General features: G+C 45.2%; 55 protein-coding genes, 2 pseudogenes and 1 other annotated feature (1 of these 58 running past the window's edge). Of the genes and pseudogenes, 9 read left to right on the top strand and 48 right to left on the bottom strand.

The genetic code is table 11. The features are described 5' to 3' along the window. From EGV91_RS14330 to EGV91_RS14295, 8 genes and pseudogenes are all read right to left on the bottom strand, one after another. A protein-coding gene (locus EGV91_RS14330; RefSeq protein ID WP_135504836.1) for an RNA polymerase sigma factor crosses the window boundary here: on the bottom strand, positions 1 to 345 show its 5' portion. The gene continues 213 nt to the left of window position 1, outside the view; the window shows 345 of its 558 coding nt (coding positions 1-345); it begins with the start codon at positions 343 to 345; its stop codon lies off the left edge, out of view. Between the two features lie 234 nt (positions 346 to 579). After that, entirely contained in the window at positions 580 to 1,248 is a 669-nt protein-coding gene (locus EGV91_RS14325; RefSeq protein WP_135504834.1) for a Type 1 glutamine amidotransferase-like domain-containing protein, read from the bottom strand. Positions 1,249 to 1,410: 162 nt separating this feature from the next. Continuing rightward, positions 1,411 to 2,265 carry a Cof-type HAD-IIB family hydrolase gene (locus EGV91_RS14320; protein WP_135504832.1) on the bottom strand — a complete coding sequence of 285 codons (855 nt, stop codon included), beginning with the start codon at positions 2,263 to 2,265 and terminating at the stop codon, positions 1,411 to 1,413. Positions 2,266 to 2,355: 90 nt separating this feature from the next. Continuing rightward, positions 2,356 to 2,676 (bottom strand): annotated as a pseudogene (locus tag EGV91_RS14315) (MFS transporter); the annotation flags it as partial. Positions 2,677 to 2,740: 64 nt separating this feature from the next. Beyond that, entirely contained in the window at positions 2,741 to 3,034 is a 294-nt protein-coding gene (locus tag EGV91_RS14310) for a hypothetical protein (RefSeq protein WP_135504830.1), read from the bottom strand. A 121-nt stretch (positions 3,035 to 3,155) separates the two neighbouring features. Continuing rightward, positions 3,156 to 3,605, bottom strand: coding sequence for a DUF5063 domain-containing protein (locus EGV91_RS14305; RefSeq protein ID WP_135504828.1), 450 nt, complete (start codon positions 3,603 to 3,605; stop codon positions 3,156 to 3,158). 484 nt (positions 3,606 to 4,089) lie between these two features. Then, complete coding sequence (locus tag EGV91_RS14300; RefSeq protein ID WP_135504826.1) at positions 4,090 to 4,797, bottom strand: DUF421 domain-containing protein; 708 nt, start codon at positions 4,795 to 4,797, stop codon at positions 4,090 to 4,092. Between the two features lie 610 nt (positions 4,798 to 5,407). Further along, complete coding sequence (locus EGV91_RS14295) at positions 5,408 to 5,851, bottom strand: Lrp/AsnC family transcriptional regulator (RefSeq protein WP_135504825.1); 444 nt, start codon at positions 5,849 to 5,851, stop codon at positions 5,408 to 5,410. Between the two features lie 119 nt (positions 5,852 to 5,970). On the opposite strand from EGV91_RS14295, the gene EGV91_RS14290 reads away from it, so the two are divergent. After that, positions 5,971 to 6,534, top strand: a complete 564-nt coding sequence (locus tag EGV91_RS14290; RefSeq protein WP_135504823.1) for a cysteine hydrolase family protein — start codon at positions 5,971 to 5,973, stop codon at positions 6,532 to 6,534. Positions 6,535 to 6,809: 275 nt separating this feature from the next. Here EGV91_RS14290 and EGV91_RS14285 read toward each other — a convergent pair whose 3' ends face one another. Continuing rightward, positions 6,810 to 7,172, bottom strand: a complete 363-nt coding sequence (locus EGV91_RS14285; RefSeq protein ID WP_135504821.1) for a hypothetical protein — start codon at positions 7,170 to 7,172, stop codon at positions 6,810 to 6,812. A gap of 233 nt (positions 7,173 to 7,405) precedes the next feature. On the opposite strand from EGV91_RS14285, the gene EGV91_RS14280 reads away from it, so the two are divergent. Continuing rightward, positions 7,406 to 7,903: a hypothetical protein gene (locus tag EGV91_RS14280; protein ID WP_135504819.1), complete on the top strand. Its 498-nt coding sequence runs from the start codon at positions 7,406 to 7,408 to the stop codon at positions 7,901 to 7,903. 164 nt (positions 7,904 to 8,067) lie between these two features. Here the strand turns inward: EGV91_RS14280 and EGV91_RS14275 are convergent, their stop codons facing one another. The 13 genes from EGV91_RS14275 to EGV91_RS14210 all read right to left on the bottom strand — a co-directional run bounded on the left by EGV91_RS14275 (position 8,068) and on the right by EGV91_RS14210 (position 19,787). After that, positions 8,068 to 8,736, bottom strand: coding sequence for a hypothetical protein (locus EGV91_RS14275; protein WP_241666195.1), 669 nt, complete (start codon positions 8,734 to 8,736; stop codon positions 8,068 to 8,070). Between the two features lie 268 nt (positions 8,737 to 9,004). Beyond that, a complete protein-coding gene (locus EGV91_RS14270) occupies positions 9,005 to 9,667 on the bottom strand; it encodes a tetratricopeptide repeat protein (RefSeq protein ID WP_135504817.1) in 663 nt (220 codons plus the stop codon). Positions 9,668 to 10,230: 563 nt separating this feature from the next. Beyond that, a complete protein-coding gene (locus EGV91_RS14260; protein WP_135504814.1) occupies positions 10,231 to 10,737 on the bottom strand; it encodes an SMI1/KNR4 family protein in 507 nt (168 codons plus the stop codon). 189 nt (positions 10,738 to 10,926) lie between these two features. Further along, a complete protein-coding gene (locus EGV91_RS14255; protein ID WP_135504812.1) occupies positions 10,927 to 11,538 on the bottom strand; it encodes a VanZ family protein in 612 nt (203 codons plus the stop codon). A 201-nt stretch (positions 11,539 to 11,739) separates the two neighbouring features. Beyond that, positions 11,740 to 12,918, bottom strand: coding sequence for a hypothetical protein (locus tag EGV91_RS14250; RefSeq protein ID WP_135504810.1), 1,179 nt, complete (start codon positions 12,916 to 12,918; stop codon positions 11,740 to 11,742). Beyond that, complete coding sequence (locus EGV91_RS14245) at positions 12,915 to 13,568, bottom strand: ATP-binding cassette domain-containing protein (protein ID WP_158290623.1); 654 nt, start codon at positions 13,566 to 13,568, stop codon at positions 12,915 to 12,917. The genes EGV91_RS14250 and EGV91_RS14245 overlap by 4 nt, the downstream gene beginning before the upstream one ends. Before the next feature lie 1,236 nt (positions 13,569 to 14,804). Then, positions 14,805 to 15,365 carry a hypothetical protein gene (locus tag EGV91_RS14240; protein ID WP_135504806.1) on the bottom strand — a complete coding sequence of 187 codons (561 nt, stop codon included), beginning with the start codon at positions 15,363 to 15,365 and terminating at the stop codon, positions 14,805 to 14,807. A gap of 172 nt (positions 15,366 to 15,537) precedes the next feature. Then, a complete protein-coding gene (locus tag EGV91_RS14235; protein ID WP_135504804.1) occupies positions 15,538 to 16,038 on the bottom strand; it encodes a HEAT repeat domain-containing protein in 501 nt (166 codons plus the stop codon). Between the two features lie 176 nt (positions 16,039 to 16,214). Beyond that, positions 16,215 to 16,685, bottom strand: coding sequence for a hypothetical protein (locus EGV91_RS14230; protein WP_135504802.1), 471 nt, complete (start codon positions 16,683 to 16,685; stop codon positions 16,215 to 16,217). A gap of 198 nt (positions 16,686 to 16,883) precedes the next feature. Beyond that, a complete protein-coding gene (locus EGV91_RS14225; protein WP_135504800.1) occupies positions 16,884 to 17,222 on the bottom strand; it encodes a hypothetical protein in 339 nt (112 codons plus the stop codon). Positions 17,223 to 17,456: 234 nt separating this feature from the next. After that, complete coding sequence (locus EGV91_RS14220; protein ID WP_135504798.1) at positions 17,457 to 18,134, bottom strand: leucine-rich repeat domain-containing protein; 678 nt, start codon at positions 18,132 to 18,134, stop codon at positions 17,457 to 17,459. 379 nt (positions 18,135 to 18,513) lie between these two features. Then, a complete protein-coding gene (locus EGV91_RS14215) occupies positions 18,514 to 19,020 on the bottom strand; it encodes a hypothetical protein (protein WP_135504796.1) in 507 nt (168 codons plus the stop codon). Between the two features lie 281 nt (positions 19,021 to 19,301). Next, a complete protein-coding gene (locus EGV91_RS14210; protein WP_135504794.1) occupies positions 19,302 to 19,787 on the bottom strand; it encodes a hypothetical protein in 486 nt (161 codons plus the stop codon). A 342-nt stretch (positions 19,788 to 20,129) separates the two neighbouring features. Between EGV91_RS14210 and EGV91_RS14205 the strand changes: the two are divergent. After that, positions 20,130 to 20,662, top strand: a pseudogene (locus EGV91_RS14205) (recombinase family protein). A 376-nt stretch (positions 20,663 to 21,038) separates the two neighbouring features. On the opposite strand, the gene EGV91_RS14200 reads toward EGV91_RS14205, so the two are convergent. Both EGV91_RS14200 and EGV91_RS14195 read right to left on the bottom strand, forming a co-directional pair. Next, entirely contained in the window at positions 21,039 to 21,455 is a 417-nt protein-coding gene (locus tag EGV91_RS14200) for a hypothetical protein (protein ID WP_135504792.1), read from the bottom strand. A gap of 614 nt (positions 21,456 to 22,069) precedes the next feature. Further along, positions 22,070 to 23,056, bottom strand: coding sequence for a hypothetical protein (locus EGV91_RS14195; protein ID WP_135504790.1), 987 nt, complete (start codon positions 23,054 to 23,056; stop codon positions 22,070 to 22,072). A gap of 575 nt (positions 23,057 to 23,631) precedes the next feature. On the opposite strand from EGV91_RS14195, the gene EGV91_RS14190 reads away from it, so the two are divergent. Beyond that, positions 23,632 to 24,177: a GrpB family protein gene (locus EGV91_RS14190; RefSeq protein WP_135504788.1), complete on the top strand. Its 546-nt coding sequence runs from the start codon at positions 23,632 to 23,634 to the stop codon at positions 24,175 to 24,177. A 163-nt stretch (positions 24,178 to 24,340) separates the two neighbouring features. After that, the gene (locus EGV91_RS14185) at positions 24,341 to 24,748 is read left to right on the top strand and encodes a hypothetical protein (protein ID WP_135504786.1); all 408 of its coding nucleotides are present in this window, start codon (positions 24,341 to 24,343) and stop codon (positions 24,746 to 24,748) included. Positions 24,749 to 24,875: 127 nt separating this feature from the next. Here EGV91_RS14185 and EGV91_RS14180 read toward each other — a convergent pair whose 3' ends face one another. The 5 genes from EGV91_RS14180 to EGV91_RS14160 all read right to left on the bottom strand — a co-directional run bounded on the left by EGV91_RS14180 (position 24,876) and on the right by EGV91_RS14160 (position 30,329). Then, the gene (locus tag EGV91_RS14180; protein ID WP_135504784.1) at positions 24,876 to 25,418 is read right to left on the bottom strand and encodes a GNAT family N-acetyltransferase; all 543 of its coding nucleotides are present in this window, start codon (positions 25,416 to 25,418) and stop codon (positions 24,876 to 24,878) included. 261 nt (positions 25,419 to 25,679) lie between these two features. Then, on the bottom strand, positions 25,680 to 27,053 hold the full coding sequence (gene argH / locus EGV91_RS14175; protein ID WP_135504782.1) for an argininosuccinate lyase: 1,374 nt from the start codon (positions 27,051 to 27,053) through the stop codon (positions 25,680 to 25,682). Next, on the bottom strand, positions 27,050 to 28,285 hold the full coding sequence (locus EGV91_RS14170) for an argininosuccinate synthase (RefSeq protein ID WP_175580324.1): 1,236 nt from the start codon (positions 28,283 to 28,285) through the stop codon (positions 27,050 to 27,052). The genes argH and EGV91_RS14170 overlap by 4 nt, the downstream gene beginning before the upstream one ends. 126 nt (positions 28,286 to 28,411) lie before the next feature. Beyond that, positions 28,412 to 28,981, bottom strand: coding sequence for a hypothetical protein (locus EGV91_RS14165; RefSeq protein ID WP_241666194.1), 570 nt, complete (start codon positions 28,979 to 28,981; stop codon positions 28,412 to 28,414). Between the two features lie 400 nt (positions 28,982 to 29,381). Beyond that, positions 29,382 to 30,329: an MBL fold metallo-hydrolase gene (locus EGV91_RS14160; protein WP_135504776.1), complete on the bottom strand. Its 948-nt coding sequence runs from the start codon at positions 30,327 to 30,329 to the stop codon at positions 29,382 to 29,384. Positions 30,330 to 30,447: 118 nt separating this feature from the next. Then, positions 30,448 to 30,653 (top strand) — a binding site (T-box leader). 93 nt (positions 30,654 to 30,746) lie between these two features. Here EGV91_RS14160 and proC point away from each other — a divergent pair. Then, positions 30,747 to 31,550: a pyrroline-5-carboxylate reductase gene (proC, locus tag EGV91_RS14155; RefSeq protein ID WP_135504774.1), complete on the top strand. Its 804-nt coding sequence runs from the start codon at positions 30,747 to 30,749 to the stop codon at positions 31,548 to 31,550. Between the two features lie 54 nt (positions 31,551 to 31,604). After that, positions 31,605 to 32,621 carry an NADPH dehydrogenase NamA gene (namA, locus tag EGV91_RS14150; RefSeq protein ID WP_135504772.1) on the top strand — a complete coding sequence of 339 codons (1,017 nt, stop codon included), beginning with the start codon at positions 31,605 to 31,607 and terminating at the stop codon, positions 32,619 to 32,621. A 413-nt stretch (positions 32,622 to 33,034) separates the two neighbouring features. Here namA and rnz read toward each other — a convergent pair whose 3' ends face one another. The 5 genes from rnz to mce all read right to left on the bottom strand — a co-directional run bounded on the left by rnz (position 33,035) and on the right by mce (position 38,469). Next, entirely contained in the window at positions 33,035 to 33,979 is a 945-nt protein-coding gene (rnz, locus tag EGV91_RS14145; protein WP_135504770.1) for a ribonuclease Z, read from the bottom strand. Positions 33,980 to 33,986: 7 nt separating this feature from the next. Continuing rightward, positions 33,987 to 35,228, bottom strand: coding sequence for a DNA polymerase IV (locus tag EGV91_RS14140; protein ID WP_135504768.1), 1,242 nt, complete (start codon positions 35,226 to 35,228; stop codon positions 33,987 to 33,989). Positions 35,229 to 35,377: 149 nt separating this feature from the next. After that, positions 35,378 to 36,499, bottom strand: coding sequence for a M20/M25/M40 family metallo-hydrolase (locus tag EGV91_RS14135; protein ID WP_135504766.1), 1,122 nt, complete (start codon positions 36,497 to 36,499; stop codon positions 35,378 to 35,380). Between the two features lie 14 nt (positions 36,500 to 36,513). Then, positions 36,514 to 38,055, bottom strand: a complete 1,542-nt coding sequence (locus EGV91_RS14130; protein WP_135504764.1) for an acyl-CoA carboxylase subunit beta — start codon at positions 38,053 to 38,055, stop codon at positions 36,514 to 36,516. A 15-nt stretch (positions 38,056 to 38,070) separates the two neighbouring features. Continuing rightward, entirely contained in the window at positions 38,071 to 38,469 is a 399-nt protein-coding gene (gene mce / locus EGV91_RS14125; RefSeq protein WP_135504762.1) for a methylmalonyl-CoA epimerase, read from the bottom strand. Between the two features lie 166 nt (positions 38,470 to 38,635). Between mce and prli42 the strand changes: the two genes are divergently transcribed. After that, entirely contained in the window at positions 38,636 to 38,731 is a 96-nt protein-coding gene (prli42, locus tag EGV91_RS17155) for a stressosome-associated protein Prli42 (RefSeq protein ID WP_158290622.1), read from the top strand. Between the two features lie 716 nt (positions 38,732 to 39,447). Here the strand turns inward: prli42 and EGV91_RS14120 are convergent. From EGV91_RS14120 to EGV91_RS14060, 13 genes are all read right to left on the bottom strand, one after another. Then, entirely contained in the window at positions 39,448 to 40,431 is a 984-nt protein-coding gene (locus EGV91_RS14120; RefSeq protein ID WP_175580320.1) for an aromatic acid exporter family protein, read from the bottom strand. Between the two features lie 96 nt (positions 40,432 to 40,527). Further along, positions 40,528 to 40,968 (bottom strand): BrxA/BrxB family bacilliredoxin, encoded by a 441-nt coding sequence (locus EGV91_RS14115; RefSeq protein ID WP_135504760.1) that lies wholly within the window; start codon positions 40,966 to 40,968, stop codon positions 40,528 to 40,530. A gap of 67 nt (positions 40,969 to 41,035) precedes the next feature. Further along, positions 41,036 to 42,103 carry a methylmalonyl Co-A mutase-associated GTPase MeaB gene (meaB, locus tag EGV91_RS14110; RefSeq protein WP_135504758.1) on the bottom strand — a complete coding sequence of 356 codons (1,068 nt, stop codon included), beginning with the start codon at positions 42,101 to 42,103 and terminating at the stop codon, positions 41,036 to 41,038. After that, positions 42,103 to 44,250 carry a methylmalonyl-CoA mutase gene (gene scpA / locus EGV91_RS14105; RefSeq protein ID WP_135504756.1) on the bottom strand — a complete coding sequence of 716 codons (2,148 nt, stop codon included), beginning with the start codon at positions 44,248 to 44,250 and terminating at the stop codon, positions 42,103 to 42,105. Before scpA ends, meaB begins: the two co-directional genes overlap by 1 nt. A gap of 1 nt (position 44,251) precedes the next feature. Further along, on the bottom strand, positions 44,252 to 45,946 hold the full coding sequence (locus tag EGV91_RS14100; protein WP_135504754.1) for a methylmalonyl-CoA mutase family protein: 1,695 nt from the start codon (positions 45,944 to 45,946) through the stop codon (positions 44,252 to 44,254). 98 nt (positions 45,947 to 46,044) lie between these two features. Further along, positions 46,045 to 47,391 (bottom strand): dihydrolipoamide acetyltransferase family protein, encoded by a 1,347-nt coding sequence (locus tag EGV91_RS14095; protein WP_135504752.1) that lies wholly within the window; start codon positions 47,389 to 47,391, stop codon positions 46,045 to 46,047. Between the two features lie 154 nt (positions 47,392 to 47,545). Beyond that, positions 47,546 to 48,529: an alpha-ketoacid dehydrogenase subunit beta gene (locus EGV91_RS14090; RefSeq protein WP_135504750.1), complete on the bottom strand. Its 984-nt coding sequence runs from the start codon at positions 48,527 to 48,529 to the stop codon at positions 47,546 to 47,548. Next, positions 48,529 to 49,533 carry a thiamine pyrophosphate-dependent dehydrogenase E1 component subunit alpha gene (locus tag EGV91_RS14085; RefSeq protein WP_135504748.1) on the bottom strand — a complete coding sequence of 335 codons (1,005 nt, stop codon included), beginning with the start codon at positions 49,531 to 49,533 and terminating at the stop codon, positions 48,529 to 48,531. Before EGV91_RS14085 ends, EGV91_RS14090 begins: the two co-directional genes overlap by 1 nt. A gap of 13 nt (positions 49,534 to 49,546) precedes the next feature. Continuing rightward, entirely contained in the window at positions 49,547 to 50,974 is a 1,428-nt protein-coding gene (gene lpdA / locus EGV91_RS14080; protein ID WP_135504746.1) for a dihydrolipoyl dehydrogenase, read from the bottom strand. 21 nt (positions 50,975 to 50,995) lie between these two features. Further along, positions 50,996 to 52,084, bottom strand: a complete 1,089-nt coding sequence (gene buk, locus EGV91_RS14075; protein WP_135504744.1) for a butyrate kinase — start codon at positions 52,082 to 52,084, stop codon at positions 50,996 to 50,998. Between the two features lie 84 nt (positions 52,085 to 52,168). Beyond that, positions 52,169 to 53,263, bottom strand: a complete 1,095-nt coding sequence (locus EGV91_RS14070; protein ID WP_135504742.1) for a Leu/Phe/Val dehydrogenase — start codon at positions 53,261 to 53,263, stop codon at positions 52,169 to 52,171. 12 nt (positions 53,264 to 53,275) lie between these two features. Next, positions 53,276 to 54,196 carry a phosphate butyryltransferase gene (yqiS, locus tag EGV91_RS14065; protein ID WP_135504740.1) on the bottom strand — a complete coding sequence of 307 codons (921 nt, stop codon included), beginning with the start codon at positions 54,194 to 54,196 and terminating at the stop codon, positions 53,276 to 53,278. A 128-nt stretch (positions 54,197 to 54,324) separates the two neighbouring features. Then, positions 54,325 to 56,367: a sigma-54 interaction domain-containing protein gene (locus EGV91_RS14060; protein ID WP_135504738.1), complete on the bottom strand. Its 2,043-nt coding sequence runs from the start codon at positions 56,365 to 56,367 to the stop codon at positions 54,325 to 54,327. A gap of 125 nt (positions 56,368 to 56,492) precedes the next feature. On the opposite strand from EGV91_RS14060, the gene EGV91_RS14055 reads away from it, so the two are divergent. Beyond that, complete coding sequence (locus EGV91_RS14055) at positions 56,493 to 56,726, top strand: DUF2627 domain-containing protein (protein WP_135504737.1); 234 nt, start codon at positions 56,493 to 56,495, stop codon at positions 56,724 to 56,726. 26 nt (positions 56,727 to 56,752) lie between these two features. Here EGV91_RS14055 and EGV91_RS14050 read toward each other — a convergent pair whose 3' ends face one another. Then, a complete protein-coding gene (locus EGV91_RS14050; protein WP_135504735.1) occupies positions 56,753 to 57,478 on the bottom strand; it encodes a glycerophosphodiester phosphodiesterase in 726 nt (241 codons plus the stop codon). Positions 57,479 to 57,671: the final 193 nt, after the last annotated feature.

The following is a 57,671-nucleotide window of genomic DNA, read 5'->3' as shown; positions in this document are numbered from 1 at the left end:
TGTAATCTGCTGCAGGATGTTTTCAGCGCTTTCTAGGTCTTCTTCTATGTAACCGGTCTTAACTGACGTCCGGTAGCTTTTCGAACGAAAATAATCGACGCAATGATTGCTGGCAATCCGATAAAGCCACGTACGAAAAGATGCTTTTCGTGCATCAAAGCCCGAGATGGACTGCAGCATCCGAACAAATATTTCCTGTGTCAGATCAAGTGATGTTTGTTCATCGATCACTTGCTTGTAGACGAATGCAAAAACCTCTTTATAATAATGCTTCACCAACTGGTTTGCGCTGTCCTCATGCGCGGAACGCTGCACGCGCCGAATCCATCGCTTCTCTAATTCCACTTTCCCCTCACATCACTTTCATCTCTTCATACATATATTCGTATAATTGGCAGAAATAGTTTTAATTTTTATATATTAATTTTATTATAAGGAAATTAAGCCCTCTCATGGAGAAATTTAGTAACTTTATATACAATGATCGGTTGTATGTATTCCATAAAAAAAGAAGCCATAAATGGCTCCTTTTCTTGCTGAAATGTGAGGGTGTCTTAACTATTTTACAATCGAGCTACATCAGGGAGAAAACAACTTCCATCGCCCTTCAGAAATAACTTCGACCGCTCCGTCGATCACTTTAATAGCGGTTTGATCATCAATCGCATAAGCTGGCCCCTGTATTCCGGCAGCCCATTTCTCTGCGTTAGCCATGGTGTTTTCCGGCAGCTCCTCATTCTCCAGATGCGGAAAGATGGCGAAATCGACCAGCTTCATCGCTTCATCACTTCCGTCGGGTGGAGTCCAGCCAATAAAGTCTTCCCCGATGCGAGGTGCCATCACCATACTTCCTGCACTCATTCCCACATAAACTGCATTCAGCGACGGCAAGAGTTCAGCCAGCCCGGATTGCTGCATCCAATGTGCCAGGTAGAGGGCATCGCCGCCCGCCACCAACAGGACGTCCGTCTCCCGGATTAGCGGAACCCACCGGTCTTGGTCGATGCTCGGCAGCGCTGTAAGCTCGAGCACGCCGACCGACTTCCAACCCAGGCCAACCATGGGGTTCTCGGAATTCCCGCTGATGAACTCCCAAGTTTTGATGCCGGGGCCGACCCAAGGATGTCCATACATTGCAGTAGGGATGCATAAAGCAGTGGAGTCGGCGATTGGCTTATCTAACATTTCAACCAGCGCATTTTCTATGCTTTTGTTCGTGACGCCTGCGGATGTGAGCAAAAATTTCATAAGTTCAACTCCTTTTCCTAGTGCGAAATTGTTAAATTTTCTCCTATATCTAAAAGAACTATCTTGCTTTAGTCATGATTAAAGCCACTTAATTTAAAACGTTCTTACGCCACTTCTCAATATATTTACTTTTCAATTTTTTCATAAAGTAAAAATTCATACTTACACCCGATCGTTTGCTTCTTTAAACGAATGCCTGGCAGCAGATGGGAAAAAGCCTTGATTATTAAAATACTGGTCAATGATTTCCAATACACCACTGCCCTCATTTGAAGGTGCGATATATTTTGCGCTGTCTTTTACTTCATCGCTTCCGTTTTCCATCGCGAAACTATAATTTACGTGCTTCAGCATTTCGATATCATTTCCCCCATCGCCGAAAGCCATTGTTTCCTCATCTTTGATCTTCCACTTTTGCTGTAGCAGCTGAATGCCATGGGCTTTGTGGAAACCCGGAACAATCAAATCGATGCTTCCATGGCCACTGGAAACCGGTGTAACGATCGATCCGATTTTCTCTTGCAGCAGCTCCTTTAGTTGAAGCGTCTGGTTCTGCGGGCAAGACAAGGCGAATTTCAAGATTTGATCATCCACTTGTTCAAAATCCGGCACCCTCTTTAAACGGTAATAATACCGGCTCATGATTTCAAAAAAACGGTCGGATGCACGATCCAGGATATAGGCACTTTCTTTGCCGCATAAGACAACGGAAAGGTTTTCGTGCGCTGCCAGCACTTCAAGAATACGGCGTACGTCTTCTTTTCGGACATCTGCCGAAAACACTTCCTGTCCTTGATCCAAAACAAAAGCCCCGTTTTCAGATACATAACCTAGTTCATCTTGAATTTCACTAAAATAGGATCTCAGTTGGTAATACTGATTCCCGCTTGCCACAACAAACCGAATTCCGTGCTCTTTCATTTTCAGGTATTGCTTGAGAAACCTTTCCTGGTCGTAACTCTTTTGTCCGTTCAAAAACGTTCCATCCATGTCCACCGCAATTAATCGAATTGCCATACCCATTCCTCCTTATGTTTAGCCAAGATGCCATGTGCCCATTCATTCGCGCAAGCCTCAGCCTACCGATGAGCTTGCCATCTTTCTTTTCTATGATCCATTCTCTTTCAATACGTGGATTAATCTTTCTGCGCTTAGAAACATAATGGCAGTAAAGGCCAAAACGCTCAGCGGGAAGATGCCAATTGTGAATTACGAAGCCATCAATCCAAGCAGCGGCGGGATAAAAGTGCTGCCCGAATAGGCGACGGCCATTTGGTAGCCCATGATGGTCTGGGAATGCTTTTTCCCTAAACGCACGGGCATTTCATGCAGCATGCACGGGAAGGTCGGCGCAAGCCCCAAACCGACCAGGATAAAACCGGCAAGTGAAAAGACCGAAGGCAATGGCAGGAAAAGAAGCACGGCCCCCATTCTACCATTCACCTAAAACTATCCAATACCTAGCCAAAGAGAGTTGCGCCTCTCTTAATTCTTACTGATTGACTTGGACGCTTCCATCTTCCATAATTCGAATCGGCTGATAACTGTTCATAAATTCCAATCCCACGGACCCATTCGAGTTCAAATCCGTTAGCCCATTTATATAGGCTTCCACATCTGTGATCAATCGATAAAAGAAACAAATTCCATTACCGATATCGAAAGACTCTTCAAATACAAAACGTTCTCCGTACTTCTTTTCAAAATAACGGCTTGCTTCTTCATGACTTTTGAATTTTGGCAAGTCGGTCTCTTCTTGTTTGCTAATCCACTGGTTCTCTGTCATCTTTCCACCCCTGAAATTTGAGTTTCTATTCTTTGTTCATTTTAATTTATAAACACGTTGGTATGCTTAAAGATTTTTAGTAAAACTCACTAGTGATCAAAATTTTAAAATTAAGTAGAAGTTAAATAAACTTGATGGAATGCAATGCACGGATGGCACTTGTAGCATGCTCTCCCCAATGCTCTTCTAAACCAAATTTCCACTCCCATACCGCTTCGATGCCATGACCCTGCTCATATAAAAGGAGTCCTTTCTTAAGGTCGCTGTAAATTCCCATAATATCGTCATCCAGACAACCGTTCACTGGAGTTTCAGCGTGATAAGGATCGAATATCTCCGTGTATACGTTATGGTGTTTAATATCGACTTCCGGCAAGGGAAAATCCACATCCGGCAAATGCTCTTCTTCAACTTCAACTTCCGGCAGGTCCAGGGCGTTTGTATACAGTTGGGAAATAATTCTGAGCAGTTTTTTGAAGCTTTCCTCTTCATCAAAAGAACGGGATGAATCAATAAAATCACAATAGGCTGTAGCAAGAACGCGAAACGCTTCCACTTCTTGGCTTTGCATCCTTTCACTCCTCTCTCCCTTTGTATTTAAACAGCCGCTGATAACTTAGTGATATGTATGCGCAATAATCCCTATCTTTATAAAACGTTAATTTACTTATCTTTTACCGGCGTCCTCTAGCAATGGCTGAAAAGAAGCACATGAAAATGGATTGTATTTAGTCAATCTTCACGTTAATTGCCCTTCTAATTCAGCTGAACTGAAAGATATGTAATTAGAAGGAGACTGACATGGAACAAATCAGTATCCTTCTTTTCTTAAGGATAGGCACTCTTATGTTAGGGCTTCTGCTGATTCTCACTTAATATACATATCTTGGTCATTCTTTTTAAGGGATTTCCCGGCTTGATATATTTTTGATTCATTAAAATATTGCGCCCTGTACCGTTCGCAAGTCAAAAAAGCAGTGAAAATCAGGGTATCCAACATCGTGGCAATGTTTGCGGGTGTCCAACAAATCCTTTTCCGTCACTGGAGCGTTTTTTTAATTTCCCTCTCCCTCGTTACCATTGTCTGTAGGATACGATTTGATAAAAAAGCCATTGGACTCCGACCATTCAGCGTAAAGCACTTCTTCCACATTGCTGTAGCCCTCTTTTTGCAGCTCTTCATAAAGCCAGTCTTTGGACTTGCCAACATACTTCAGGATTTCTTCGTTTATTTTCCCTTCATCCACAAATAGGAAGTTCAAAGGTTCATCTGCCGGTTCCAAGTTAAGCATGGCCGGCGTAACAGACCCGTGTTTCGCATATTTTTTCAAGCTGATGGTGCCGCCTGGTTCCAGGTACAGGTCGCGGACTTCCTGCAAGGAAAAAACACCTTCATGGCGCAACATCGAACGCAGCTGCTCCATTTCAAGATGATTCGCTTCCAGCGCCTTGATGTTGAATTGCCCATCACGAATCAAGATCGACGGCTCCCCTTTCAAATAAATGCGCACCTTGTCGTACCGTTTGGTCAGTTTTTCAATGATGAAAAGCAGGAGGCCCCAGACAGCAACCGCAAACCAGACATGAAGTGCGGAAACTTTGTCATCATAGATGCTTTCCTCCAGAATGCCTCCCAAGACGATTGAATAAATGAAATCAAAAGGCGTCAGCTGAGACATTTCTTTTTTCCCCAGCAGCCGCGTCACGGCCAACAAGGCAATCAATCCGAAAAAAAGCTTCAAGCCAATATCCAAATACGTCATCGACTCCACCCCTAAACTTCATTTTGTGTTGCTTAATGATGTAGAAGACAGATTACTACTCCATACCCCCTTTTCATTTTTAAAACCTGCGTAAAACTGTGCACCATTTTGAAGCTAGAGCAAAGAACAATTGGGCAGCCGCTTTCAACTGAAGAACACTCCTATTTGATTCAGCGCAAAAAGCCTCCCACCGTTTCAGGCAGGAGACAATAATATTTATTCAAAATTCTAAGCAGGTCAAACAACCCTGGCATGCTGTTGTTATGGGGGTGAAGCAGGCAAAAGTTTATGAGATCACTGCTCTATTGATGATGGGCTTTAACCACGGAGTCAGCGGGATTTTCTATTTTCCATAATGCCAGCTTAAGGTGATTTTCAAAAATCGTTCAACATGAGGAATATTCGTACATTCCTCTAAATGGGGCGAATTCAATAAAGAAAAATAAAAAAATCACTATTGAACCACTAAGTTTTCCAGCAACAACTGCAAGTATTGGAGCTCCATTCGGAAATTATATTTACGAAAAATGCACCTTATTAGAAAATCGTGCAAAGTAGGAATCAAGACTTGGTTTTATATGACACAATCTTCCGGATAAAAAACCTGGAGTTAAATGCCCTCAATTAATGAACTGCGTTGTTTGATTTCTTTTATGGAAAGGTACAAGGTGTAATTCCCGTAATCGAGAGTGGCATTCAAAAAAAGATTTAATTGTTCTTGGGAAGCCACTTTTATTTTCAAGTGGTAACAACCTTCTCCTGACACCCGATGCGCTTCAATAACCTCTTGTCGTTCGTTAAGAAAATCTATGAACTTCCCGTGGTTTGCTGTTTTCATGTAAATGATGACAAAAGCGGTATAAGAAAAACCTAACTTCATTTCATCAACGATCAGGGAATAAGCTTTAATGACACCGCTGTCCTCTAGTTTTTTGATGCGATTCCCTACTGCCTGTCCTGACATATGAATCTGTTCACCCAGATCTTTCCACTGGATTCGCGAGTTTTCAGACAATAATCGAAGGATTTGAAAATCAATTTTATTAAGTTCCATAGTCGATTCCTTTCATGGTGAAATGTTTTAACGCAAATATGCTTCATCAGCCTATCGATAAAAACCTGGAACCTGTATATCATTAGCTTGTAGGAAAAATTTATGAATGGGGTGGAAAAATGAGCACAGCTTTAATCATTGTTGATATACAAAAGGACTATTTCCCAAACGGAAAAATGGAATTGAGTAATCCTGAAAGCGCAGCTGCCAATGCAGCTAAAGTTCTGGAATGGTTTAGACAAAATCACAAAGAAAATATTTTCCATGTTCAGCATATTGCCAGCAACCCCGCTATGGGATTCTTTCTTCCAAACACGGAAGGCATTGAAATACATGAAGCGGTTCAGCCGTTAGAGCATGAAAGCGTCATCGTCAAACATTTCGCAAACAGCTTTCTACAAACTGAATTAGAAAATCAATTAAAAGAAAAAGGGATAAGCAAAGTAGTGGTGGTGGGCATGATGACACATATGTGCATTGATGCCACCGTGCGAGCTGCTGTGGACTTAGGCTATGAAACAACTTTGATCGAAGATGCTTGTGCCACAAGAGAATTGTCTCACCAGGATCATGTCGTCCCAGCAGAACAGGTTCATTATGCATTTGTCGGCGCACTCCAAGGTATGTATGCGGAAGTAAGCTCGACCGAGGATTTCTTGCATCAGAAAGCCGAAATCCTATAGAAATAATGATTTCAATATAAATGGGAGCTTGTTTTTTTGCAAAGTCCCATTTTAGCTTTCTCTTAATTCATAGAGAAGACTCGGTACTGCACCCCCAAAGATAACTTTTTAACTTTGGGGGTGCAGTATTTTTGCTGCAAACAGGATTAGCTTTACCTTTATACATACAGCAACCGATACGTATTGATAAGTTAACTAGTTTTTAATTCCTCGTATACAGACTACTTTTAACAAAAAAACTCAACGTGCTTTATTCCCAGCGGAAGTAAGGCTGGTTAGTCAAAATACTTTTTGATAAGCTCCATTTGCACATCAGGGTTTACAGAGTGCTCGTCAGATGCATCAAGAAATACTTGTGCCTGAAGTTCGTTCATGTAATAACCCGTAGTTAACCCGATATCATCCGCAACATAGCCTAATATTTCTCTCATCGCCTGATTATACCTTTCTCGTCCCTCTTCTGAAGTGCTGTCTCCTCCACCCTCTCTTGAAGTGTAGTCCATTGTACCAATCAGCGCTTTGATGCCTGCTAATACCATGGCCAGTTCTTCTGTTTCATTACTTTTGATTTCTACCTGTACGGCATAGTCCCCTTTATTCGTTAAACGGGTTTGGATCATGTAATCATTTTTTTTCATCTTTTTACGCATCCTTCTGGCATGACTTGTTGAGAAGCGTCTTCTGCTCCTACATTTTACCACTTACCAGAAAGTTAAGAAAAGGTGTTCACCTGCTTATCCACTTCTAGTGCAAGTCACTGACAGACTATGGATGGAATTTCCATAAAAGAGCTTCCCAATTACGATAGTGCTATATAATGAACGTAGAAGAAAATCTTGCCTAGAAAACTTACTTTGAAAGCGGGTGCCAGATGTTTGTTGTCGATGATTATATCACTTTAGTATCCAGTAATTTAGCAGAGAAGGATGACCTTTTGCTCTCATACCTTCACAAGGTCCGTGAACTGGAAATTTCGCCGAATGTAAAGAATCTCCTGTTTACTCTCTACATCGAACCTTCCAGATTCGAACTCACTTTTGTTCTCTTCGCGTATGATAACCACGCAAATGAGGTAATGGGACTCTCAGAAGGTGGAAATTTCTTCAGCAGTGTGTCTTCACCAGAGATTCCTTACCTTTCCCTTTCCAACTCCGAATTCAAAGAGTATGAGGCGTTTTATGAAGAACATGAATGGGAAACTGACACTAAACAGCAGGAGGTCTTTTTTAACTGGTTTCTTTCCAATTGGAAAGTTGGAGAACAGGGCCAACACCCGATGCCCGTGTACCTGCAAATCCACGATGAGGAAAGAACACTGGACTTAAAGCAGGAAAAGTGGATTTCTTCCGAAAAAATATGGAAACAATAATTTTTTTAAAACCGTTCGTAAAAATATACTTTTCCAAACGAAAAGGGATAGAAGACGCTGATCAAAGCGCATCTTCTATCCCTTTGTATTTTATAATTTTTGATAAATTTTGATATGTAAACTAAAATTCTTCAGAATGCAGTTTACATCTTTACAATAATCTACTACAAAGTGCGTGTTTTATCCTTCTCAGTTATTTTAAAATGAATACTAAATGATTCCCCTCCATCGATATGTTTTGGAACACCTGATAAATCGAGTAATTCGTTTATGTGGATGGATTTTTTTTGATTAGCTTCTATCGTAATACGATACGGACCAGCTAAATTCATAAGTGATTCCATTCGTACATCATCTTCCATGAAAAATGAATCTATAAATTCCAATTCAAATGACACAGCCTCATTACTTCGATTATGTAATTCCAGATTGCATTCCCCATTCATTTTTTGGTCCATTAACTTGAAATTGCATTGACCATTATTATCATATGATATGGCTGTAATGCCACTTGCTAAGGTTTCTTGATATGTGGTGATTAAAAGATTCGGTAAAAATGTATATACTAGAACCACAATGAGTATTGATCTAAATTGGTATTTCTTCATTCCGATGAAAAGTAAAATTAAGGCGATTATAAACAGAAAGGACCCCATTATCCCAAGTGAAATATATCCATCTTGATTCCGAATTGGAAATGACATAAATGTAGTGCGCGCCTCTAACACCGGATTATTCGGAAAAGGAAAAAACAAATACATACAGATACATAAAATAACAAATGAACTAAAGAGTGCTAATTTATTTTTTACCATTCCATTCTTTTTCTCCATTTTTTCTCCCCCTCCATAACGTGTTGATATGTAAACTATGCCCTTCACAGTTCCAGCTTGAATACCTGACAGTATAGCCTTATGAATGTATTATTTTTTCTTGAAAATCCACTTTCTCTTCTTGCTCTTAGCAGTTCATTGGAATCGCAATTCTGAATGTAACTTAATTTAGGATTAAGTTACATTCAAACTGAGTAGAAATTTTCTTGAATTCCCTATCGGCTGTTCATCCGAATCCAGACCCATCCCAGGCTGGAGACTCGCTGCGCTATTCCTGTTGCAGTAACTCCTCAAAATCGTTGTAAATATCTTCCATGATGAAAACGCGGGTGAGCATCTCATTTACATAGCGGTCAATATCCAGCCAATCGAGCTCTTCGTCGTCATCTTCCGTTTTGTAGATAAGCTGCACTTGACCCAGACCTTTTCTGATCAACTCTTTCCCAAGCTCTCTCTGCCCCTTCGCTAAATAATATTCCCCCAACTCCAGGTAGTTTCCAACAAAATAAGGACCGTCTTCGATCGATTTTTTTAAGAAGGCCTCATATTGGAGGCTATCTCTACTTCGATAGTAATTGGCAAGGAGAAGTGAAATCATGGAAGCAATTTTCGGATCTGCTTTGTTTAGCGCACCCTTTGCTTGTTCAACCAACACATAATCCAACTCTCCTCTATGCAAGCGCGCAAAAAGCAAAATCAAAACGAAATAAATCGGCTGGTCGTTGTGATGCGTCAACGCCTCTTTGGTATACTCAGCTGCCTGTTCATAATCCTCAATGGGAGCTAAGGTTTCCAGCATAATCAATCGATTCCACCCTTCTAGATCATCGGGGTTTTTGTGTACATAATAGATCAATAAAGCTTCCGCCTTCTCTAATTTCTCCTCGTTAACTAACGCTGTTATTTTTCGCTTTAATTCGCCATCTTTCATTTTCTCACCTCATATCTCTTTATTTATTGGCTAACCCCTCGTTTTCACCTGTGTTGCCCTTTATTCTCCGTCTTTTCCTCCACCTTTAAACTAGGATTTTGAATGTAACTTAATTGCTATTAAGTTACATTCAATCTCAATAAAAGTTTTCTAATAACTGTTCCTAAAACTTAATAACTCGGTATGTAAATCCTGCCGGTATCAGTATCTATGACAAAATCAACTTCAATATCCTCCGAATAGGGAATTTGCTCAAAGCTATGAAGTCGACAAAATACGTCAGGAAAGTCGAAGTATTCATAAGTTAATTTATCTGCCTGAAGATACATCTGATTTAATTGCTGTTTCGTACACTTTTTCCCCGTTAATAAAACTTGGATAAGGTATCCTTCAATTTCAATAATCATCAAAATCACTACTGGGTGCTAATCAGTTATATAGCTTAAATTTTCATTGCTATCTTTTTTTCAATGTTTCTAAAAATAAGGTAGAACAAGTACTCCGAATGTAACTTAATTAGAATTAAGTTACATTCGGATTATTAAATATGGGCAATTTGTTGTTTATGGAATAATGAATCCCCATTCCCAGAATTTCGTTCCCTGAGCGATGATGATCTTTTCAAGCCAGTCTTCAAAGGTCATACCGATAAACATGTTATCTTCGAAGTCATACCCAGTATCCATAACATAGAGGTATCCATTTCCTACCATTTTGTCTGTAACAATCAAATAGCAACCATCATATCCATAGGCGATTGGAAACCAGTTGTCCGGATAGTCATAACCAGGGATGGCTCTATGTTCCAATATCTCGTCTACAGTAAAAAGCTCAAATCCTCCCCCATATTCGGGGTGGGTAAAAATAAGTCCACCATTGTGCAGTCGAAGAAATTCTTCGTAGTCTTCCGGTAAAGTGAACGGCAATTTCTGCAGTTCCTTTCCTGTTGCCGGAGAATTAAAGGCTACTTTCATTTTTTCAACGTATCCCTCTTCCTGTTGAACTTCCAGAAGACCCTTTGAATCTAGGCGCTTCTTCAAAGCTTCTAAATTAATTTTTATTTTAGACACTATCTATTCCTCCTCTAATTGTTCCTTTTTATCTTTAAAACTGAATGTAATTTAACTGCACATAAGTTACATTCAGCTACCTTATTTTATTAGCGATTTTTACTCTTCGAAATTGATGAGAAAAATCCTTAATAACAGGCTAAGCATGCTCCTGAAAGAAAAGGCATATTAATTGCCAATTCTCATGGCTCACGATGATTTTCTAAATGAATTAGAAAGCTGAGCTTTAGGGATTTGTTTATGAATAAGGCCTACTGCAAGATACGCTAATCCACCGCTTAGAGTATTTAACATCAAATCATCCACATCAAAGGATCCACGCTTTGTGAAGAATTGAAGCCCTTCTATTATCAAACTGCCGTAAAGAATAACTTGCCATGAGAAAGCAAATTTTATATTCTTTATTCGCAAGTATGCTCCTAGAGGAGCAAGCATTAGCATGTTAATTAACACAGCAGCTGTAAAAGTTGAAAGGTTTGCTTCGGAAGCATAGGTCAAGAAGTTGAAAGGCATGAAATTGGAGTCGGTTGATTTCGAATTGCCCCTAAAAAGGGTAATAGAAAATAAAAAGACTAAGTACAGTATCATAGCCAAGTTTATATAGATGGATTCAATTTCAAATTCTTTCATCAGAAACTTGAAACAGCCAAAAATGACGAAAGCCAGCAAGAATCTCCCTAGTATATAAGGAACCGGCGAAGCAGCAAAAACCACAATTAGTTCATCAATAAAATAATACATAACGAACTGGGAGGTTAGCAGCGATAAGACTATTAATATGAAATTTTTAAGCAGATGCATTTTCCCACCTCAAAAGGAACTTTCAGATATCTAGATTTCACCAAAAAAAATAACTGGAAAAGTGTATATTGCAAATAAAAGGAAGGAAAGTAGCTATATTTATTGCTTCTTTCCTTCCAATAACTTCTGATATGTAAACTGGATTCTATTATTGAACCTCCAAGTTTCAACTTAGAAAATCCAACAAGAGCATTTGCCATTTTATGTTTTTGCCGCATACATCGGTTTCTTCTCATACCGGTAGGCAAGAACCGCATTTACTACGGCCAGTATGAAAGAAAAGACACCCAGTGAAACGATTCCCGTTCCAAACGTAGCTTGAGCATTGGGGATATCCTGCATGATAAACCGAGTCACCACATGCCCGCTTGCCAAATACGTGAAAGGGTTCAAATGGGCAATAATATTAAAAGCTTCGATGGATTTGAAGACCATCGGTGAACCGATCACAACGACCAGTGTGATCAATAAGCTGACCAGGTTGTTCTGGACGAAAAAGCTGATCAGCGAGATGAGCAGAACCAGGCTGAGTATGCCCAGCAACTGGAGAGTCAGCATCTTCACTAAAACAATCCAGATTGGGGACGTTTCCGGTAACTCCGCCGAATAGAGCAAGACTGGATATAAGGCGTTTCCTGGGCCTTTCACAAGGCTGGCCATGACAAAACTGATGGCCAGCGTGGACAAGTAAACCGTTCCGGCCAACAGGCTGCTGAACCAAATCCGTTTGGCTAACAGGCACCTAAAGCTCATCGGCAACAGCGTTTCGATGTTCATTCCTTTTTTATACGAGTTCAGGAAAACTTCTGTCAACAGAACAGCTAAAATCAGCACGAATAAGACGGGGAACAGCGAATCCATCACCCGAAAGACGTAGTTGAACCCGAAAGTCTCATAGCCTTCAGTATCCGGCTCTTGTTCAAGTGCCTGTAACTGCTCATACATTTCGAGTTCCCCTTTTAAGACAAACACATGCTCAGCAGGAAACAGCGCTCCTTCCGCTTGTTCATTGGCTTCCAATTGCCGGTTCACGAGGTTGATGGAATAACCCAACGCCTCGTCCCATTTTTCTTCCTCTGCTAATTGCAGCGCTTTCTCAGACCACATCGACTGCTCCATTACATCCTGATGGCCTGATTCGAATGATGCGACTTCATCGGCTGAGTACGCCACGCCATCATTCTGCAAGTCCACGTAATACTCTTCCAAGTCCTTCGTTTCCTCGTGATGATCGGTTAGGCCACCCTTATAGCTAGAAAAATCCCCGGACGTCTGGTTAATCACATACAGACCGACAATGGCTACCAATAGAAGAAGCAACGGAACGGAAGTGGCTCGATTTTTCACGGTTTTTTTTAAGAGAAATCGATAATAATTCATCCCTTGTCGTCCCCCTTTTTTATCATGGACAGAAGTAAGGAGCCATCTTCCATTTCGTACATGTAGTCGCAGACCGCATACAAACTATCATTTTGGTGAGAAGAAAATAAGATGCAAGCCCCATCCGTTTTGGCGTCCAGCAAATACGTTTGAAATTTCTTCAGGCTATTGGTGTCCAGGCCGATGGTCGGTTCATCAAGCAGCCAATAGCTCGCCCCGCTAACGCCATACATGGCGAGTAACACCTTTTGTTTCATGCCAAGCGAATATTTTTTGATGGGCGTCTTGATGTACGAATCCATCTCCCAAAAAGAGACGATCTCTTCGATCGGCCGGTCAGACTGGTTCCAAGCATCTTGTGTAAAGCGCAAATAATCCCATCCGGATAAATTAGGGTCTAACCATTCCACCGTCTCAAAGTAAAACAACTGTTTTTTCACTTCCAGTGCAGAAAGCAGGTGGTCGTTTTCCTGAATAGCTATCGAACCTAAAGGCTCGCTTCTGAGTCCACTGATGGTCCGGAGCAATGTGGTTTTTCCGCTGCCATTGCGTGCAGACAAGCCGTAAATCGTCCCTTTCCTTAACTGCATATTAGCTCCGTATAACAACGTTTCTTTTGTTTTTAACTGAATATCACTCACTACTAACATAAATTTAAACAGCCCCTTTCGCGCCAAATGATTACTAAGTTTTTCCATTACTAATAGCATACTGGAAATAAGAACGAATAGATATTGCCTAAAAACATCTTTTAAAATCAAATGGATTTAAATTCATTGAAAGAGAAAGAGTGAAAATCTCTAATCGAACTCTGTAGACTGTCTGAACATAAATGGGTAAACAGTTTTCGTTAGCGGCAAAGAAACTTTCGTAATACAAGCAGCTAAATCAAGAAATTCCAACTAGCGGCTGCCTCCTGTCTTACCTAGTTATATGAAAAGAAGACGTTATTTATTGGTTTAAGTTCTTCCGAATTCTGATTATTTTATTAAATATAATTCATCTTCCATTTCCTGCTTCAAAAAACCTATGCAGATGCAAGAAAAAGAGAAGAAACCTATTTAAGGTTTCCTCTCTTCCGATAAATTCACGATATGTAAACTAATTAATTATAAATGAAATCTTACGAAGCATGGAAAGCAATACTTAAAATAATAATATTTCCCCAGTCAATTTTTTCTACTAGGCTATGTCACTGCTCGTTAAGAAAATACATAAATTCCCTTCCGCCAACAATTGGAAAGGCATTTTCTCCATTATTCGGTTTTATTCCAGTCCTTAAATGTAAAAACAATAAAGAGGATAATTGACAGGCTGTAAATAAGCAGAAACCATGAAAATACTATTTGGTGGATGACCCCTACAATGGAGTTAATAAAGACAAGGATTGCCAGCACTAAAACAAAAATTGTTTTTTGTTTTTCAGTTACCTTCATAACGCTTGGATGTTTATGTTACTCATATGCATCCTGCCTCCAATCATATGGTGTTCCTGGAATCTCCTAATAACCAGCGATCATTTCGCTGCAAATACGAAGCTGGTTAATAACGGCTTAAATAGTTCCAACAACGGATTTACAAACTTTTTTTTCTTTCCATAACACTTGATGGTTAAACCCAAATCCTATTGGAATGCGAGTTTTCAAACCTTATGGTACGGCCTTTTGAATGTATCAAATTTTCGGTTGAAATCAGTTTCGATGGATTTTCTAATAAAGTGAATGGAATTGGGTGATTGAATGTGACTTAATTACTATTAAGTTACATTCATAGACAGAAGAAAAAGCATTTAAGAGATAATTTTCTAAGGGTTATTCAACTTGAAAATTCAATGAGACTTACTCATTCCATTTCTTTATCATCCCACCGTTATTTATACGACCTTGTTAAAGAGTCTCCATATCTGTGAAAATGATGTGGAATACTCTTACTTTGCCTTTATCTAGATATTTTGTTTCTACGTCAGGCACAAACTTTCGGGCATCGAACTCCGGAAGCAATTTAAAGTCAGCTCGTTCCATTTCTGCTGTAAATTTTTCAATAACGGGAAAAACCTCATGATTCTTCAACGTTATTTTTTGAAAAGTCCATTTGTCGTTTAATGGGTTATACCGCGTTTTTTCGGCCCATAGATAATAGTGGTTGCTAATTAAACTGACAAAAACAGTCAAATCTATCCTTGTCCCTCCTAAAACCTTTAAGAGTTCCGTATTATCATCGAGAAGGGGCTGGTTTTTGGTCAAGAGAATTCGAAATTCCAAACAATAAAGATCCTCATAATCCGTCCAATTTGCAACACTGTAATTTTCAAATTGGTCACGCACTAGTTTTTCAACTCTTTCTTCTCGTTTTGCCAAAATGTTTTGCCTTGTTCGTTTTTGCAATTCATGTTTCTCGGTTTTATATACGTGGAGAATGTCTACAATTTCATTGTCTATGAATTTCATACTCCATAATCTCCTTCATCAAACCGTTTGGATTTTAAGTCGATGAGTTTTCAGCACCATTAGATTCTTGTTTTTCTAAAATCTCAGTTTTTATAAAATTAGTAAGTTTTATTAATCACTAGTAATTTTCAAACTCAAAATAATCAAGAAAGTGAATGTAACTTAATTCACATTAAGTTACATTCAGTTTAAAAAGAATGTCTAGTACATCGGAGTGCTCTTCTTGTTGTCTTTCGATTTCATTTAGTCGTTCTTTTACCTTTTGGAGGGATTTCAACAATGCATCTGCAGGCACTTTTCCATCCATGGATTCGAGGAGCTGATGAGCTGTGATTTGCACCTCGAAATTTCCAGTTAAAAAATGATGAACAATCGTTTCCAGGTGCCCCGTACAATCGAAGGGTTCCAAAGCGTATAACAAAGTCCCTCTGCTTCCCAGCGTCTTCGGATCATTAATCAAATTAATCAGTGGGGAAACCGATTCTTCATTCCCGATATCACGCAAAGCCATAGCCAGTGCATTTCTCAATATCTTATTTTGGGTTTGGGTGATATGTTTGATCAGGATTGGAACTGCAGCTTGATCTTGGTCAGGGGAAATCTTATATAATAATCTCCCTGCTTCTTCGATGTCGTCATTTTCAATTGCACTTTCTAACCGATGGATGTCCATTTGATTTTCTCCTCCTTGTAAGATACAAAGTGTTTTACAAAAAGATTTGAATGTAACTTAACTGCACTTAAGTTACATTCAAATTCGTGAAACTTCTTGGTCGAACTATCCAGTTCTGGACCCTGGAAAAACGTCAAGTTAAGACGGTAGCTATATTCCAAGCTGTATAGATAAGGCTAAAATTTGTGCCCAAACATTTTGGACTGAATGATATAGCCGCGCTCTAAACCTGAGCGATAATATCCCGCATCAAATTCCTTGGGGTCAATCAAATCCTTAAAATAGTACGGGAGATCAACCGCCCATTTCACATTTGCTATCTTTAGAGGGAAGTTGTCTTCATTTGGATTAGGGGTATGAATATAAACGGCATCTGAACCAGCATCGTGGTCATCTATTTCAACCCAAGACTGGAAAGGTTTTTCAAAGCTTTCCAACCTTTCCAGCAAACTTCTGTATAAACCTATATGTGCTTTTATATGCTCTCTTCTAATTTTCATGCTGCTGTTTCCATGCCCATGAAAATCCAAGTGAGTATGCCAAAGATCAAACCAGCTATCCTTTCCGAAATCCAACCGAAGATGTTCGGTAGCAACCTCTTTCTGCAGGTTACGAAAATAACGCTTTTTTCCACGTAACTTCTTCAAACGATCAGCCCTTTTTAAATATATTTTTATTTATTTTCTTTCGGTGATGAAAATCATGACAAGATGGCTGAAGATAGATTTGAATTAATGATGGCTATAATCAGCACCATCTCGTTCCTAAGTTAATAGAAAGCTTTTTCTCTTATAATGGTTTCTGTTAACTGCTGATATGTTAATTAAGTGTCAACCCTTGATTTTCTAATTCAAAGGTCCGCTTATTTCTAATAACTTCCCGGTATAAGCATCCATTACAACTGTAGGTCTCAGATTTTGATACTTTACTGTCACTACCCATTGTCGCATGTTGAAGAATTCATTTAAAAGTCCTTCTTTTGAATGAAGTTTCAAATTTATACTATTAGCTGGAATGTCACCTAACTCTATCTCAATTTCTTCAATTCCTACTCCTTGGGACGGGTCATTCAGATGGTTATAAGCTTGTACTATAGCTTCTTCGGTAGTCATAATTGGTTTTTGATAGGTATATAATAAGAGAATAACTATAGTTAGCAAAACGCCAGAAACGATTTTTTTCATAATGATGTATCTTCCTTTTCTAAAATTGAGCATCAGTAGAAGATTTCCTGGTTTTCTATGTTAATTCTTCTTTTTTCCAAATAACTCCTTTATTTAAATACCTTAAAACGTTGACTTAACCGTTCGTAAAAGTACACTTTCCCAAACGCAAAGAAAGAGAAAAAGCTGTATTAGCTTCTTCTCTTCCTATAAGCGTTGATATGTAAACTATTTTTAAGTTAGAGGATGCGATTTTCACTTCTCCACATAACGAAATGTTTCCCATTTTCCTTTTTTTACTACTGATCGGTATTCTTGACCTCCATCCTTTTGTTCAAGCAGACGATTTAGTTTCTCAGAACTCATGTTGTAATGCCTTTTATCCATGGTTCCTGCACTACGTATAGTAGGATGCTCTAAAATCGGTGTTAGGTCCCCATCAACTACTTTTGTATCTACGAATCGGAAATCAATGAGTTGCGGGAAATGTTTTAAGAAGCCTAGGTTCGGCAAGTCTGCACAAGAGTTCAAACAGAGAACTCGAAGGTTCTTCAATGAAATAAGTTCATCGCTCATCTCAAATTTCTTTGATTGGTTGATATGCAGGTGTTCCAATGTCGATGCTAAATTGGATATCCCATGGTCACTAGCCAACTTGGTACAGTAATGAAGCTCCAGGCGTTTGAGGGCAGAAAATTTCTCGGCGCCAAAAAAGTCATGCTGGTTAGACCAGTTCAGTTCAAGGTACAAAAGCTTTTCCATATAGGGAAACTCTTCAAAGTTATGAAGCTTGCTTTTGTAATGCCACAGCGTCAGATATTCTATCTCCGACAAAGATTCGATTTCCATCTTTTCCTCTTTTAAATTTACATAGCACTGTAATTCAGCAGGAATGTCTTCGAACCATATCGTATTATTCTTCCAATTATCCAATTTAACGTTCCTCCTCCCTTTGTAAACCCCTCAAAACTTTCAGTTGGAAGGGTGAAATCGAAGACATGATTTTTACTAATTTTAACATGGTGAGAATAAATAATTTATGGAGTGTAACTTTGTATGAGAATTTATTTTACAGAGCGTTCGTAAAAGTACACTTTTGCGGAGAAAGAAAAGCCCTGCGTTATTAAATATACAATTAAGTACAATATCGTGATCTCTTATAGAAGATACATAAGATATGCAAAGTCTCTCTGCACCTGAAGTTCAAGGAGGATTAAATTAATAATTTATTCAAACAGCGTATCCGATATGACTGTTAGGTGAAACATTAAATACAAAGCGCGTTTTCTGGCTTCTCGATGATGTTCCTACTTTATTCGCTTTCAATTTCAAAACAGAAATAACCAAATCCCAAATCATCTTCTTTTAGATTTAAATCTTCTTTGGCCATGGCAAGCATCTGTGGAATTCCAATATCCAAGTATGCCCAGAAATTTTTCAATGCCTGAGCGAATCTCTCAGGATCATCAAACCGGCATAAGGGATATAGGGCCTTGCCTTTCTCCCAATCTACAACGGGTGTTAAGCTTTCTTCTCCTTCCAGATTTTCGATTATGGCTGCCACTTCGTCCTCTTCGGTATAAGACTCTCGACATTCCAAGAAAAACATGAAACGGCCAAACTCCCTTTGCAAGTTAACCTTTTCATTTACATAGAATGGATTAATTCGCAGATACTCAGTAGTTGCATCTGCCTCTATCAATTCACCCAGAAGTTCTTTTAAACCATCTATCGTCGGATATAATCGGTATTTTCCTCCACGATATGCCGTATGATCATAAACGATTTCGTTAATTTTTCCTTCTTGTTTTTCTAGCATTTTTTTTACCTCCTATTCGTTACCAAAACAAAGTCGACTTGTATTTCTTTATATTCTCTTAAAAGCAACTTTATTTTATGGTTTTTTAATCGAGAAATATTGATTTAAAGGGATTTCTGGAAAAAGAAAGAGAAAAGGTGCTCCGGGCGCGCACCTTCCCCATGATTCTGTTAGAGGAATGCCGATAATTCGGGATATATAAACTACTTATTTTGTCGTGATTCTAGTTAGCTTCGATGAATTAATTCTCTAAATTAAGGGAGATGGAATAACTTTAGTATTTAAGAGTTTTCCTTAATGGTTACTTCTACATAACTAAGAAGACTAGTGTAGGGAGAGTTTCCTTTCAAGAATTGCACTACCACATCTAAAGGAAGTATAACTATATCCCTTTTTTTAGAATAAAGAACGGTTTGGGTAGTATTAAATGTTCCATCAAAATCGGAAGAATAATTGCGTACAGAACCTGACTCATACCAGTAAAAGTCTTCATTGACATTATTCTTGATAACCTCACCAATATAAGCACCTATACGAACCATAAAATTATCGAAATGCTTATCCAACAATTCAGTGCCGTAGTCCGTATTTAATAATCTATATATATATTCATCAATATAACGAACGCTTTCAATAGTAAAATCTAAATTTGTTTTAGTAAGGTTCTCTTGATCCCAAGAATCTTCTGATACATCCAAATACATAAATTTTGCAATGCCTTTTAAATCATCTTTTATTAATTTTGTTCTATATAAGAAACCAAACATAAGAGTATTTCTCCTTTATCAATTGTCCTTAATTGTAGCTGGCATAATTATACCTCTCACTACACTATTTTTTACAAAAATCACCATAGATTAAACACTCACTTAATTTATTTAAGGTGAACGCTAGTAACTATTTTTAAACTGTATACCTTTTAGAAGTTTCTTAGTTTCCAATACTTTAAATTGAAGGCTATGAGATGGCAAATTTATTATTTACCTCCTCTTTAAATTTCCTCTAGATTATATATTTCGTACGTAAAATAAAATTTCATACTAAAAACTACATTGAGACAAGCTAACAATGATCAAAATGAAGGCCGTCAATTAGAAGCCATCTAGAAAATGGGCATCACTGAAAGAGGCATTTACTTGGACAAGCAAAATCGGAAAAATTTTGAACGCGCAAACTATCAACTATTGAAACAAGTTATTCGAAAAGGAGTTATTTTTTCCATTCGCTGGATCGCTTTGGCTTGAACACAGAAGAGATTCTCCAGGAATGGAATGATCTCACAAAAAATATTGAAATAGATATTGTGGAGCTTGATATGCTTTTATTGGATACCAATCAGTATAGAGACAGCATGGGAACATTCATTACGGACTTGTTTTTGCAGATTCTTTCGTGGATGGCTGAAGAGGAATGAGAGTACATACGGAAACGGCAGCGTGAAGGAAACGACTTGGCACTGCAAATTGGCATTCAGTTTGGCAGACCGACTGTTTATGTTTCTGTGGAATTTAAAGAGGTTTATAGAAAATGGAAAGCTAGAGAGCTAACAGCAGTTGAAGCCATGCAGAAAGCTGGGGTTAAAAAGACCAGCTTTTATAAATTAGTGAAAGCACTCGAAGAAGAAACAGCCAACACTATATAATAGTGGAAACTTTTATATAGCGTCCATTCTGTTAGGGCATAATTGATTCTTATTCATATATAAAGGAAGTCACTTTCTATAAACCATCAAAGAATTTTGGAGTTTGATTATAATAACTCCTAAAAAATATCTCTATTATAAAAGAATCACAATTAATTGCGTTGCCATTTTTAGGAATAAGTTTAATTCCATAATTAGTTTCGCATCCTATCTTTGAAGGGGCATTGGCAATTAAATCTATTTTTAAAAACCAATCGTGAAAGTATGACACACAAAAAATCGAGCAGGCGTAAAAGCCTACTCGATATCTGTTTTAATCGACTTTAGCAAATCGAATCGATATAAAAACCACAAAATGGTCTGTTTAATCCACTTTTTATTCAAGCACTATTTGTTGGTAGTACAGGGTGCGACCATTTACTTCTGCCATTAGAACCCCAGGTTCGCCTTTTTCAAAAGCTTCCCCGCTATTTGCGCTAAATATCTTTGTTCCTTCTGGTAAGTGCGTTGCAGTAAGGTGCTCAAAATCTCCAATATTTGTTGTTTGGTTTTTAATTTCCCCCTGAAGCTCTCCTTTTGAAAATTCATAAGAGGCGAGTTGTTCTTCCGTCCTTACGTCCGCCATATTCCTAAAGATACTGTCGTGCTCTTGAATAATATCGGCGTTCGGATTTTCCTCTAGAATATATTCAGCTGTAACGTGATCAACACCGGGCGACTGACCACAGGCTACTAGTGTTATAGTGAAAAACAAAATTGCTAGCAAAACTGGCAGCTTTTCTACGATTTTCATTCCTCTCCACCTCCAAAGTAATTTATAATTACTATCCACTATGTCCTTTATGTTCTATCAATCACTTTGTAAATCGCAATTATTATTCCAAGTTATAAGTGCTTGATTTTAAGCCTATTCTAGAAATTACAATTGCTTGAAATAATTCTAACAGACCATTTTTCCCTGAGTAGTTTTTTAAAATATATTTTCGTAAGAAACTTCCCTTTAGTATATGACGAATTAAGTAAACCCTATGATGGATACACAGAGGGATGGGGACTCATGGTTAACTAAACAAAAGTTTCAAAAAAGAGTAGTTAGGTAGTGAGCCCATATAGTCAAAGCCTTGGTTTATGCAGCTAAATGACTGGTATGAGCCCGGTGTGTTACCGATTTCGTGCCAGTCATTTTTTGTTTGATGCGTTCATTGTTGTAATAGAAAATGAGAATAGCATCGACAGTCCTCTATTGTCCATGCTGAAATAATTTACGGAAACTAAAAAAAGATGACTCTGGCAGTATACCGAAGCCATCTATTCGCAACCTAGCTGCAGGGCACCTTTTTTATAAACTGCTCATTTAACGGAGCACGGATCAGTTTTTCCTATCCCTTTCTCCTTTTAGCTCCCTTTTTAATTTTGATGCAGTCCCTTTTTCTTTTGCGGGCTGAATATGGAAAGAGTAACGGCACTTTTTTTATGGATTTTGCCAATGATTTGATACAAGTTTTTCTCAATATAACGTAGCTGTTGATGATTTATTTGTTTGGTAGCAAAGATATCGTATCGCCAAATAGGTGGCTTTAAAATATTTACATATTGATTGCTTTCTCTAACGCGCTTGAAGTGACGGTGCGAATTATCCCATACGATATAATGCTTCTCATAGGTGCTCTCATGTTCGTTCTTTAGACAAGGCAACACGATATATACGTCACCCTTTATTCCTTGAGTTCGCTGATCATGTATGTCAGCCGTTGCGGCTTGCCACGTGATATACGCTATACGATTTTTATAATCCGAATTCGTCTCTTCTGCCATTTGCTTCGGATAAGTTGGTTTTTGTTTTCTCGAAAATAATTCTACAATGATAAAAGAAAAATCTTCATCAGAATGAGACAAAAATCGCTTCTCCATATGCCTTACATCAATCCACTTTCCCTTTGTGTCTATATCCTTTACCATATCCCGCACAATCAACACAGCTGTAGATTCACTGCTTTTCACATATGCAATATAGGCTGCATCGTATTGTCGACTATTTATCAAGGGTGGTGGTTTAACCATATGTTGACCTTTTTGCTCTGCTTTACACGTAGCATAATCAATATATCTCTCAATGTAATAAGCTCGTGTTTCTCCCAAAGGCCCCTGTTTTCTTTTAGCTTTTCCTAGTTGTTTCTTACGCTTTTTCTGGTTCTCTATTTTTTGTAGAACTTCAGAATTATCTACAAGATTGTCATTCGTATACGATTCACTACAGTCATAACAGATTTTCCATTGTTTAATCCACAGATGCTTTACATCTAGTTCGCTGGTTGTTTTCAAATAATCTTTCACTTTCTTTTGCAACCGATTGTTTTCATTTACTACTTGTTTCCCACAAATGATACAGTCCATCGTACACCTCCAATCGTTGCGTTAGTTGAAGAAGGAAAAAGCTTTACTCTTTATCCCAGTAAAGCACCAATTTAAAAACCACATTAAAATTAATAATTACATCTATCATTAGAAAAATTAAGAACACTACACATTTTAATAAGAGCCCGCTAACAGGCTTTTTTTCTATTATCATTTATTGGTAAATTGTAACATATTCACCAAGGATTCATTTTTACTTACCTGTTTTTATATCAAAAGACTTTTCAGTGTGGCAAACATCATGTTTGATCAGTTAGACATGATTTTTCGCATTAAAATCGATACTTTTGAAGCTTTATTTAAATGTTTATTCTATAGATAATCCTCTATTTTCATAACCAAGTGCTTTATTTAGAGAAAGAAATTACAAATAGAGCTTTGATGTGAAGTTATATTGCCATGTCAGGCTAAATAATTATGTAATAAAGAATGGTAAATCTTTAAGAAACCGTTCATTTGGTGAAATATACGAAAGACTTTTAAGCATTAATAAAAGTCCCAGTTTAATACATGTTACAATTGGCAAAAAACCAGCTTTATTTTGGAGGCTAATTATGAGCAAAGATGATGATCAAACAAATTGGCCCATCTGGGCAACAGAATCCATTGAGATAGGTAATCCAGACCCCAGATGGTTAGAAATGGGCAGACAAGAGGAAAAACAGCTTTATGACCTTCTTTCTGCATTTGGAGTAGGACAGGTAATACACATAGGCAGTACGTCTGTTCCTAAGCTTCCTGCAAAACCAATCATTGATTTAATGGCTAATGTTGATTCGTTTGAACGGATCACTGATATTTCAGTGTTATTGTCTAGCTACGACTGGCATTATGTACCTCCCCATTTAGATAACAAAGACTGGAGAAGGTTTTTTGTGAAGGTAAAAAATGATAAACGTGTAGCCCATCTTCACGTAATGCTAAAGGGAGAGCAACGATGGGAACAGCAAATACTTTTTCGTGATAAATTAAGGGATGACCCGCAACTAGTTATTGAATATGCTCGTCTCAAAAGTAATCTGGCACAAGAATTTAATCTTGATCGGGAAGCCTATACGGAAGCAAAAACAAAATTTGTTAATCTTGTGCTCGGGTTATGATACACAACAGAATTGTATATTTTTCAGAATTAATTGAGGGCAAAGAAATTTGTTATTTTATTGCTTACTGGCATGGTAGTTTAATTATGTAATTAAGATAGGTTAATCTTCAACAAAAGGACCAGATTATGTAACAAAAAAATGTAAATAAAGGAATGAGACTATGGAAGTGCCGATGAATTTAGACCAAGCAACTTTTCATGTAGAAAAAACGAAACCACTGAAACTTAAAGAAGTAAATTTTAAGATTAAACCTAGCCTTAAAGAACAAAAAAGATTGTTTAGAACTTCATTATATAAATTGACAATTATCGCAGAAGTAAATAATCAAGTTTATGAATTTGTAGACTATGATCTCAGCCATCAGTTGATTTCACAGCTAGAAAAAGACCCTACAAGATTTTTAGTTGGAGCAGAGCCGCCATTTTTGTGTGGAACTAACTGGCCGGCTAGTGGGATATCCGAAGTTGTAGAAGCAAACAATATCCCTCTGGATTCCTTAATCATAATAGATGGACATAATGTCATTGCTACAATCTATAATAACGAAATACCTATATTGACTAACTAGCTTAAAAATTTTATCAAGTAAAATGCTAAGAATTTAAAGGAAACTTTAAAAGCACTTACTAATATTGGATTCAACTGATTTTAATTGCGAAACATGTGATTCTTGCAACGCTGCCTTTCCTTCCAACTCAAAAAACCTTATACCAATACAAAGTTATATCGATATGTGGATTTGCAAGCTGCTTGATCGTATCCGCACCGCCCAATACAAAGCCTTCCCTCTCATAAAAGCGGCAGGCAATGACATTGTCGTTCTGCGCTTCAAGAGAAAGGCCGATCAAAGATTTGTCCAACGCCCAGGTTTCTGCAACTTCCATCAGCATGCGCCCAATTCCGCTTTTCCGAAAACTTTTGCAGACAGCGATGTTTTCAATATAGGCAAAGCGGTTCCAGTCTCTCACCAAGCGAATCTGGCCAATGCATGCCTCTGCGAGGAACGCCAAAAACACCACTTTCTGTTCGCTGTCGATATACGTTTCCCATTCCAGCTGGTCATCCGGGAAACGCGTTTCCGATTGATGTTCAGCCAATTGTTCTTCGTATGACCACGCCCCGCCAGTAAAGCTCGGGAGAATTTTTCCGATGACCGGAAAAGGCTCGTTTGCGTTATTCACCATACCTATGAGTTTTTCTTCCAATGGTTTAATGCTTATTTCTTCATAGTGTTTCATCGATCTCACCTTCCACAATAGGGCCAGAAACCCCGCATTTTTCTGCGAACCGAATTCCAGTCCGCTCAAATCCACGATTCTTCACGCTTTATTATTTTACCCGATTCGTTTCGAGTTTTCAGGTACCTAAGCGAGTAACTCCAAAGCCTCGACTTTTCCCTTCAGCACAAAAAAGCCGCAATTCCTAAGGGGGATAGGAATTGCGGACAAAGGGCGCCGACAGCGGGTACCAAGCGCTTCGGCTTTATAAATTTGGACTTGTTACCCGATGAGTTGCTTGGCAAGTCCCAATTGGTAATGTACTTGGTCAAATCCTGTACCGCCGAGCGAATTCCTGCGGGCTACCGCAGTTTTCGGCAGCAGCACACCGTAAATGTCGTCTTCGATCAACGGGCTCGCTTCCTGAAGCTCCGCCAGCGGCAAGTCTTTCAGGTAATAGCCGCGCTGGATGCACGTGAAGACCAATTTGCCGGTCACTTCATGCGCTTCGCGGAACGGCAAGCCTTTGGCGGCTAGGTAATCCGCCAGCTCCGTGGCATTCGAGAAATCCGAATGGACGGCTTTTTCCATGGAATCGGTGCGGACCGTCATCGTGCGGACCATGCCTTCGAAAATCGGCAAGGAACCCATCAGCGTATGGACGGTGTCGAACATGCCTTCTTTGTCTTCCTGCAAATCTTTGTTGTAAGCAAGCGGCAAGCCTTTCAGCGTCGTCAGCAACCCAAAAAGATTGCCATAGACGCGGCCTGTCTTGCCGCGAATCAATTCAGCCATGTCTGGATTTTTCTTCTGCGGCATGATGCTTGAGCCAGTCGAGAACGTGTCGTCGAGTTCAATAAAACGGAACTCTTCGCTTGACCACAGGATGATTTCCTCGGCGAAACGCGACATATGCATCATCAGCATCGACGCATTGCTAAGGAATTCCAAGATGAAATCACGGTCGCTGACAGCGTCCAGGCTGTTTTGGTAAACACCTGAAAAGCCGAGGAGATCCGCAGACATTTCACGGTCGATCGGGAACGTCGTGCCGGACATCGCCCCTGCGCCCAGCGGCGACAAGTCGATGCGTTTCATCGATTCTGAGAGCCGCTCTTTGTCACGCTGAAGCATCCAGAAATACGTCATCAAATGGTGCCCGAACGAAATCGGCTGCGCACGCTGCAGATGAGTATAGCCCGGAACCACCGTCTCAACATGCGCTTCCGCCTGTTCGACGATCGCGCTTTGGAACGCTTGGATTGCTTCGATAATTTCCTTTACCCGGTTTTTCAAATATAAATGCATGTCCGTCGCAACTTGATCGTTTCGGCTTCTGGCCGTATGAAGCTTGCCTCCGACGGGCCCGATCTCGTCAATCAGGAATTTTTCTAAGTTTAGATGAATGTCTTCGTTTGCCGTGCTGAACTCCAGTTCGCCTGCCTGTGCTTTCACTTTCAGCTTTTCCAGGCCTGACAAAATCTGGTCGCCTTCTTCTTGCGACAGGATGTTGCACGCCGCCAGCATTTTGACATGCGCCGTGCTCCCTTCCAAATCTTCCATCACAAGCTTTTGGTCAAATGAAATCGAAGCGCCGAACTCATCAACCCACTGTTCAGCGGATTTCTGGAAACGTCCGCCCCACAGTTTGGTCATAATTTCACCTTCTCTTTCACCTGTTCTGTAACTGCCACTTCTTTTTTATTGACCATGGCGTTGACGACTGTTGGAAGGCCCCATAATTCGATAAAGCCGACTGCAGAAGCGTGGTTGAACGTGTCGTCTGTTGAATAAGTCGCCAATTGCTCGTTGTACAATGAATTCGGAGACTTACGTCCTTCCGTGATCGCATGGCCTTTGAATAATTTCACACGCACCGTGCCGTTGACGAATTCCTGTGTTTCTTTCAGGAATGCTTCAAGTGCGATACGAAGCGGCGAGAACCATAAGCCTTCATAAATCAATTCCGTCATTTTTTTCTCAATGACCGGTTTGAAATGTGCCATTTCTTTTACTAATGTGATGTCTTCCAATTCTTTATGCGCGGCAATCAACGTCATGGCAGCAGGCGCTTCGTAGATTTCACGCGATTTGATGCCGACCAGTCTGTTTTCGACATGGTCGATTCTGCCGACGCCGTGTTTGCCGGCAATGTGGTTCAGTTCCAAGATCAGGTCTGTAAATTTATACGATACGCCGTTCAATTGAGTCGGAACGCCTTTGACGAACTCGATTTCCACGATGTCAGGAACATCCGGCGTGTCTTCAAGTGCGGAAGTGATATCATATGCATCCGCTGGCGGCGTAGCCCAAGGATCTTCCAAAATGCCGCATTCGTTGGCACGTCCCCAAAGGTTCATATCAATCGAGAACGGGCTGTCTAAATTTACTGGAATCGGCACATTGTGCTGTTTCGCATAAGCGATTTCCTCGTCACGCGACCAGCCCCATTGGCGAACCGGCGCTACCACTTCAAGTGCCGGATTCAATGATTTGATGGATACTTCAAAACGCACCTGGTCGTTGCCTTTTCCTGTACAACCATGGGCTACTGCAGTCGAGCCGGTTTCTGCGGCAATTTCAACCAGTTTTTTTGAAATCAGCGGACGCGACAACGCGGACACCAATGGGTATTTTCCTTCGTATAATGTATGGGCTTGTAATGAAATGAGTGCATATTCATCCGCAAATTCATCTCTCGCATCGATCATGTAACTTTCAACAGCGCCCACTTGAAGCGCTTTTTGTTTGATGAATTCCAAGTCCTTGCCTTCTCCGATGTCGAGGCACACTGCAACAACGTCGTAGCCTTCCGCTTTCAGCCACGGAATGGCCACCGATGTATCTAATCCCCCTGAATACGCTAAAACGATCTTTTTATTCAATATGAAAACCTCCAATGTATTTTTATACAGTTATGTGTTGTTAATATACATATAGTATCACGGAATATTTATAAGTGCAAGTGTATAACTCTACAAATTTACATAAAAAAAAAGCAGCCGCAGCTGCTCTTACTCTCCACCTATTGTATATTCATGTGAATCCAGATCGATTTTCACCTCAGACATCTTGCCGTTCTCCATATTGGTGAACAGGAAACCGATCTGGTTGTCTCGCACAAGCGGCTGTCCCAGCATCAGCAAACGAGGCAATTGCTCGCCTTCGATGAACGCGAGCAAGGCTTCCGATTCTTTTTTCGATTCCGCATCGTTCAAGATCGACACGGTGTCAGCCTGTGCTTCCAACGGAAATCCGTCAGCTAGCGGGCCATTGTACTCGATGTTGACCTTCATGCCGGTGCGAATATCACTGATGACGCCTTCTGTCGATTCTTCCCCGTTTTTAAGGTTAATCGCTACGTCTTCAGGAATATCAAAATAAATGTTATTGACAAGAATCTTGTCTGTTGTCACTTGCGTGATAAAGCCTTCTTCCGTCATGTCCTGCTGCTCCGCTGCAACTTCCTGTTCTACAGGAGGCGCTGTTTCTTCTGCGGCAGGTTCTGCCTTATTATCATCTGAACATGCTGCCAAAAACATCAGGCCAGCAATCATTAAACCGAATTTCTTCAAATTATCCATTCCTTTGCTAGTTGATCATGGTTGCGTCGGCATTATTAGAAAAGTCCAACAGGTTTATTTTAACCGCTCCAGCTACCTGTTGCAATAGCAAAGGAGGTTCCAGTTAGTTTTGGCACCTCCTTTGCGACGAGCTTGCGCAGGAGCAACGCACTTTCATGTTTCGAAGCTAGCGCAGCGATGCAACGGTCTTTTATGTCTCGAAGCTAGCGCAGCGATGCAGAGACAGGAGCAGTATGGTTTTCTCCACTGTTTTGATCCATATCGAGAGATATCTTAGCGGAGGCGCGTCAAGGGGCTAGGCGAAGCTATGAGACGAGTGGTCTTCTCGGCTCATTGCGAGAGCCATGCCCGAAGCGACCGGAGCGATGCTTAATGCTCATTTTAAACAGCAGCTATTCTCTTAAGCCTTACTATAGTAGAGAATGCCATTTTCTCCGAGCCGTTCGATAATCTGCCCTTCTTCAAGCAGGTAGTCGATCTGGCCGATTGTTTCCGATAGCGTCAATCCCAATTCTTTCTCGTAGGCGTAAGGGAATAATTTTTGTGTCAATCCGTATACCGTCTCTTCTTCGTGCTTGATCATCGCCAAGACTTTCATCGCCCGTTGGTGCTGCTTCTCGAGCCGCTGCGTGACCAGTTCATGGACATTGCGTACTTCTTCGCCGTGGCCGCTGTAGATGACGTCAATCGGCATTTTGAGCAGCTGCGCCAAAGATGCATTATATTGAAGCAATGATTTCGGACGGCCTTCATCCGGGTTCAAGGGTGGTTCGATGAGCGGATTGGAACTCACTTTCGCGATCACGTGGTCGCCGCCGATCATTTCGCCTGTTTCTTTGTTCCAGAACGACAAATGACTTTGCGCGTGGCCAAGCGTCTCCATCACGTCCCAGTCCGGGTGGCCGGGCAGTGTATCTCCTTCATTAATAGCCATATCCAACGGCCGGCTGCCAAGCAGATTCAGCGGGCGCTTCATTTTCTTGACCCAGAACATCAAATCATCCGGCACACCTTCCTCTTTCAAACGCTCTAAATAAAAGGCATCGTGGTAATCAAAAAAAGCCTGGTCCCGGCGCAGCCACAAATCATTATACGGATGCCCATATAATGTAGCGTTTTTGAAGCCGTCCACCCAGCCCGCATGGTCAGGATGGTGATGCGTCAACACGACTTGTTCAATGTCGTCGGGTTCAACATTCGCTTGTTTCAGCCCGAATTTCAGGGCTTCCCATGCTTCCGGCGTTTTCGGGCCCGCATCGATCAAGGTCAGCATATCGCCTTTCATTAAATAAGAATTAACGTCCCCAACCGCAAAAGGCGTCGGAATAATAATTTTATGTAAACCCATATTTCCATCTCCTCTAAACTGAATGACTATTCACCTATCATACCGCGAAACGGCCGCTCCGTCACGTGCCGGGAGCATTTGACAAAACGCGCCAAAACACCCTATAATGCATGTACATATAGAAGCGAAGAAAAAGGCCAGTACGGAAGATGATGGTGCCCAGAGAGTGTGCTCCCGCTGAAACGCACATCCCCGCTCCCTTCCCGAACCTGCTTTTGAGCTGCCGTGCAAAACACGGCCGTCTGTCCGCGTTAAGGATCTCGAGAAGTGCCATTATGGCAAACTTAGGTGGTACCGCGGAAACCAAACGTTTTCGTCCTTGCAAAAGCAGGGATGGATTCGTTTTTTTTTATGGAAAAACGGAAATGTTGTTTTTGATTTCATTTATATACTATAGAAGAAAAGGAAGTGCTGAAGATGAATATTGTATGCGTAGGAGCCGGTTCCATGGCGGAATCGATGATCCATGGCTGGATCAATAAACGGATTTTGAAAGCAGAGGATATCGCCGTGATGAACAAGTCCGACCGTGACCGGCTGGAATTGTTGAGCGATGAATACGGCGTGAAAATCGTCCAGAAAGAGCGGCAGGAATTGCGCAACGCTGATTTCATCCTGTTGGCGATGAAACCGAAAGATGTCGAAGCTGCGTTAACGGATATCAAAGACAATTTGACCGGCAACACCGTCATCATCTCTGTGGTTGCAGGCGTATCCATTGAAACGATCCAGAAACACGTCGGCAACTTCCCTGTCGCCCGTGCCATGCCGAACACGTCGGCGAAAGTCGGCAAATCCGCAACCGGTGTGGCGTGGAGCAAATATGTCACGCTCGACCAGCAGCACGATTTGCGGGATTTGCTGTCGTCAATCGGCAGTGTCACAGTGGTCGATGAAAAGCAGATCGATGCGGTGACTGCCGTTGCGGGCAGCGGGCCGGCGTATATCTATTATTTCGCGGAAGCGATGACAGAAGCTGCAATCGCCAACGGCTTGTCTCCTGCCGACGCGAAACGGCTCGTCCGGCAGACTTTCGCTGGAGCGGCCGATATGCTGCAGCAGGAAGATTTCGCTGCACTGCGCAAAAAAGTCACCAGCCCGAACGGCACGACAGCTGCTGGCCTCGCTGCTCTCGAGCGGAACAACTTCAAAGGAATTGTTGGCGAATGCGTGAAAGACGCAGCTGACCGTGCGCGAGCCTTGGGACGGGAATTCGAATAATGCCTTCTGGTATACTGAAAAACAGTTGGGTAGAATTTGAAGGAGGCGTTTTTATTGGCAAAGTTATTTGAACCATATACGATCAAAGACACCACATTTAAAAACCGCATCGTCATGGCGCCGATGTGCATGTACCAAAGCGATAAAGAAGACGGCAAAGTGTCTGACTGGCACCGTGTGCATTATCCGACGCGCGCAGTCGGCCAGGTCGGCTTGATTATCGTCGAAGCGACAGCGGTCCAGCCGCAAGGGCGCATCTCTTCCCGCGACCTAGGCATTTGGGACGACAGCCACATCGACGGCTTGGCGGAAATTGTTCGCTTGATGCAGCAAAACGGCGCGAAAACCGGCATTCAACTGGCACACGCTGGCAGAAAGGCGACCGTTGATGGCCCAATCCAAGCACCAAGCGCCATCGCTTTCAACGATAAATACAAGACACCGGGCGAAATGACCGCTGAAGAAATCCAAGAAACCGTGCTAGCGTTCAAGGACGGAGCAATCCGTGCCAAAAAAGCGGGCTTTGATGTCATCGAATTGCATGGAGCGCACGGCTATTTGATCAATGAATTCCTGTCGCCGCTGTCCAATAAACGGAGCGACGAATACGGCGGCACTGCGGAAAACCGCTACCGCATCTTGCGCGAAACGATTGATGCAGTCAATGAAGTATGGGACGGCCCGTTATTCGTCCGCATCTCCGCACACGATTACACTGAGGGCGGCATGACGCCTGAGCAATACGTGGAAATGACGAAATGGATGAAACAGCAAGGCGTCGATTTGGTCGATGTCAGTTCTGGCGCATTGGTGCCGGCACAGATACCGGTATTCCCCGGCTATCAAGTGAAGTTCTCTGAGACCATCAAACACGAAACGCCAATCGACACAGGCGCTGTCGGACTCATTACAAGCGCGCTTCACGCAGAAGAAATTCTGCAAAACGGACGTGCGGATATGATCTTCCTGGCGCGTGAGCTGCTTCGCGAACCATACTGGGCTTATGCGGCGGCAAAAGAATTGAAAGCCGACATAGACGTTCCTGTGCCGTATGAGCGCGGCTGGCTATAAGGCAGTTGCAAAAAACGGCTAATTTAGTATACTTAATGTAACGCAAAAAACCGAATGCCTAGGCATTCGGCCAGCTGCATGCCGCGCAAGAGCGGTTGGCTGGAAATCTTGGTTTCAGAAAATAACCGTCTTTCCTCTACCACAAGGGACGGTTATTTTTTTTTGTTAATGACTAAAATCATGGAAACGACCAAAGTCACTGCACTGATCGTCAAACCGATGCTCGTGAAAACGAGACCGAATGATTCTGTAATTGTCATATCACCACCCCCTTTCCGGGAATGGCCAAACCGTCCTCATGCAGCTGTACTTTTATTTTAACATAAAGGGAACACTTGTTCTATTATTTCCAAAAATTTTTTAATATTTTCCCAAATAAAGCCATCGGCATCCGATGGCTTTCCAATTTATTCTTATTTTTTCTTGATTTCCCTTGTTTGCTGCTGCCAGTCGAATTCCAGCAAATCGCGTGCGATGTGGAAATCGGGATGCACATCTTTGACTTGCCCGATGAGCCGTTTGTCGTCTTCCGGCAAAAAACGCGCGCTGATGTGGTTGGCAATGACGGTTTTCGCCCCTGCGAGGCTCCCGGTGCGGGCAGCGTCCAAAAATGTCGAATGGCCATAATCCCCCGCGAGCTTCTGGGTGTCGCTGTCAAAAGTGGCTTCGTGGACCAGAACATCTGCGTCCTTGCCAAGCGAAACGGCGTTTTCGCAAAACCGAGTGTCGCCGAGAATCGTCACGACGAACCCGGGCTGCTGCGCATCCGTGACGTCTTCACTGCGCACTGTCCGGCCGTCTTCCAGCAGCACGTCTTCCCCATTTTTCAGCTTCGCAAGCAGTGGACCTTTTGGGACACCAAGTGCCGCCGCTTTTTCGATCTGCAATTTCGGCGGCAGCGGTTTTTGCGTGATGCGGTAGCCCCAGGACGGAATGGCATGGTCAAGCTCTGCCGATTCCACCACCATCGTCTCGTCTTCGAAAACAGTTTTTCCATCCAGTTCATGGTATGAAATGCCATAGGTCAAATGTGTGCGGCTCAAACGCAAAACCGTTTCCACGAACTCCCGGATGCCGGGCGGGCCATAAATGCCGAGCGGTTCGTCCCCGCCTTGGAACGAACGCGAGCCCAAAAGCCCCGGCAGCCCGAAAATATGGTCGCCATGCATATGGGTGATGAAAATCTTTTCGATTTTCCGCAATTTCACTGTCGTGTGCAAGATCTGATGCTGTGCCGCCTCACCGCAGTCGAACAGCCAGACTGTGCCGCGCTCTTCCAGCAATTTCAGGACCAGCGAACTTGTATTGCGCATTTTTGAAGGCATGCCTGCCCCTGTCCCCAGAAATAATAACTGCATAAAGTCCCTACTTTCTATCGTGGTCGTGGTCATCCAAAAAATCTTTGCTGAAACTGGTTTTGGAATCATACGAAGTTTTTTTGTATTTTGCGCCTTTAATAAGGACGCTTTTGCCAAATTTCGCTTCCAATTTCGACATCAGCTCCAAGAGCGGCTCTTCTTTTGCGTGTTCTTGAAAATTAAAGATGGACAATTGTTCCGTCATGTCCCCTTTGTCTGCAACGTTCGACACCGTGACGCCGACCAGCCGCAGCGGCTCGCCGTTCCAATGCTTCGTGAACAGCTGCCATGCGTTGCGGAAAATGTCATCCGCTTTCCACACGGTATTGTTCAACGTGATGCTGCGTGTGCGGTTTTTCCAATCCGCGCTGCGCGTCTGGATGCTGACAGTCGGTCCGGAAAGCTCTTTGGACTCCAGCCGGTTCGCCACTTTTTGGGACAGCCGCTTGAATACCGCTTTTAATTCCGCCTCATCGGTTTCATCGATTGGCAGCGTCGTCGAAGTGCCGACGCTTTTGGTGTCGTAGATCGAATCAGGGTCGACAATGCGGTCATCGATGCCGTTTGCCCGATTCTGCAGCCGCAAAGCATTCTTGCCCATTTTTTCTTTCAATAAACCATTATTGGCCACTGCCAATTCGCCGATGGTTTCAATGCCCAGCCGCTTGAATTTGGCAGCTGTGCTTTCGCCGACGCCGTGCATGTCGATGACCGGCAATGGCCATAATATTTGCTGGATGTCCCGTTTCCGCAAAATTGTGATGCCAAGCGGCTTTTTCATATCGGAAGCGGTTTTTGCCAGAAACTTATTCGGTGCAATGCCGATGGAACATGGCAAGTCCAATTCAGACAGCATGCGCTGCTGGATTTCCTTTGCAAGCTCAACTGGATGGTGCAGCTCTGCCAATTCCGTTACATCAACATAGCCTTCATCGATTGACACCGGCTCGACGCTGTCGGTATATGAGCGCAGAATGTCAAACATCGCTTTTGATGCGGTCCGGTAGCGTTCAAAATTCGGCGCCATCAAAATCAAATCCGGGAATTTGCGCTTCGCTTCATGGACTTGCATCGTCGTGTAAATGCCGTGTGCCCGAGCTTCATAAGAACACGTCACAATGATGCCGCGCCGCTCTTTCGGGTTTCCCGCAATCGCCAGCGCTTTGCCTTTCAGGCTAGGATCGTGGGATTGCTCCACCGATGCGTAAAAACTATTCATATCGATATGAAATATCACTCGACCCGCCATGTTAATCGCTCCACTTTTCATTGACTTCTATTGCTTTATTTTACCACAGCGGCCGGGCGTATGTCCGTACCGCTCCTGCTTTCGATTGAGGGCAAGCAAAAGAGAGGGCAGGACCGCCCTCTCTTTTAGCCGTGCTATTTTTAACGGTTTTAAACTTTCGCGGACTCTTTGACGATTTCCACTAAAAGCTCAGCCAGCTTCTCGAGTTCTTCGATCGGCATGCGCTCTTTTTTTGTATGGATTTCTTCGTAGCCCACGCAAAGATTGACAGTCGGAATGCCGAAACCGTTAAAGATATTGGCGTCGCTTCCGCCGCCGCTTGTCAGCACCGGTGAAGGCCGGCCAATGTTCGCCGCCGCTTTTTTCGCGATTTCCACAACCGGCTCCGTTTCTGCGAAATGGAAGCCCGGATACATCAGCTTCACTTCAGTTTCGGCGCTTCCCCCCATGCTTTTCGCCATGTCTTCAAAAACCGATTCCATATGGGCTGTTTGCGCAGCCAATTTGTCTTCTTTGATCGAACGGGCTTCTGACAGGATATGGACTTCATCACAGACGATGTTCGTCGCTTTGCCGCCTTCGAAACGGCCGATGTTCGCCGTCGTTTCCGAGTCGATGCGGCCCAAGGTCATTTTTGAAATTGCTTTAGCTGCAATCGTAATCGCAGAGATGCCTTTTTCAGGCGCAACGCCCGCATGAGCTGTCTTGCCATGGATGGTCGTCCATAATTTCGCTTGGTACGGCGCAGAGGTGACAATGCCGCCGACTTGTCCATCGCTGTCGACTGCGTAGCCGTATTTCGCAAACAACAGCGAGGCATCCATTTCTTTTGCTCCGACAAGACCGCTTTCCTCGCCAGCCGTGATCACCAATTGAATATCGCCATGCTCAATCTCGTCTTCCTGGATCGAGCGGATCATTTCCAAAAGCGCGGCAATGCCGGCTTTGTCATCCGCGCCGAGAATCGTCGTGCCATCGGAATGCACGTACCCATCGCGCACTACCGGCTTGACGCCCTTGCCCGGCACAACCGTGTCCATATGCGCCGTAAAATAGATGGCTGGAACGTCTTGTGCTGCGCCGCGCAATGTGGCAATCAAATTATTGGCGCCGTGGCCATTGTGGAAAGATGAATTATCTTCCGCTACATGAAAGCCGATCGCTTCCAATTTGTGTTTTAAAACATTAGCAATTTCGCCTTCGTTTTTCGTTTCCGAGTCGATCTGCACCAACTCAAGAAATTCTTTCAGCAATCTGTCTTTTTTCAAGATTGGTACCCCTTCTCTTATAACGGCATATTGCCATGTTTTTTCGCTGGCCGTGAATCTTTCTTGTGGCGCATCATTTCAAGCGCCTGTATCAATTTGATGCGCGTTTCACGCGGATCGATGACGTCATCGACCATGCCTGCAGCTGCTGCAACATAAGGATTCGCGAATTTCTCACGGTATTCCTCGATTTTAGCTGCACGTGTTTCTTCCGGATTATCACTCGCTGCGATTTCGCGCGCGAAGATGATGTTCGCTGCGCCATTCGGTCCCATAACCGCGATTTCCGCATTCGGCCATGAATACACCAAATCCGCACCAATCGATTTCGAGTTCAATGCAACATACGCGCCGCCGTAAGCTTTGCGCAAAATGACCGTCATTTTCGGCACAGTTGCCTCTGAATAAGCATACAGAATTTTCGCTCCGTGGCGAATGATGCCCCCGTGTTCTTGCTTGATGCCTGGGAAGAAGCCCGTAACATCTTCGAACGTGATCAACGGAATGTTGAACGAGTCGCAGAAACGGATAAAGCGTGCCGCTTTATCGGAAGAATCGATATCAAGCCCGCCCGCCATGACCTTCGGCTGGTTGCACACAAGGCCGACTGTTTCGCCTTTAATGCGGGCTAGGCCGATGACGATATTGCGCGCGAATTCAGGCTGCACTTCCATGAAGCTGTCGGTATCGACAACGTCTTCAACTACGCGGCGAACATCATACGGGCGAATAGCTTCATACGGGACGATGTCTGCCAGGTTCGGACGGTAATCGTCCTTGCCGTCGACAGCAAGCCGCGGCGGCATTTCCTGGTTGTTCTGCGGCAAATAGCCGATCAAACGGCGCACCATTTGCAGTACGCTTTGTTCAGTATCCGAACGGAAATGCGCATTTCCGCTGATTGCGGTATGTACTTTCGATCCGCCAAGGTCTTCAGACGAAATCTTCTCGCCTGTTACGGTTTCGATGACTTTCGGGCCTGTGATGAACATTTGGCTCGTCTTGTCGACCATGAAGACAAAATCCGTGATGGCTGGCGAATACACCGCGCCGCCGGCAGATGGCCCCATGATGACGGAAATCTGTGGAATCACGCCAGAATAAATCGAGTTGCGGTAGAAAATATGTCCGTAGCCATCAAGCGACAATACGCCTTCCTGGATGCGTGCGCCGCCTGAATCATTCAAGCCGATAAACGGCGCGCCATTTTTTGCGGCCAAATCCATGACGTTGGCGATTTTCTTCGCGTGCATTTCACCTAACGCGCCGCCGAAAACCGTGAAATCCTGTGAAAACAAATAAATCGGCCGGCCGTCCACTTTGCCGTAGCCGGTGACAACCCCTTCACCTGGCCCTTTCGCCATCCCGAAATCCGTCGTGCGGTGTTCCATGAACGGGCTCAATTCAACGAACGACCCTTCATCCACAAGCAAGTCGATGCGCTCGCGCGCTGTCAGCTTGCCTTTTTCATGCTGCTTGTCGATGCGGTCTTCGCCGCCGCCAAGCTCGATTTCGCGTTTTCGGTCATACAATTCATTGATTCTTTCGTAAATGTCCATTCTCCCACTCCTCAATCATTGCTTTTCACAAAGTTCGTATAATACCCCATTCGATGATTTTGGATGCAAGAAAGCGACAAGCGCACCGCCTGCTCCCGGTTTCGGCGATTCACTCAGTAATTGCACACCGTCTGCGCGAAGCTCTTCCATGCGCTGTTCAATGTTTTCAACACCGAACGCGATATGGTGAATGCCTTCGCCTCTTTTTTCCATAAATTTAAAAATCGGGCTGGTGTCGTCCATCGGCTCCAATAGCTCCAACTTGATGTTGCCGGCATCGATGAATGCCACACGCACTTTCTGTGATTCCACTTCTTCGATTTTCAATAAAGGGCAGCCGAGAACGTCCGTGTAATAAGGCAGGACTTGTTCCAGATTCCGCACCGCTATTCCAATATGGTCGACTTTCTTCATCTTTTTCATCCCCTTTAGTATGTTCTATTTTATTGTACAGATTTGGCCGGCAAAACTCTAGCTGTTGCGCCACATTTCGCGCCTTAAAAGCTCTCCCTATAAATGTTTTTGGAAATATGCTATCATTTCTCTAAAGACTAAAACGGTATAAAGGAGCAATTTGTTAATGAGAAACCAAGCTTTCCGCAAAATTGTTGTCTACTCCATGATCGCCTTGATGCTTTTGTCATCATTGTTAATGGGCCTTAGCTTTATCGTATAAGTATTTGAAACCCCCAACAGAAAATTCTGTTGGGGGTTTCTTTGGATATGCCATATATTAATATCGATATTGCACAAAGTAGCCCCACTAAAACATATGCTCCTGTCCCTGCAACGCTTCGCTAGCTTCGGGACATGAAAAACCGTTGCATCGCTGCGCTAGCTTCGTCGCAAAGAATTGGCCGAAAGACCTTCGGCCAATTTCTTTCCTGCGGGCTTGCGCCTGGAGCAAAATGAAAAGCCTGTCAACAATAAAACCAGCCGAAGCCTATGCTTTCACTAGTTTCAGACTGTAGACAAAATCTGATCAAAAAGAATAACTTTGTATACGCCAACCGTTCTGGCCACTTCGCTTTCCGTGGGCTCAGCTTCAGCCTCCTCGTCACTGACGTTCCTGCGGGGTCTTCAGCCTTCGCTGTCCCACAGGAGTCTTCGTGGCCAGACCGGTTGTTAACATGTAGTTCTAATTAAAGAGAGTAACCAACTCATCCACTTTTCGTAAGCATTCTCTCCAGGATTCGGAGCGTAATGCGGCGACTCCTGCGGAAGAACGGAGTGATGAGACCCCGCAGGAGCTTGCGACGAGGAGGCTCAGCGCTTCGTCCGCGGAAAGCGTCCGCATGGAGCGCAGAATCCGGTATACCTAAGATGAAGTGACTTTTTATTCTTTAACTAACCTAAATATTTATTTGTCTACTACCTGAAACCAGCGGAAGCTCAGGCTTCCGCTGGTTTTTTATTGGTGAACCCTTGATAAGACGACTTGATCTCCAGGTAGCTTTCCATTTCCTCGATTACTTGGTACAGCGCAGCCATTGCCAGAAACTTTTCATGGTTGTCCGGCAGCGGCATTTTGGCGAAGTCCGCTTTCACTGCATCGAGTTTGCCGAGGTATTGGTCAGCGGTGTTGCCAGAATGGACGTGCGCGGCTAAATCCTCCAGAAATTCCGCCACCAAGTGGGATTGCCCGACTTCGGCAGGCAGTTCGGTGATTTTTGGCAGGATGCGCTCGATGATGTCGAGCTGCTGCTCGCGCATGTCGAAATAACGATAGTATTTGTTCTCGAGCCGGGTGACGTGATTTTCAACATCCTGATAGGCGAGCGCTTTTGCTTTTTTCACCAGCTTTTCGCTTTCCATCAGCTCAGCGCCGCTCCACGAAGACTCGCCTTGGCGCAGGTAAATGGCAATTTCTTTGAAGATTGTTGAATACAGGTTCTCGATTTGATTACGGTAATCGTCCAGTTTTTTCTCGATGCTGGGCATGTAGACATTGACGGCAAGTGCGGTACCGAAACCGACGGCCATCAGAACGATTTCGTTGAGAAAAAGGCCGCTCGTCAAATTTTTCGAGTCGTAGATGTGCAGCAAAATGACGGCGCTTGACACAAAGCCGTCGGAAAACCGTAGCGACACCAGGACGGGTATGAACAATAAGATCAGAATGCCAAAGACCATTGGGTGGTAGGCAATGCCTTCAAAAAAGACGAATGCGAACATGATGCCAATGAGGCTTGCGACAAAACGCGAAAACGCTGCACGGATGGATTTCTTCTTTGTCGGTTGAATGCAAAGAATTGCCAGTATGCCTGCTGATACATAATAATCCAATTGCAAAAGCTGCGCCAGGTATATCGCAATCGCGGCCCCGGCTGCTGTCTTCATCGTCCGGTAGCCAATTGAAAAACGCTTCAGTTTCATGTTCCACCCCTCTTTTCAGCCAGATTCTCTTTGTATTCACGAACGCAGAAAACGCTTTCTACAAAAAAATGCCCCTAGAAAAGGGGCATTTTAGCATTAGATTTCGTTGCAATGTTTCTCGAACAATTCCTGGATGTGTGTAATTACAGACATCGGGTCATGCCCTTCGATTTCATGGCGTCCGATTTCGTCCACCATTTTTCCGTCTTTCAGCAAGACGAATGATGGGGATGACGGCAAGTGGTCATCGCCGAAAATGTGGCGCGCTTGCGCAGTCGCTTCTTTGTCTTGGCCAGCGAAAACCGTCAATAGGCGGTCAGGGCGCTTGTCGTAATGTACGGAATGCAAAGCTGAAGGGCGTGCAATGCCGCCCGCGCAGCCGCATACCGAGTTGATCATTACAAGGCTCGTGCCGGGTTGTGCAAAGGCTTCATTGACCTCTTCTGCTGTTTCCAATTGTGTATAGCCGCCGTCTACCAATTCCTGGCGCGCTTGTTTAACGATATCGTTCATCATGAAGTTAAAATCCATAGCCATTCGTTAACCACTCCTTCTAATTTCCTCTTTCAATCATAGCAGGACTTGAAAAGACTTGCAAAAAAGCTTACTCGAATAAATCCGCAATGGCTTGCGATACGGTGAGCTCTTCGTTAAGGACCTGCTGCTCCAGTGTTTTCACTTTGCCGCTGCGCTCCCGGTCGCTATAGAACCGGCTCAACAATTCATCGGTGATCATCGACCGGAACCAGTCTTTCGTCTGGTTCTGCCGGCGCACGGTGAAATAGCCGCTCACTTTGACGGTGTCTTCGAATTGCTTCACCATATCCCAAATCTCACGTATGCCTGTTTGTTCGAGTGAAGACGCAGGCAATGCCTGGGTCTTCCAGCCTTCCGTCGCGCGCTGCAGAAAATGCAGGATTTGCTTGTATTCACGTACCGTCTTTTCAGCAAGCTTCATGTTGTCGCTGTCCGCTTTATGGACGATGATGGCGTCAGCGAGTTCCAGAATGCCTTTTTTCATGCCTTGGAGTTCATCCCCTGCACCGGTCAGCACGAGCAGCAGGAACATGTCGACCATGCCGCGCACTAAGGTTTCGCTTTGGCCGACGCCGACGGTTTCCACCAAAATGACATCATAGCCCGCCGCTTCGCACAGCAGCATCGTTTCACGGGTCTTTTTGTGGACCCCTCCCAGCGTACCGGCAGTAGGTGACGGCCGGATAAATGCTTTCGGGTTTCGAGCCAGGTTTTCCATGCGGGTCTTGTCCCCTAGGATCGAACCGCCGGTCACCGACGAACTTGGATCGATGGCGAGCACTGCCACTTTATGGCCTAGCCCTGTCAGCATTTCGCCAAAGGTTTCGATGAACGTGCTCTTTCCCGCTCCCGGCACACCGGTGATGCCAATGCGGATGCTGTTGCCGGTATGCGGCAGCAGCCGGTTCAGCAAATCCTGCCCCGTTTGCTTGTCTTGCGGATTCGAACTTTCCAGCAGCGTGATCGCTTTGCCCAAGTGGATGCGCGATCCGCCCAGCACCCCTTCAGCCAGTTCAGCGGTTTTGGAGCCTTGCGCCTGCGGTTTTTTGAATTTCTTGCGCGGCGCGGACTTCATGCCGTCGTGGCTGGCTTTGACGCCTTCCATGACCCGCCGGGAACCTTTTTCGCGGTCCATCAGTCGGCCACTTCCTCATAGCCGAGGCGGCTGTATATCTCTTCGATGACTTTTTGGGCCGCAACCGGGATGACCGTCCCGGGCCCGAAGATGGCGCTCGCTCCGTTTGTGCGCAGGAATTCATAATCCTGTGCCGGGATGACGCCGCCGACAACGATCAAAATGTCTTCGCGGCCGATTTTCTTCAGTTCAGCCGCCAAATCCGGCACCAAGGTCATGTGTCCGGCTGCCAGCGAGCTGACCCCGATGACGTGGACGTCGTTTTCTGCTGCTTGCTGCGCGGTTTCGGCAGGCGTCTGGAACAACGGCCCGATATCCACATCAAATCCAAGGTCCGCGAATGCTGTCGCGATGACTTTCGCTCCGCGGTCATGGCCGTCCTGCCCCATTTTGGCAATCAGGATGCGCGGCCGGCGCCCTTCGTTTTCAATAAAGTCTTCCGTCATTTCTTTGACGGTTTCCATTTCCTGCTGGTTCGAGAAGTTTGAACTGTAAACGCCGCTCACTGATCGGATCACCGCCTTATGCCGTCCGGATGCCTCTTCAATGGCATCCGAGATTTCACCCAAGGTCGCACGATTGCGCGCTGCATCCACTGCGCATTCCAGGATGTTCTCTTCCCCAGTTTTAGCAGCAGCTGCCAGACGGCGCAATGCCACGCCGACTTTTGCGCTGTCGCGCGTCGCTTTCATGTGTTCGATGCGCTCGATCTGCTTTTTGCGCACCATGGTGTTGTCGATGTTCAAAATATCAATCGGGTCTTCCTCATCCAAGCGGTAGCGGTTGACTCCAATGATGATTTCTTCGTTCGAATCGATTTGCGCCTGCTTTTTCGCAGCCGCTTCTTCGATGCGCATTTTTGGCAGGCCGGTTTCAATCGCTTTCGCCATGCCGCCAAGCTCTTCCACTTCTTCGATCAATTGCCACGCTTTCTCCATCAATTCATTGGTCAACGCTTCGACGTAATACGAACCGCCCCACGGATCGATGACTTTCGTCATCAAGGTTTCTTCCTGCAGGAACAATTGCGTATTGCGGGCAATGCGGGCAGAAAAGTCCGTTGGCAACGCAATCGCTTCATCAAGTGCGTTTGTGTGCAGCGACTGGGTATGCCCCATCGCCGCCGCATTCGCTTCGATCAGCGTGCGTGTGACGTTATTGAACGGATCCTGCTCGGTCAAGCTCCAGCCTGAAGTTTGCGAATGCGTCCGGAGTGCGAGTGATTTGTCGTTTTGCGGATCGAACGATTTCATCATTTTCGACCAGATGGCGCGGGCTGCACGCATTTTCGCGATTTCCATGAAATAGTTCATGCCGATGCCCCAGAAGAACGACAGGCGCGGCGCAAAAGCATCGATGCCAATGCCCGCTGCAAGGCCGGTGCGGACGTATTCCAGTCCATCGGCAAGCGTATATGCCAATTCAATATCGGCTGTCGCTCCCGCTTCCTGGATATGGTAGCCGGAAATCGAAATCGAGTTGAATTTCGGCATTTTTTCAGATGTGTATTTAAAGATATCCGCGATGATTTTCATCGACATGGCAGGCGGATAGATATACGTGTTGCGCACCATGTATTCTTTTAAAATATCGTTCTGGATCGTCCCGGCCAATTGCTCGGGCGACACGCCTTGCTCTTCTGCCGCAACGATATAAAATGCCATAATCGGCACAACTGCGCCGTTCATTGTCATTGACACCGACATTTGGTCGAGCGGGATGCCGTCAAACAGGATTTTCATGTCTTCTACGCTGTCGATGGCAACGCCGGCTTTGCCGACATCTCCGACAACGCGCGGATGGTCGGAATCGTAGCCGCGGTGGGTCGCCAAATCGAATGCAACCGACAGCCCTTTTTGGCCCATTGCCAAATTGCGGCGGTAAAACGCATTGCTTTCTTCAGCCGTTGAAAATCCGGCATATTGGCGCACTGTCCATGGACGCGATACGTACATCGTCGGGTAAGGGCCGCGCACATTCGGTGCAAAACCAGGCAAACTGTTTTCAGTGCCATCCATGTCCTGCGCTGAATACACCGGTTTGACGGCGATGCCTTCATTCGTTTCAAAAGGTTCTTGCTGGATCGCTTCTTGCGGCTCCAGGTCCAATTGCTGTAAATCGACTTTAGAAAAATCCGGTTTTGCCATGTCAGAAGGCCCCCTTTCCGATACTTAAGATTGCTTCCAATTTCGAATTGATGTGTTTGCCGTTGTAAATCGAATCTGTAATTCCGTGTTCACTCCAAGATTCACTGCGCTCTTTCGGAATTCGCCCTGCCACATCTACTGATGCAGACGTTTGCAAGCCCGGCAGGATGCTGTCGATCGCTTCAGCCGGTCCGCATAACACGGCATAATCGATTTCATGTTCAGCGAGGAAGCTATTCACTTCTTCCGCCGTCTTCAATTCCGGGCTGATTAATGGTTCGATCCCTGCGACTGCTAGGAAACCGACCACGAAATCTGATTGGGCTTTAACCGTTTTCAATGGCGCCAAGTGGACGATCGCCGTTTTTAAAATCAGCTCTTTGCCGAGTGCACGCATTTTTTCAAACGGCGCAGCTAAGCGCTTCGCTGTAATGTATTCCAGATGGCTTTCGTCAATCGCACCGTCTTTGACCGCTTCCTGCGGGTCAGCGTAGACATTCGTGCCGATCAGTGAAGCGTTGCGCAAAGCGATCTGCTTTTTGCGCTCCAGCCATTTCGCCTGCATATCGTCCGCCAGCCAGCCTGACTGCATGACTTCCGCATAGCCGCCTGCTTCTTCGATTTCAAGGAAATACTGCCAAGCTGCTTCCACGTATTCCTGTGTCAGCGATTCGATGAAATAAGAGCCTGCGGAAACGTCAAGGACATGTGCCGCATGCGCTTCTTCTTTGATGACCAGCTGGACGTTGCGCGCAATCCGGCGGCTTTTGCCGTTCGGCCCCGTCAAGAAATCATGCGGATGAACCGTATGCGCGTTTGTGCCGCCAAGGACTGCCGAAAAAGTCGAGTTGCCTGCTCTCAGCAAATTGACGTATGGATCCAGTTTCGAATAAGAACGAACCGATGTCTCGGTAAAGACCGGTACCGCTGGCGCTTTTTCGCCGTATGCTTCACAGAATGCGTTCCACAACACGCGGAATGCGCGGAGCTTCGCGATTTCCTGGAAAAATTGAGTATCGACTGCAAAACGGACCCAGATTTTTTCAGCTTGCGCGCTGAAATTGCCGGTTTCCATTGTTTCCGCCAAAATGCTGAGCGCCACGCCAAGTTCATGGATAATCGTGCCGCCTGCACCGTGCACAGGGATCGTATCGATCAAGACGGTGCGCACATTCGCCGGAGCCGTTACTGGGAACTCTGCTTGAATGGCTCCCTGCACATGCGAAAGCTGCTGCTCATCAATAAAATCAAAAACCCGCAAGATGCCGTTATCGTCGGATCCCAATTTGAAGTACAGCGGATGCGTAACGATGAGACCAGCGAGCTCTTCTAATTCTGCATCTGCCCATTGCAAATTCTTTTGGCTCGTGTAAACGATCGTTTCATTTCCGCGCGCCAATTCTTCTTTTGCTGCCGCTAAAAAATCCGCAGCCGTTTCGTAAGCGGTTTCTTGGGCAACGAACCAGCCTGGAAGCCGTTTGCCGTTTTGTACAGCCGCCGCTTGGCTCTTGGCAGCATGGCCGCGTTTTTCAAACATTTCTTTTGTGTATAACGGTTCTAAGGTGATGCCTTCTATCGTCGGTGTTCTTAAAGTTTCATCCAGCGGTTTGCCTTTCAGCGCTTTTTCAGCCGCTTCCTGCCAGTCTTCATATGTACGTTCGGAAAATTGGGTCTTTTTCATCGATTCGATAGTCAAGCTGTTCCCTCCCTAAAGGTCTCTATATTCATTTTACCCGACTATCCGCAGACATAAAAGGAAAAAAAGCCTGAAGTCCGCAGACTTCAGGCTTTCCATCAATAAACGGAAGTGTTTTCCTTGTTCATGTTTTCCAGAATTTCTTTGACGCGTCCGAGGAATTGTCCACAGACAAGTCCGTCAAGCACGCGGTGGTCGAGCGACAAACACAAATTGACCATGTCGCGGGCTGCAATCATGCCGTTGCCCATGATCATAGGGCGTTTGACGATCGACTCGACTTGCAGAATTGCCGCTTGCGGATGGTTGATGATGCCCATTGACTGGATAGAACCGAACGATCCTGTGTTGTTGACAGTAAACGTTCCGCCCTGCATATCAGCAGAACCCAATTTGCCGTTGCGGGCTTTCAATGCCAAGTCGTTGATGTCGCGGCCGAGGCCTTTGACGGACTTTTCATCTGAGTTGCGGATGACAGGCACGAACAACGCGCTGTCTGATGCAACTGCGATCGAGATGTTGATGTCTTTTTTCTGGATGATCTTGTCGCCAGCCCACATCGAGTTCATCATCGGGAATTCTTTCAAAGCCTGTGATACGGCTTTGACGAAAAAGGCGAAATACGTAATGTTGAAGCCTTCTTTTTTCTTGAATTCGCCTTTGATGGAATCGCGGTAAGAAACCAGGTCCGTGACATCCACTTCGATCATCATCCATGCGTGCGGCGCTTCGTGCTTGCTCTTCAGCATATTGGCAGCGATTGCGCGGCGGACGCCTGTTACCGGGATTTCGATATCGCCAGGGGCGCTTTCGATCGGCGCTGACTTCGCTGCAGGAGCTGAAGCCGGTGCTTGCTGTGCAGCTGCTTGAGGCGCTGGAGCTTCCTCGCGAGCAGGAGCTGCAGGTGCATCGCCGGCTTTCGGGATGTTGCCGCTCTCGATCAGTTTCAACAAATCTTTGCGCGTGATGCGCCCTTCATTGCCTGAACCGTCGACTTGTGCAAGATCGATGTCGTTGTCTTGCGCAAGGCGCAGGACTGCTGGCGAGTAGCGGGCTTTCGAGCCGGACGGGCGGACCGGTTGTGACTGGCCATTGCCGCCAGCCGGTTGTTTCGATACCGCTGTGTCTGCAGCAGGCATCGTGTTTTCTTTGCCGGTGTCCGCTTGTTGAGGTGTCGCGTCTTCAGCTGGAGCCGAGTCGCCGCCTTCTGTTTCGATTGTGCAGACGATTTCGCCGACAGCGAGAGTTTCGCCCTCTGCAGCAAGCAATTCCTTGATGATGCCGGTAAACGAAGAAGGGACTTCTGCCGTTACTTTATCTGTATTGACTTCCGCCAGCGAATCATATTTATTGACGTGGTCGCCAGGAGCGACAAGCCATTTTTCAATGGTGCCTTCTGTGACACTTTCGCCAAGCTGGGGCATTTTGATGTTCTCAATAGCCAAAGGGATTCCTCCTTGTTTGATATGCTTATTGTCCAGCTTCAGCGCCCAGTCCCTCGGGGTCTTAAGTCAGCCCACCTGTACGGCTGAAAACATGCCGCTTCGGTGTTCTGCCTTAAGCCTGTCGGGACTTGACAGGCGCTTCCGCTTTTCTTGTTTAGAATTCCGCTAACTCACGCATTGCTTTCTCAACTTTGTCCGGGTTGATCATGAAGAATTTCTCCATGGTCGGCGCGTATGGCATTGCGGGAACGTCTGGGCCAGCCAGGCGCTTGATCGGAGCATCGAGGTCGAATAGGCAGTTTTCAGCGATGATCGCCGCTACTTCCCCGATGATGCTTCCTTCTTTATTGTCTTCTGTGACAAGAAGGACTTTGCCGGTTTTCTTAGCGGCTTCGATGATGCCTTCTTTGTCCAATGGGTAAATTGTGCGCAGGTCCAGGATGTGGGCGGAAATGCCGTCCTCAGCAAGGCGTTCTGCCGCTTGCAGCGCGAAATGCACAGCCAGCCCGTAAGTGATGACTGTGATGTCGTCGCCTTCGCGTTTCACATCGGCTTTGCCGATTTCAATCGTGTAATCTTCTTCAGGCACTTCGCCTTTGATCAGGCGGTAAGCACGTTTGTGTTCGAAAAACATAACCGGATCTTCGTCGCGGATGGCCGCTTTCAATAATCCTTTTGCATCGTATGGAGTCGACGGAATGACGATTTTCAAACCAGGCTGGTTTGCGAAAACGGCTTCCACCGATTGCGAATGGTACAACGCGCCGTGGACGCCGCCGCCGAATGGCGCACGGAACACGATCGGGCATGACCAGTCGTTGTTTGAGCGGTAACGGATGCGCGATGCTTCCGAAATGATTTGGTTGACAGCCGGCATGATGAAATCCGCAAACTGGAATTCCGCTATTGGGCGCATGCCGTACATCGCTGCTCCGATTGCAACTCCGGCAATCGCCGATTCTGCAAGTGGTGCATCGACAACGCGGTCTTCACCGAATTGATCGTAGAGGCCTTGCGTCGCTTTGAACACGCCGCCTTTTTTGCCGACGTCTTCGCCAATAACGAAAACATTTTCGTCACGTTCCATTTCTTCTTTCATGGCAAGCGTGATGGCGTCAATATAATTCATAACTGCCATTATTCGTTACCTCCTTGTTCCGCGTAGACGTATTTCAGCGCGTCTTCCGGTGCAGCGTACGGTGCGTTTTCAGCATAATCCGTCGCTTCGTTGACAAGAACCATGATGCGGGCATTGATGTCCGCTTCCAGTTTATCGTCCATGATGCCGTTTTCTTTCAAATAAGCGCCGAATAACAGAATCGGGTCTTTTTCTTTTTGCGCTGCCAGTTCATCAGCTGAACGGTATTGGCGGTGGTCATCATCTGATGAGTGGGCCGTCATCCGTTCTGAAACGGTTTCGATCAAGCTTGGGCCTTCGCCGCGGCGTGCGCGGTCGGCAGCCGCTTTGACGTGTTTGTATACTTCGATCGGGTCGTTGCCATCGATTGTGACGCCCGGCATGCCGTATCCAGCTGCGCGGTCCGACACGTTCTTGCTCGCCACTTGGCGGTCATAAGGAACGGAAATCGCGTATTTATTGTTTTCGACCATCGTAATGACCGGCAATTTATGGACGCCGGCAAAGTTCAAGCCTTCGTGGAAATCCCCTTGGTTTGAAGAGCCTTCGCCAAGCGTTGTAAATGTGATGAAATCTTTTTTCTTCATTTTCCCAGCCAATGCAACGCCGACTGCATGCGGCAATTGCGTCGTAACCGGTGAAGAACCTGTCAAGATGCGGTTTTTCTTCTGTCCGAAATGCCCAGGCATTTGGCGCCCGCCTGAGTTCGGGTCTTCCGCTTTAGCGAAAGCCGAAAGCATCAAATCTTTCGGCGTCATGCCGAAATGCAAAACGACGCCAAGGTCGCGGTAATAAGGTGCGATGTAGTCTTTTGTGTTGTCCAGTGCAAATGCTGCGCCGACCTGCGCCGCTTCCTGCCCTTGGCAAGAAATGACGAACGGGATTTTGCCCGCGCGGTTTAGCAGCCACATGCGCTCATCGACGCGGCGCGCCGTCAGCATTGTTTCGTACATTTTCAGCAAATCGTCTTGTGACAAACCTGCTTCTTCGTGTTTTGAAGCCATTGAAATTCCCCCTTTAGCTATGAATCGCTTTGCCGTCTACTGCCAATGCCGCTTCGCCCATCACTTCTGACAGTGTCGGGTGCGGATGGATCGTTTCGGCGATTTCCCATGGAGTCGCATCCAGAACCATGGCCAGGCCAGCTTCTGAAATCATATCGGTCACGTGCGGCCCGATCATGTGAACCCCTAAGATGTCGTTTGTTTCTTTATCGGCGATGATTTTGACGAAGCCGTCTGATTCCCCGTAAACAAGCGCTTTGCCGATTGCTTTGAATGAGAATTTGCCGACTTTGACATCATGCCCTTTTTCTTTTGCCTGCTCTTCGGTGATGCCGACGCTTGCCGCTTCCGGATTGGAATAAACGCAGCGCGACACCAAATCGTAATTGATGGCGTGTGGATTATTGCCCTTGATGTGCTCAACGGCCGTGATGCCTTCGTGGGATGCAACGTGTGCCAATTGAAGGCCGCCGATCACATCGCCGATTGCGTAAATATGGGATTCTTTTGTCTGGAAGGAAGGTTTTACTTGGATAAAGCCTTTTTCCACGATGATGTCTGTGTTTTCCAGGCCGATGTTTTCGACATTTGCCTGTCTGCCCACAGAAACCAGCATTTTTTCTGCGTTGAACGTTTCCATGCCGTCTTTGACTTCCGCTTGGATCGTTACGCCGTTGTCGCCAGTTTCAAGCGTATCCGCCATCACTTTTGCACCGATTGCGAATTTCACGCCTTTTTTCGACAGCAATTTCAGCATTTCTTTCGACACATCTTTGTCTTCTGTCGGAATGATGCGGTCTGCGTATTCAATGACCGTCACTTCTACGCCAAAATCATTGAGCATCGATGCCCATTCAATGCCGATAACGCCGCCGCCAACGATTAAAATCGATTTCGGCAACTCCTGCATTTGGAGTGCTTCATCGGAACTCATGACAAATTCGCCGTCGATCGTCAAGCCTGGAAGCGAGCGTGGACGGGAACCTGTTGCGATGATGACGTTATTCGGAATCAGCATTTCGTTTTCTTCGCCATTCGCCATTTCAACGGAAACTGTACCAGCATTCGGTGAAAAGATTGACGGCCCAAGGATGCGGCCGATGCCTTCGTAGACGTCGATCTTGCCTTTTTTCATCAAACCTTGTACGCCTGCATGCAATTGGTCGACAATCGCTTGTTTGCGCTGTTGGACGCGTGAAAAATCCAATGACACGTCTCCAGTGACAACGCCGAAATCAGCTGCATGGTTTTTGGTGGTTGCGTAAACTTCCGCGCTGCGGAGCAACGCCTTGCTTGGAATACAGCCTTTGTGCAGGCATGTCCCGCCAAGATTGCCTTTTTCGACAATCGCTGTTTTTAATCCTAATTGAGCCGAGCGGATGGCGGCTACGTAGCCGCCTGTTCCGCCGCCCATAATGACGACATCGTAATTTTGTGCCATGGTTGAAGACGACCTCCTTCGTTATTTTCCTGCCGGGTAAATCTTCGCCTGTTCTTCGCCGTTCAATACGCGTGCTGCCCCTTCGGCTAGAGCCTGGAGCTCATTTTCACCTGGCATGACAACAACGTCTGCAATCCAGCTGATGCGGTTCGTAATCGACTCCACGAAACTTTTGCCGTAAGCGAGTCCGCCAGTCAGAATAATCGCATCCACTTTACCTTCAAGAACAGCGCTTGCTGAACCGATTTCGCGCGCCACTTGATAAGCCATCGCGTCATAAATCAGTTTCGCTTCCTTGTCGCCTTTTTGGATCCGTTTTTCCACTTTTACCGCGTCATTCGTCCCAAGATATCCGACCAAGCCGCCTTGTCCGACGAGCATTTTCATGATTTCCTGGCGGTAATACTGGCCCGAGAAGCATAATTCAACCAAATCGCCAGCCGGAACCGTTCCCGCTCTTTCGGGGCTGAAAGGCCCGTCGCCGTGAAGGCCGTTATTGACATCCACGACACGGCCGCCGATATGGGCGCCGACTGTAATGCCGCCGCCCATATGGACGACAATCAAGCGCAAGTCGCTGTATGCGCGCCCTGACTCTTTCGCGTAGCGGCGGGCAACCGCTTTTTGGTTTAATGCGTGAAAAATCGATTTCCGTTCAATCAATGCAAATCCTGACACGCGTGCAATCGGATCCAATTCATCCACGACGACCGGATCCACGATGAATGACGGTATGTTCAATGCCTGAGCAATTTCAAAGGCAATGATGCCGCCAAGGTTCGAAGCGTGCTGGCCCGATATGCCTTTGCGCAAATCGTTCAGCATCGTTTCATTGACTGCATAGGTCCCGCCTTCGATCGGCCGAAGCAATCCACCGCGTCCGCAGACCGCGGACAAATTGGAGACATTCATGCCTTCTTCGTCGAGTGCTTCTAGAATGGTTTGTTTGCGAAATTCGAATTGGTCGATGATTGACGTGAATTGTGCAAGCGATTCCGTCGAATGGCGGATGGTGTTTTCCATTATCAGGATATCGTTGTCAAAAACACCGATCTTAGTCGAAGTCGAACCTGGGTTTAAGACCAAAATCCGCTGCTGCTGTTTTTGCACAGCGATCCCTCCGTTTCATCTTTTCTTTAAACTACACAAGCAGCAGGCAACGTCCGGGTGGAACCGGCCGTGCCTGCCTGCCATTTAGCGTCTTGAGATAATGTTGTGTTCGTTGCGCAAGAATTGGCTTCTTGATTTGCGCATGCGGTCGATGCGTTCTTCCGCCATACGGTCCGCGGCCTGGTAGCTAGGAATTCCGTCGCGTTTCGAGATTTCAAAAATACGTGTGATGCTGTCATAGATTGTTTCAACGCGCTTCATTGCACGTTCGTTGTTGTATCCGTATAATTCATCCGCAACGTTGATAACGCCGCCGGAGTTGATCACGAAATCTGGTGCGTATACGATGCCCAATGCTTCAAGCTCGTCGCCGTGGCGTTCTTCTTTCAATTGGTTGTTCGCTGAACCAGCAACAACTTTGACTTTCAATTGCGGAATCGTTTCATCGTTGATGATTGCGCCCATTGCACATGGTGCAAAGATGTCCGCTTGCTGTGAGTAGATGTCATTCGGTGCAACGGCAATCGCTCCGAAATCTTTTACTGCGCGTGCTACTGCTTCTTGGTTGATATCCGTTACGATCAATTTTGCGCCTTCTTGGTGCAAGTGTTCGCAAAGGGTGTAAGCTACGTTGCCGACGCCTTGCACGGAAACTGTTTTGCCTTCTAGTGAATCGTCGCCCCACGCTTCAAGCGCAGCTGCTTTCATGCCGATATAGCAGCCATAAGCTGTTACCGGGGAAGGGTTGCCCGAAGAACCGAATGCTGGAGAGATGCCTGTAACGAAATCCGTTTCTTCGTGGATCAAGTCCATATCCGCAACTGTTGTGCCGACGTCTTCAGCTGTGATGTAACGCCCGTTCAAGCCTTGGATAAAGCGGCCGAATGCACGGAACATTTCTTCGTTTTTGTCTTTTAACGGATCACCGATGATAACGGTCTTGCCACCGCCCAAGTTCAAGCCAGCTGCTGCGTTTTTATAGGTCATGCCGCGTCCAAGGCGGATTGCGTCTTCGATCGCTTCTTCTTCTGTTTCGTAGTTCCACATACGCGTTCCGCCAAGAGCCGGCCCTAAAGTTGTATCGTGGATGCAGATGATTGCTTTCAATCCTGAAGTTTTATCTTGGCAAAACACCAATTGTTCGTAGTCGTGCTGTTCCATTCTTTTGAAAATTTCCATTGTCAAGTCCCCCTAGTATGTTTGTTGACTGCTTGATGAGCGGATAGCCAGCGCGAGCGAGTAAAGCTTCGTTTCAGCGCTGTCTGCGCGGGAAGTCAGAACGATCGGCGCTTTCGCACCCGCAATGACGCCTCCCACTTTCGATTTTGCAAAATAGACCAATGATTTGTATAGGATGTTGCCGGATTCGATTGTAGGTACAAGCAAGATGTCGGCTTTGCCGGCAGTTTCGCCTGTGATCCCTTTATGGTGGGCCGCTGAGACAGACACTGCATTATCCAAGGCCAACGGGCCATCGATGATGCAATTCTTGATTTGGCCCCGCTTGTTCATCGCAGTCAGCGCAGCGGCATCCAAAGTCGCCTGCATCGTTGGGTTGATCACCTCGACAGCGGCTAATGGCGCTACTATTGGAAGTTCCACGCCAACTGAGCGCGCGATGGCTACAGCGTTTTCAATTAATTGAGCTTTTTGTTGCAGGTCCGGCTCGATGTTCATGCCGGCATCGGTGATAAAAATCAGCCGATCGAAGCCTGCGATTTCGAACGCTGCGACGTGGGACAGCACATTGCCTGTCCGCAAGCCATAATCCGGATTCAGCACTGCCTTCAATAAGACAGCTGTCGGGATATGCCCTTTCATCAAAACGTTCGAATCGTTCATGTAAACAGATTTGACAGCTTCTTTCGCCGCTTGGGCATTGCCGCTGACATGGTGGATCTGGATTTTCGGATGGCCGGCCAAGTGCGGAAAATCACGGTTGATCATTTCCTTCACTTTCGCTTCATCATCGTACAGCCGGAAACTCGCCAAATTGCGTTCGAGCGCCATGCTGACGGATTCAAGAACTTCGGAATCTGCCGCCGCAGCGACAGCTACCGTGTTATCGGCTTCCTTTGAAATCTCATCCATTATTTGCTTTAATGTGGTCATCTTTTCACCCCATTCCCTTTTAATTAAAACAGATAAAACTGCATTATATAAGGCTTGTAAGCGCTTTATTTGAGTTTATCCGCTTTTTTCTTTGCAATTTCTTGCAAAACCGTGCAAGAAATTGCAAATCACATTAAACCGTATTTTTCAAGTTTGTAATAAAGCGTGCGCAGGGAGATTTCCAGCTGTTTTGCGGTTTTGGATTTATTGCCTTTGAACTGCATCAGTGAATGGTGCAAGATGCCCCGCTCCACCGCATCCAATTGTTGCTGCAGCGGTACCGATGATTCGATGACCACTTCATGCTTCGCTTCAGCCGCTCTCAGCATATTCAATGGGATGTGCTCTTCCGTTAATACTTTATCGTTCATTTGCATAAAAATCATCGAGCGGCTGATGATATTCTCGAGTTCCCGGACATTGCCCGGCCAGTCGTAGACCCGCAGCAATTGCATGGCTTTCTCCGTCACCGTTTCGATATTGCGGCCGTATTCCTGGTTCAGCTTCATCAACAAGCGGTCGACGATGCGCGGGATGTCCTGCTTGCGGTTGCGCAATGGCGGTATGAGGATCGGCATGCGGTTCAAGCGGTAATACAAGTCTTCCCGGAATGTGCCGCCGAGCAGCGCTTTTTCCATATTGGCGTTCGTCGAGGCGATGACCCGGACATTGACAGGAATCGGCTTGGTGCCGCCGATGCGCAGCGTTTCGTGCTCTTGCAGCACCCGCAGCAGTTTGCTTTGTATCATCGGCGACAATTCACCGATTTCATCCAGGAAGATGCTGCCGTTGTTGGCTTCCTCGAACAACCCTCTTTTTTCTCCACTTTTCCCTGGAATGGCCCCTTCCTCGTAGCCGAACAATTCACTGTCGAGCAGCTCTTCCGATAGAGCTGCGCAGTTGACGCGCACGAATTTATTGAACTTCCGTTCGCTTTCGCTGTGGATGGCATGGGCGAACAATTCTTTGCCGGTGCCCGATTCGCCGCGCAATAAAACCGTAACAAGTGTTTGCGCGGCCAATTTTGCCTGCTGCAGGCTCAACTGCATTTCAGACGACAAGCCGATGATGTCATCAAATGTGTATTTCGATTCGAGCGTACGGATGATGCTGCGCGCCCGGTCAAGCTCTTTCATGAGCGAGCGGATTTCGGTGGTGTCGTGGATGACCCCGACACTGCCTTTCAACTTGTTGTCGACAATGATCGGTGCAACATTGACGATGACTTCCCGGTTTGCGGGGCCCACTTTCAAATTGACGCCGCGGTATGGCTTGCGCGTCTGCAATGCTTTCAAATGCATGCTTTCCCCTTCGGAAATGTCCGCCGATGCGGGCTGGCCGATGACCTGATCCATCTCAAGGCCGGTGATGCGGGTGTAAGCCGGGTTCACGAGCAAGCCGATCCCTTGTTCGTCCACAACCGAAATCGCGTCGTCGCTGGAAGCGATGATCGCTTGGAGCATCGTCTGGATCTCTTTCAAGTCGGTGATCTGTTCAGCGAGGGATACCACTTCCGTTATGTCTTTGAACACAGCAAAGGCGCCGATCGTCTCTCCGAATTCGTCGACCATCGGAAAACGCGAAGTGACAATTTTCAGGCCGTTCTTCAGCTCTAGCTCCCGGTTCAATTCGGTTCGGCCGGTTTCAAAAATCCGCGGCAATTCACTCATCGTAATCAGTTCGTTGATGGGATGGCCCATCGCTTCTTCGGCGCTCACTTCGATCATGCGGGATGCGCTCCTATTGATGAAATTGATGCGCCCTTTCCGGTCGATGCCGATCATCCCTTCTTCAACTGAATTGAAGATGATGTTCTGTTTATGGCTGACTTCACTCATCAATGAAATGAACTGTTCTTTTTCGGTGACCAAGCGCACCAAAACATTGGCGATGCCCCCTGGAATAATGACCGTTTTCTGCGGAAACAGGCCAGGCAGCTCGCGCTGTACTTCTTCGCTGCCGGAAACGTTGAATACCATATCAACCTCTTCGTTGGCAAAATCATGGAAATCCGTACTGACGCGGATGCCGTTTTTCTGTGCAGCGAGTATCGCGGGCGCCTGCAAATTAAGGTCAGCGACGCCGTAGACATTCAAATATTCCGATTCCATCAAAATTTGGAGGATGGCTGATCCGCCTGCCCCGCCTCCGATGACAACAACGTTTTGCAAAGGACTTCAACCCTTCCGATTAATCTATGCAATTTCTTGCAATGCTCATTCAAGCGTACAGCAGGATTAGATTCTTGACAAGCACCAGCAAAGTGGAAAACAATAGACGGAGAAGGAGTGGAAACATGGGACGTCTTATCGCTTTTATCATCTTGCTCATACCGGGAATCCTCGCAGCTTACGGCATCAAATTGATGCGCGATACCTTGTTCAATAAATTGCTTGAGCCTTATCCGGCATTGTGGCTTCAGTTTACGCTCGGCACCATTTTCGTCGTTCTCGGCATCGGCTTTTTCGCCGGTTTCCTGTTGAACCGCGACCGCAAAAAAGGAACCGTTTCAAAACGGTTCCAGAAATAACGCCGTCCGGCTAAAAAAAATTGCGTCTACCCTTTCGAGGGCGGACGCAATTTTTTTGTTACCCGGTGCGGGTAGTCTGTAATGATGCCTTTCAATTCCGGCGCTAATTTCTTCATCGCAGCTTCCCTGCCGCGGAAGCCATAGACACGAACAGTCTTTTCCATACCATGAAGAGCTTCTAAAAACCGCTTCGAGTAAATCCGTTTATGGAGATGGATGCTGTCGACCCAGTGCATCCCTTCGAGCATTTCCAACGGTATTCTTTTCTTCAGGATCAACGCCATTTCCGCTTCAGGCAGCAATGCTTTCATATTTCGGAGGAGCTCCGGGTGGAATGAGGACACATGAAAGTCTTCCGCCCCTTCAAGCATTGAAGCGATAATGCGGGGACCATCCGAATGTTTCATAAAGGAGCTCTTCAATTCGATGTTCAACGGCACCTTTTTATCTTTGGCCCACTGGATGACTTCGTAGCCGAGCGGGATGGAGTCGTGCCAAAACCTGCGATGCCACCGCTTGCCGATTTTCAATTCTTTCATCAAGCTGTATTCGGCTTCATCAATTTTCAGGTTCTTTCCGCTGAGCCGCTTGAGATTATCGTCATGAAAGACAATAACGACGCCATCTTTGGTGATCTGGAGATCCAGCTCGATGCCGACGCCGCTTTCGCCTGCTTTGCGGAAAGCATTCCAGGTGTTCTCGAGCGAATAGCCAGATGCCCCGCGATGGGCGTATATTCTCAGTTCAGACACGTTAAACCATCTTCTTTCTTTATAATTCGCATTCGTTTGAATAGCGTATTTTTATCATCATCACAAAATATTATAAAGCTTTCAACGCGATTTGTAACCTTTTATTTCAGCTTATCGCTTTTCATCGCTTGGATTTATTTAAGAAAAAAGGTTCTCCGTCAAATGTTGGGGTGAGGCGATATCGCCTTCACCC

The sequence above is a fragment of the Planococcus koreensis genome, assembly GCF_004761975.1.
GTDB classification, from domain to species: domain Bacteria; phylum Bacillota; class Bacilli; order Bacillales_A; family Planococcaceae; genus Planococcus; species Planococcus koreensis.
This window is presented reverse-complemented; position numbering and strand designations above follow the sequence as displayed.

Excerpts from the sequence above, each read along its gene's own strand:
- EGV91_RS14180 (WP_135504784.1), bottom strand. The coding sequence starts at position 25,418 with ATGAAACACTATGAAGAAATAAGCATTAAACCATTGGAAGAAAAACTC.
- EGV91_RS14305 (WP_135504828.1), bottom strand. The coding sequence starts at position 3,605 with ATGCAAAGCCAAGAAGTGGAAGCGTTTCGCGTTCTTGCTACAGCCTAT.
- EGV91_RS14270 (WP_135504817.1), bottom strand. The coding sequence starts at position 9,667 with ATGAAAGATGGCGAATTAAAGCGAAAAATAACAGCGTTAGTTAACGAG.
- EGV91_RS14285 (WP_135504821.1), bottom strand. The coding sequence starts at position 7,172 with ATGAAAAAAAATGATTACATGATCCAAACCCGTTTAACGAATAAAGGG.
- EGV91_RS14250 (WP_135504810.1), bottom strand. The coding sequence starts at position 12,918 with ATGAATTATTATCGATTTCTCTTAAAAAAAACCGTGAAAAATCGAGCC.
- lpdA (WP_135504746.1), bottom strand. The coding sequence starts at position 50,974 with ATGGCACAAAATTACGATGTCGTCATTATGGGCGGCGGAACAGGCGGC.
- mce (WP_135504762.1), bottom strand. The coding sequence starts at position 38,469 with ATGAAGAAAGTCGACCATATTGGAATAGCGGTGCGGAATCTGGAACAA.
- EGV91_RS14200 (WP_135504792.1), bottom strand. The coding sequence starts at position 21,455 with ATGAAAATCGTAGAAAAGCTGCCAGTTTTGCTAGCAATTTTGTTTTTC.
- EGV91_RS14195 (WP_135504790.1), bottom strand. The coding sequence starts at position 23,056 with ATGGACTGTATCATTTGTGGGAAACAAGTAGTAAATGAAAACAATCGG.
- EGV91_RS14115 (WP_135504760.1), bottom strand. The coding sequence starts at position 40,968 with ATGGCTATGGATTTTAACTTCATGATGAACGATATCGTTAAACAAGCG.
- EGV91_RS14085 (WP_135504748.1), bottom strand. The coding sequence starts at position 49,533 with ATGGCTTCAAAACACGAAGAAGCAGGTTTGTCACAAGACGATTTGCTG.
- EGV91_RS14160 (WP_135504776.1), bottom strand. The coding sequence starts at position 30,329 with ATGGGTTTACATAAAATTATTATTCCGACGCCTTTTGCGGTTGGGGAC.
- meaB (WP_135504758.1), bottom strand. The coding sequence starts at position 42,103 with ATGGACCGCGAAAAAGGTTCCCGGCGGGTCATGGAAGGCGTCAAAGCC.
- EGV91_RS14140 (WP_135504768.1), bottom strand. The coding sequence starts at position 35,228 with ATGGCGGGTCGAGTGATATTTCATATCGATATGAATAGTTTTTACGCA.
- EGV91_RS14215 (WP_135504796.1), bottom strand. The coding sequence starts at position 19,020 with ATGCTAGAAAAACAAGAAGGAAAAATTAACGAAATCGTTTATGATCAT.
- EGV91_RS14165 (WP_241666194.1), bottom strand. The coding sequence starts at position 28,981 with ATGGATAATTTGAAGAAATTCGGTTTAATGATTGCTGGCCTGATGTTT.
- EGV91_RS14070 (WP_135504742.1), bottom strand. The coding sequence starts at position 53,263 with ATGGAAATTTTCAAAAGAATGGAACAGCACGACTACGAACAATTGGTG.
- EGV91_RS14210 (WP_135504794.1), bottom strand. The coding sequence starts at position 19,787 with ATGTTTGGTTTCTTATATAGAACAAAATTAATAAAAGATGATTTAAAA.
- prli42 (WP_158290622.1), top strand. The coding sequence starts at position 38,636 with ATGAGAAACCAAGCTTTCCGCAAAATTGTTGTCTACTCCATGATCGCC.
- EGV91_RS14320 (WP_135504832.1), bottom strand. The coding sequence starts at position 2,265 with ATGGCAATTCGATTAATTGCGGTGGACATGGATGGAACGTTTTTGAAC.
- EGV91_RS14245 (WP_158290623.1), bottom strand. The coding sequence starts at position 13,568 with ATGTTAGTAGTGAGTGATATTCAGTTAAAAACAAAAGAAACGTTGTTA.
- rnz (WP_135504770.1), bottom strand. The coding sequence starts at position 33,979 with ATGCAGTTATTATTTCTGGGGACAGGGGCAGGCATGCCTTCAAAAATG.
- EGV91_RS14280 (WP_135504819.1), top strand. The coding sequence starts at position 7,406 with ATGTTTGTTGTCGATGATTATATCACTTTAGTATCCAGTAATTTAGCA.
- EGV91_RS14255 (WP_135504812.1), bottom strand. The coding sequence starts at position 11,538 with ATGCATCTGCTTAAAAATTTCATATTAATAGTCTTATCGCTGCTAACC.
- yqiS (WP_135504740.1), bottom strand. The coding sequence starts at position 54,196 with ATGACCACATTAAAGCAAATAATGGATGAGATTTCAAAGGAAGCCGAT.
- EGV91_RS14130 (WP_135504764.1), bottom strand. The coding sequence starts at position 38,055 with ATGGACATTTACGAAAGAATCAATGAATTGTATGACCGAAAACGCGAA.
- EGV91_RS14310 (WP_135504830.1), bottom strand. The coding sequence starts at position 3,034 with ATGACAGAGAACCAGTGGATTAGCAAACAAGAAGAGACCGACTTGCCA.
- EGV91_RS14090 (WP_135504750.1), bottom strand. The coding sequence starts at position 48,529 with ATGGCAGTTATGAATTATATTGACGCCATCACGCTTGCCATGAAAGAA.
- EGV91_RS14325 (WP_135504834.1), bottom strand. The coding sequence starts at position 1,248 with ATGAAATTTTTGCTCACATCCGCAGGCGTCACGAACAAAAGCATAGAA.
- EGV91_RS14190 (WP_135504788.1), top strand. The coding sequence starts at position 23,632 with ATGAGCAAAGATGATGATCAAACAAATTGGCCCATCTGGGCAACAGAA.
- EGV91_RS14185 (WP_135504786.1), top strand. The coding sequence starts at position 24,341 with ATGGAAGTGCCGATGAATTTAGACCAAGCAACTTTTCATGTAGAAAAA.
- EGV91_RS14055 (WP_135504737.1), top strand. The coding sequence starts at position 56,493 with ATGGGACGTCTTATCGCTTTTATCATCTTGCTCATACCGGGAATCCTC.
- EGV91_RS14300 (WP_135504826.1), bottom strand. The coding sequence starts at position 4,797 with ATGACGTATTTGGATATTGGCTTGAAGCTTTTTTTCGGATTGATTGCC.
- EGV91_RS14120 (WP_175580320.1), bottom strand. The coding sequence starts at position 40,431 with ATGAAACTGAAGCGTTTTTCAATTGGCTACCGGACGATGAAGACAGCA.
- argH (WP_135504782.1), bottom strand. The coding sequence starts at position 27,053 with ATGACCAAACTGTGGGGCGGACGTTTCCAGAAATCCGCTGAACAGTGG.
- scpA (WP_135504756.1), bottom strand. The coding sequence starts at position 44,250 with ATGGCAAAACCGGATTTTTCTAAAGTCGATTTACAGCAATTGGACCTG.
- EGV91_RS14295 (WP_135504825.1), bottom strand. The coding sequence starts at position 5,851 with ATGGAACTTAATAAAATTGATTTTCAAATCCTTCGATTATTGTCTGAA.
- EGV91_RS14275 (WP_241666195.1), bottom strand. The coding sequence starts at position 8,736 with ATGGAGAAAAAGAATGGAATGGTAAAAAATAAATTAGCACTCTTTAGT.
- EGV91_RS14240 (WP_135504806.1), bottom strand. The coding sequence starts at position 15,365 with ATGAAATTCATAGACAATGAAATTGTAGACATTCTCCACGTATATAAA.
- EGV91_RS14225 (WP_135504800.1), bottom strand. The coding sequence starts at position 17,222 with ATGAAAAAAATCGTTTCTGGCGTTTTGCTAACTATAGTTATTCTCTTA.
- proC (WP_135504774.1), top strand. The coding sequence starts at position 30,747 with ATGAATATTGTATGCGTAGGAGCCGGTTCCATGGCGGAATCGATGATC.
- EGV91_RS14235 (WP_135504804.1), bottom strand. The coding sequence starts at position 16,038 with ATGGACATCCATCGGTTAGAAAGTGCAATTGAAAATGACGACATCGAA.
- EGV91_RS14290 (WP_135504823.1), top strand. The coding sequence starts at position 5,971 with ATGAGCACAGCTTTAATCATTGTTGATATACAAAAGGACTATTTCCCA.